This window comes from Nocardia sp. FBN12, from assembly GCF_054031145.1.
Genome location: NZ_CM132926.1, coordinates 2963957 through 3020731 on the forward strand (window position 1 = coordinate 2963957; position 56775 = coordinate 3020731).

Below are 56775 nucleotides of genomic sequence, written 5' to 3' on the forward strand. Positions count from 1 at the left end.
CACCGTCCCGAGACTGTGTGCGACCAGGATCAGTTCACCGGTGGCCGGCGTATCGGCCAGGACTGTCTCGAGGACGCCTTTGCGGACCTCGTCGTTGCCGAGATAGGCCGCGACGTCACTGAAGATGGCGCTGATGAGGAAGGTGTCCAGACCGCTGCGCGCGGCCAGCCAGCCGAGCTGGTCGTGCACCCGGCCGAGCAGGCCGGACCCGATACCGCGCAGCCCTTCCTCGGGGACGGCGTCGGTCTCGGCCCCTGCGGACGGCATACCCGCTGCTTCGGCGGCCTCGGTCACCAGACTCTCGTAGAGCGCGGAATCCGTTGCCCCCGTGGACTCCCGGTGCTCGAGGCTCGTGGCGAGCCGGTCGCCGTAGTAGGGGAAGTACGCGTCGGCGGCATCGATGGCCGCCAGGTCCGCCAGGGTGAGGCCCTTGTTCAAACCGGCGGTCCACACGCGGCGCAGGTCGCCGGGGTCGCGGCCCTGCTGGCCGCGGCCGTGCAGGAACAGCAGGCTCCGGCGTCCGCCGAACGCCGTCGTGTTACCGCGCAGACCGCGCAGGCGCGGGACCGATTCCTCCTGCGCGACAGCCGGTTGCGGTGGCACGACAGGTTCCGGCCGCACGACAGCCGGTTCGGGCCGCACGACAGCCGGTTCCGGTGGCACGACAACCGGATCCGCCTGCCCAACAACCGGTTCCGGCCGCCCGACGATCGGCTCCGGCTGCGAAACGACCCCGATGTCCTGCTGTGGTCCGACCACATCCAATCCGGCCTGTTCGCCGAGTTCGTCTAGCAGGGCCTTCTGCGCGGGATCGTAGCGACGCGAGCGCAGGTCGCGCAGGATCGCGCTCACCCGCACCCCTTCGTTGGCGATCCACTGCACGGCGTCGTCGCCGTCGCCGGGCTGCCAGCGCCTGCCGTCGAGGCGCAGGGTGTTGCCCTCGGTGTCCTGCGCGGACACGCCGCAGTGGTGCAGGGCGACGATTTCCCACTGGTCGTTGAACACCGGGGAGCCCGAACTGCCCGGTTCGGTGTCGGAGGAGTAGTTCAGGAAGTCGTCGAGCTGGAGGTCGAGCCGGTTGTCGCGGATCGAGATCTCCTTGAGCCTGCCCATCGGGTGGCCGATGACGTTCATGGCTTCCCCGATGACGATCTTGCCCTGCTCGGCGATCAGCGGATTCCAGCCGAAGGTCACGCCGGGCGCACCGTCGCCGGGTACGGGACCGAGCCGCACGAGCGTGTAGTCGAGTTTCTCGTGGGTGACGAAGAAGTCCTGCGGAACCGGGCGCACCCGGACCGGCGGGGTCGGTGTGCTGTCGAGATCGGTCTCGGCGCGGAACTCGACGATCACCCGCGCGGCGCTCTGCGCGGTCGGCAGGACGTGGTGATTGGTGAGCAGCAGCTGTGGGGAGACCAGTGAGCCGGTCCCGATCGGGACCTCCCGGCCGTTGTCGGCCAGGGAGATCCGCGCGACCGTGGCCGCCGCGCGGCCGCCGCGGCCGAGGAAGTTCGCCGCCTGGAGATCGTTGACCTGACCGATCACCCGTTCGAGCGCCGTGATCCGGCCGACGGGTTCGCCGGCAGCGAGGTCGGTCACTACCTCCGGGGGCACCTCGCCGTTGGCGAACAATCGATCCGCGCGGGCGACGATCTGTTCCTCGCTGTCCACGACATCGGACTCGGCCGTTCGGCGCCGCTGCTCGATGCGGCAGCGCTGGGCGGCGCTGTCGGCGTAGCGCTGGGCGGCGGCCGACACCTGTTCCCGCCATGCGGCAGTGCTCGTCTCGCTGGTCATGTCGATCACCTGTCCGGGTCGGGGTCGCTGGGATCTCAGCGTGCGCCGCGGCCCGTGGGACGGACACGAGTAGTCGATTACTCGTCTTCGGCCGCGCCATTCAGCCGCCGGCCGGGTCGGGGTAGATGGCGTGGGCGGCGGCGATGTCGCCCGCCGAGAGCTCGACGCGCTGTCCCATGCTGACCCCGGGCGGCAGCACGACCCTCGGGACGATGGTGGCCTGTCCGTTGATACTGAAGGCCGTCGCGGGGTAATGCATGATCGAGCCGAAGTCGTAGTCGCCGATGTCGTCGCCGTCGGTGATGTGCTGGGCGAAGTTGTGCCGGGTCGCGGGGTCGACGTTGACCAGTCGCACGTCGATGAAATCGCCGCGGTCCTCGCGGCTCTGCTCGTGCCACAGCCCGATCGCGTGTCCTATCTCGTGCACCACGGTCCCGATGGGCGCGGTGGCGGTGAGTTCGATGGTCTGCATGCCGCCGTGCCTGCCCACCGGCGACCGGCTCGCGGTACTCGGGATGAACCGGAGGAAGTCGGTATCCCCGGCGGTGCGCGGCACGAACCGCAGGTGGGTGCGCCCGTTCCAGTGGGCGACCGCGGCGGCCACCCGTTGCGGGTCGGGCAGTGCCGGGTCGACCTCGAACGGCACCACGCCATCGGGCCAGCGGAATTCCGCGCCGGTGATGACCACGCCCTCCGCCCGGTGCGGCGCCTGGATCGCCGCGAGGGTGCCAAGGACGATGTCGCCTTCGAAGACGGCCATGCCGTCGACCGCGGCGTAGCGCAGGTACCGCGTGCCGTGGGTGACGCTGGGCACGGCGGCGGTGCCCGCTTCGAAGCCGGACCGGAATTCGCCGGTGTCCTCGACGGCGGTGTGTGCCGCCGGGACGGGGTTGTGGATGATCATCAGCCGCACCTTCTGTGCCGGGGCGACCGTGGGCCGGTCGCGTCCACCTCAGTGTGGGCCGGGCGGCCCAGCCGGACACGGGTAGCCGACTACGTGTTCAGTGGCTCCGGCACGACGGTGACCGGGATGATCAGATTCGCCACTGTGCCCTGCGGCGGCACGGGAATCGCCATGGTCGAGACCAGGTCACCGGCGCGCAGGATCCCGTCCCCGGTCAGATCGACATGGCAGGCCAGCGCCTGCGCCGACCGCGCGGGTCCGGCCGGGGCGTGCAGTTCGAACGGGTATCGCGCACCCGGCCCGATCGGCACATCGGTACTCAGCTCGGCGAGCAGCGGTGCCGGTCCGTCGGCGAAGGTGACATCGCGCAGTTCGATCCGCAGCCGCGCCGGACGACGCGGGGCATCCGGGGGGAAGACGACGAATCCCCGGACCCAGCGCGACGGCTCGTCCATATCTCGAGGATAGGCGGCGCGGTGGCCCCGGATGCGCGTAGCCGACTACGCGTGACCAGCCGTGCCGGTCCAGGAAGACTCACGGCGACAGCGGCGAGAACGAGGTGACTCACCATGGGCGCCCAAACCTTCGACTACGACGCCTTCCTCTCCTATTCGCATGCCGATCGCGCGATCGCGGCCGGCATCCAGAAGGGCCTGCACCGGATCGGGCGGCGGATCGGGCGGTTGGCGGCACTGCGGGTCTTCCGTGACGCCACCGACCTGACCGCGAGCCCGGACCTGTGGGGCATGGTCACCGACGCGATGGACCGGTCCCGGTACCTGATCGTGGTGCTCTCGACGCGATCGGTCACCTCGAAGTGGGTCGACCGGGAGGTCGCTTACTGGCTGGCGACCCGGGGTCCCCGCAATCTGATGCTCGTGGTCACCGGTGGCCGACTCGGCTGGGACGAACACGGCGGGCGCATCGATCCCGCCTGCGCCGAGGTGGCGCTGCCCGCGCTCACCGTGCGCGGTGCGCTGCCCACCGAACCGTTCGGTGTCGATGTCGGCGGCGACGCGCCGTGGGATCCCGCGGCGCCGCTGTTCCGGGAGAAGGTCACCGATCTGGCCGCGCCCATCCACGGGAAGCCGAAATACGAACTGGCGAGCGAGGACGCGCGCGAGCTGCGCCGGTTCCGCCGGCTGCGGCGCGGCGCCGTCGCGGCGCTGGTCGTACTCACGATCCTGGCACTCGCCGCGGCGGGGGTGGCGGTGCTCCAGCGACGCGACGCCGTGCAGCAGCGCAATGAGGCCATCCACCAGCGTAATCAGGCGATCGGCCTGCGTCTGGGTTCGGATGCCGACGCCATGTTCGCCGGGGCCCGGCCGCGCGACGATCTCCGGGCGATCAACCAGGCGCTGGCGTCCCGGCAGCTGTCACCGTCGCGTGATCCGGCTGCCGAGATCCGCGCGCTCAACGATCTGAGCGCCACCGAGAAGATCATCCGGACCGGGCTGCCCTGGGCCATGCCCGCCGAAATCACCGCTGAGGCGCTGCGGCAGGAAACCGAAAGGTCCCGGCCGGTCATGGCGTTGGCCGTGCACCCGGACGGCCGACGCATCATCACCGCGGGTGCCGAACTGCGCACCTGGGACGGCGATACGGGTAGACCGGTTGCCACGGCACCGCTCGTCGCCGGCAGCATGACCGTCGCCTACGACCCGGACGGGCGCCGCGTCCTGGTCTCCGGAGCCGACCTGCGCTTCCTCGACGCCGAAACCGGCGCGCCCGTCGGCGAACCGTTTCCCGGCGTCACGGAGCCGCTCGGCGTGACGGCCATCAGCCGCGACGGCCGCTGGGTGGCAGGTGCCGGGCACGACGGCTCGATCCGCGTGTGGGACACCGGGTCCCGTACGTCTCCGATGGTGCTGACCGGGCACGAGGGCGAGGTCCACGCCCTGGCTTTCGGCCCCGACGGCCGCCTGGTCTCCGGCGGCGCCGACGCCACGGTCCGGCGGTGGGATGTCCGGGCCGGCGACACGGTCGGGGAGCCCCTGCGCCGCCACACCGCGCCCGTACGCAGCGTCGCGTACAGCCCCGACGGACTGCGCATCGCATCGGGCGGCGGACCCGACCTGAACGCGCCGATCGTGCTGTGGGACGCGAATACCGGCCTGCCCGTGGGTGATCCGATGACCGCGCACGAAGGCTACGTCGCGGCGGTCGATTTCGCCCCCGACTCCCAGCGGTTCCTCACCGCCGGTAACGATTCCATCCGGGTGTGGGATGCCGCGACCGGCGCGCCCGCGGGGCAACCGCTGATCGGCCACACCGGATACCTCACCGATGCCGCCTTCAGCCCGGATCCGGCCCGGCCACGCATCGCATCGAGCGCGGCAGACGGCACCCTGCGCGTCTGGAATGCCGACGCGGGCAACTCCCCCGGGCACCGCTGGCTGCCACCGGCCGCCGCCACCCCCGCGGGGCACGTGCTCTCGGAGCCGATCGGCAACCGCACCGTGCAGGTGCTGGCCGACCCGGCATCCGGGGAGCTGGAACCGTGGATCGTCGACCTCGAATCCGGTTCGCGCACCGGCCCGCTCAGACTGGCACAGGACCGAGCGATCACCGCCTACGCATTCAGCCCCGATGGTCACCGGGCCGCGTTCGGGCGGCAGGACGGCTCGGTCAGGATCTGGGACACGGCTTCGGGGCACCCCGTCGGCGAGTCGCACACCGGCTTCGGCAGCGCGGTCACCGATCTGGTGTTCAGCGAGGACGGCCGCCGGATCGCCGCCGGCGGCGAAGACCGGACCGTCGTCGTTCGTGAGGTCGACACCGGCCGGATGCTGGGACCGCCGCGGAGCGGACCGGCCGCGGCGATCACCACCCTGGCACTGGATCGGGACGGCCGTCACCTGGCAGCAGCCGACGACACCCATGCGCTGTGGCTCTGGGATGTCGATGCCGGAACCACTGTCGCCGGACCGATCGCGGGCCACGCCTACGATGTCACCCGGCTGATCTTCACCGGTGAACAGCGGCTGCTGTCGGTGAGCGTCGACGGTGTCCGTGGCTGGGATCCCGCGACCGGTCGCGGGATCCATCACACCAACCTCTCCGGCGTGGTCAACGCCTTCGCCGTGAGCCCGGACGAACGCTCCTTCGTCACGGCGACCGGCCTCACCCTGCAACGCTGGGACACGGTGTCCGGCACGGTGATCGGTGCGCCGATGGCCAAGCCGGGTGGTAAGACGCTGATGTTCGACGCGCTCGCGTTCACCCCCGACGGCCGCTATATCGTCGCGGGCGGCCTCGATGGCACCGTCCACCTCTGGGATGCCGTGACCGGTGACCCGGTCGGCGAACCGATGCCGGGACCGGACGGAATGATCCTGAGGTTCCAGATCGGTCCCGATAGTCGCGAGATCCGGGCGGACTGGGCGAGCCGCGACGGCACGGACAGCGGCATCTGGGTGTGGCCGGGGCCCGCGGCGTGGACCGGCACCTTGTGCTCGAAGCTCGGCGAGAACATGACCGAGGCCGAGTGGTCCGACTGGGTGTCCCCCGATATCGGCTACATCCGGCTGTGCCGGGATCTGCCCGGCCCCGGTGGATAGGAGAACGACCATGCATCCCACCGGCGACCGGTCGCCACTGCGCGAGCGGCTCTGGAACGATCCCGATCCGGCCCGCGCCGCGACCACGACCTACGACAGCGCGGTCCTCGAGCAGTACCGGCTCTGTGTCGAGATGGCCGACCGGGTCAGTGCCCGTCGCGGCCTGGCCAATTCGTTCTTCCTCACGCTGAACACCGCGATCTTCGCCCTCGCGGGCGCGCTGGCCACCAGGTCCTCGGCCGAAGGTACCTGGTGGCTGGTGATCCCGCTGGTGGCGGTGCTGTTGCAGTGCGGCGCGTGGTTCTGGCTGGTGCGCAGCTATCGGCTGCTCAACTGCGCCAAGTACCGGGTGGTCGGCGCTTTGGAGGAGCGGCTGCCCGCGTCACCGTTCTGGCGTGCGGAGTGGTGGGCGCTCGGCGAGGGCGTCGATCGTTCCCGCTACCTGCCGCTCTCGGACATCGAGCAGTGGATTCCCCCGCTGTTCGCGCTCGCCTATGTCTCGGGGTTTCTCGCGATCGTGCTGGGGTGACGGTGCGGGCTTCCCCGGCCCGCACCGTCACCCGCGCACCGGTCATCCGATCGAGACATCCTGTGGTGACGCCTGTTCCGCGGCCCGGATCGATGGATCAGTCTGCCCGTTCACCGTGACGGTCATGCTCGCGCCGACCGGTGAGGTCACGGTGACCTCGAAGCCGGAGGAGCTGCCGTCCCACCACCGGCTGCCCGGCGCGGTCGCGGTGCCGAATTCCGCGCCGGGCCCGGCGTAGAGATCGCCGGTGTCGCCGCCGTTGACCCGATTCTCCAGGTCGAACCGGTTGTCGGCCTGCTCGAGTGAGCACTCGTAGTGCAGGGCCGGGGTCATCTGCTCGTTGCTGTTGTTACCGAGTTCGTCGACGTGCCAGATCGCGACACCCTCGTCCGGCAGTCCCGCGTCGTGGCCTGCGCGGGCCCGGTTCTCCACGATGAAGTACTCCGTAGGGTTCCTCCGGTGGACGAGGAATTCGTTGCGCCCGGCCTTCAGCGCGACGGACGTGCCCGGGGTCGCGTTGCTCAGCGCGGAGGCCCAGCCCGCGACATTCTTCAGGTAGGCGCCCACCTGGGTGGGGTTCTTGTCCGGCCCGCCGAAGCACATCAGGCAGTAGTGCCCGATCCCGTTGCCCTCGTTGCCGTAGTCGTAGAGATCCGGGAAATCGCAGACCATGTGCCCGTTCTCGTGGCAGAACGTGCCGAGGGTGAGTTCGTCGCCGATATCGGTGATCTGGTAGTCGGCGAACCGCCTGCCCGGGCCCGCCGGGAAGGTCGTCTGCAGCGTCCACTGGTGGGGCCACAGTCCCTTGGACCACTGGTTGACCCGGTTCCCGGCGTAGAACACGTTGAGCGCGAGGATGTTTCCCGCACTGTCGGCGGTCAGCGCCGAGAAGTCGAAGCCGCCGGCGGCGAGCGAGTTCAGCGCCTCGTGGATGAGCTGCTGGGCGCGGGTGCCGAACGGCACGGACGGATCGGTGTAGTAGGCGCGGGGGTGCTGGGTCCGGTAGTAGGCAGTCACCGTGTTGCGGTAGCGCAGTCGCCCATCCGATACCGACCGGAAGTAGTCGGACACCGAACCGTTGTTCCCGAACCCGGTGTAGCCCGGCTTGTTACAGAAGTCGTCGACCTCGCCGCGGCTGATCGTGCCAGGGACGTCGGGGAATTCGACGAGCACGCACAGCCCGAGACAGTCGCCCGTCGCGGGCGCGAGCTCGGGTGCCGCTTCGCCCTCGGCCGCCCGGCGTGCCTGGGCCAGCGCACGTCGTTCCACCCAGCGGGGCGGCACCCCACCATCGGAGTAGGCGTCGCGCGCCGCCTGTTTCGCGGTCTCGGCGGGTCTGCGCAGATGCGGTGTGAGACCGAGGGATCGCGGGTCCTGCTCGCCCGGCCTTGCCTCGGTCGCGACCAGGTCGGTGCCGTCCTCGGACAGCGTCGCGTAGTGCTGGTAGCCCGTGGCGGGGTCTTCGACGACGGTGTACCCATCGGGGGTTTCGAACACGGCCTCGAACTGGTTGCCCCAGCCGCGGAGCCGGATCTCGGCGCCATCGGGTTCGGTGAAGGAGAATTCCTCACCGGCGAATGGTCTGGGCATGATGTCACCTCTCAGGAGTGGGATGCACTGGTGGATCACCAGGTTTTCAGCGCGGTGTTCGCCGGGCGCGAGTACCGGGCTACCCGAACACCGCGGGGTGTTCCGGCCTGCGCGACCGTGGACGCGCAGGCCGGAACCGGATTCAGGGCCAATTCGTGCGGGCCCAGTCGATGAGGTTCACCATCGCGGCGCCGCCGGCGTTGATGTTGTTGTCCTCGAGGACGGTGCCGTTGGGCGCGGTGATGATGTTGCCGCCGCTGAGTGTGCCGATGGTGTAGGGGATGTTGTCCCACCAGCCGAACAGCGGGCCGCCGGACTCACCCGGTGACGCGTCGCCCAGATGCTCCACTTCGGCGGCGTCGCCGTCGGGATCGTCGTCGATGACGGCGATCGAGTTCTGGTAGGCCGGCCGCTCCCCACTCGCGATGGCCCCCGGATAGCCGGTGAGCGTCCAGTAGGCGCCACCCTGCCAGGCCGGGCTGTACACCTTCGAACCCATCCAGCCGAGCGTGTTCCCCAGCGGTTCGTAGAGCCGCAGCACGCACATGTCCCTGGCCGCGACCCCCGGGTTCCACCCGCGGAAGTCGGAGACCCAGGAGGTCATGGCAGCGCCGGCCAGCGGTGCACCGTCCCAGTAGGACGGGACGAACAGCATGCCCCACTGGGTGGCCGTGTCCCACGGGCACACATGGCCCGCGGTGAGTACGTGCCGGGGCCCGACCAGCACGCCCGATCCCCGCCACGACCAGCTCGGCGACGCGAAATCGGTCTTGGTGAAGATCTTCCCGACACAGCCCCACGGATAGGTGCTGGGATAGTAGGTCTGGCGGTCCTCGGGCGGGAAGACGCCGTAGAAGGGCTGCACCTCGCTCCCGTCGACCCGCCGGATGCGCTGGCGCGGAGCGAATTCCATGGTCGTCTTCGGCTGGTACACCAGGGCGCTGGTGGCGGGCCGGTATCCGTCGGTGGATCGCGGGCCGCCTGCCGTCCCGACATCGTCGGCGTCGGTGACCTGGTATGCGGTGCGGCCGGGCAGGCCGGTGTGGATGCCGGGTGGCAGCCGCAACCGCAGTCCGCCGTCGACCGGTTCGACCAGGGTGGTGAGGTCGAGCTCGGTGGCGGCGATGGTGACGCTCTCCGCCGACGCGGCGGCGACCGCCTCGTCACTCGGCGCCGCCGTGGCGGGTTCGTCGAGGCGGGTGGCGAGTTCGTCCAGGGTGAGCGGTGGTGTGGGGATGTCTGCGCTGGTCATGGTCGTGCACCTTCCGGTCGGGTCGAGGGGACGAAAGCCCGTCGGCGAACCGGTGTTCCGGGCCGAGCGGGTGTCCCGATGGTCGCGCCGGGTCCGGGCGGCAGGCGCGAGTAACGGACTACGCGACCCGCGCACCCGGCGCATCCGGGTGCGAATCGCGTAGCCCACTACTCGCGTACGCGCCACGTCGGCGCCCCTACGGTGCAGTCGAGCCCGCGAGAAAGGCACGACGATGATCGACCCCGTAGAGATCTTCTGGACCCCGCGAGGAACTTCCCTGGCGGCCCTGGACACCAAGCGCCTGATCGACATCCACGACGGCGACACACCCAGCATCCGCATGCCGGTGCGCATGCTGTCGATCGATACTCCCGAGATCACCGCCGGTTCCGCCGAGGGCGCCGCCCGCATCGACGCGAAATTCCTGGAGCTGGCCGAATGGATCACCGACCGGCCTGCGCAGGTGCCGATCTCCCCCGACCTGGCCGCGTTCCTGCTTCCCCGACTCGCCGCGGGCAACGCGGGCACCCTGCAGTTCACCCAGGGCACCGCTGCCGCCGATTTCGCGAAAGACAATGCGGCCCAGCGGCTGACACTGCCCAACGGCAGACAACGCAGCCTGTTCGTGCGAATCGCCGACACGCCGTTCGACGGCAACGCACGCCTACTCGCCTATATCGCGCCCTCCCTGACACGGACCGAGCTGGCCACCCTGCCCCCGGAACAACGCTCCACCTTCAACCTGGACATGATCCGCGCGGGCTGGGCCGCACCGTTCGTGCTCTTCCCCTCGATCCCCGGCGAAACCGACCTGCCCATGCTGCTGCACGCCGCCGCCGATGCGGTCGCGGCGGGCCGCGGCATCTGGGCCGACCCACACACCATGCCCGCCTACGAATACCGCAGCGTGGAGCGCCTGCACAGCATCGCCAAGTCGATCATCGTCGACAACCGCCCCGTGGCCGATCCCCGGGGCTGGCGCGAACGCTATTGCGTCGATATGCGCACCCGCGAACTAGTCGGCCCGGAAGACTATTTCACCATCGACCCGATCTACCGCCTGTGGCTGTGGCCCGCCGACGTCCGAGAAGCCGTCACCACCCTCAACCTCCACCCCTCCCCCCGGCTCGCGGGGGCTGGATGAGGCTCGTCACCACCATGACAACTACGACCCTGCCGGCCGCCTCATCCGCAAGGTCACCACTCGAATCTCCCGTAAGCCCGCCGTAAAGGCGTTGTCGGATGCGGTTATCGAGCTCGATCTGAAGCCACCGATGGAATGCCGTCCAACAACGTCACACGGCTCAGCGTGTGAGGTCGGCCAGTTGGATGTCGAGAGTGACCGGGACCGTGGTAGTCAGCCGGTCGCGGTGCACTCCCGTAGCCACATAGACACCGGTTGTGTCATCGAGTTCGTAGGTGTGCACGACTGGCAGGCCCGATTCGTCCTCGATGCGCCAAAAATGCCGTAAACCTGCTTCGGCGTAGAGGCGGGGCTTGTAGCGCCGATCCCGGTCTTCGGACTCTGCCGAGACGATCTCGACCACCAGATCGACTTCCTCGGGCAGGAAGCGTGTGCGGTCTGGGGAGTACGGGACGCGGGCGGCGATGATGTCCGGCTCCGGTCGGCTCCGGTTGTTCAACTTGATGGTCATCTGCGCTTCAACAGTCCGCTCGGCGGGCACAACTAGCTCCAACGCGGCAGTGAGCCTGCGGATTACCCGGTCGTGCCAACTCCGCTGAGGGGACATGTTGAAGATCAGCGCTCCATCGAGCAGCTCGGTGTGGCGAGGGGCATCGGGCGGCAACAGATCGAGGTCATCAGCTTCCCAGCCGCTGTCGCGCGGCGGGTACATCCACTGCGGAATCGCGGTGCTCACTGAAGCGCTCCTTCCGCTCGGGGGCCGACCTGCGAATCGGCGTTGGCCGGTCTCGCCAAGTCTAGATGAGACCCGCCATCACCGGCGGCACACCGCGATCCCGGAATCGTGGACGCACTCGTCAGCGGACCAGCTCGTTCTTGGTGGCGTAGTTGGTCATCGCGGAGTTCAGGCCGCGCATGGCCAGCGTGTAGGCGTAGGGGAAGTAGCGCTGGCCCCAGTGGGCGAACTGGATGTCGCGGGAGGTGTAGACCCAGTAGCGGTTGCGTTCGACGCCCTTGATCACGGCCGTGGCGGCCTGGTCGGGGGTGACGGCGTGGCGCATGAACAGGCCGATGGCCTTCTGGAGGGCGGCGTTGTCGCGGTCGACGCCCGCGATGTCGATGGTGTCGGCCATCGGGGTGGCCATGGCGCCGGGGCAGACCAGGCTGACGCCGATCTTGTGGCGGCGTAGGTCGAAGCGCAGCACCTCGGAGACGCCGCGCAGGCCGAACTTGGTGGCGCTGTAGGGGGCGTGCCACGGCAGGCCGAAGATGCCGGCCGCCGAGGACACGTTCACCAGGTGGCCGCCGCGGCCCGCGGCGATCATCGGGGTGATGAACTCCTCGATGACGTGGATCGGGCCCATCAGGTTGATGTCGACCGTGCGGCGCCACTGCTGGTGGGTGAGCTTGTCGACGGTGCCCCAGGTGGCGATGCCCGCCACGTTCATGACGATGTCGACGTTGCTGACGGCTTCGAAGGTGTGGGCGGCGAGGCCGACCACCGCGGAATGGTCGCTGACGTCGGCCGCGTGCGCGAGATGCACCGTGGCGCCTGCCGCGCGCAATTCCTCGGCGGTGGTGGCGAGGGCGTCGGCGGTGATGTCGGTCAGGACGAGCGACGCTCCTTTGGCGGCGGCCGCGAAGGCGGTGGCGCGGCCGAGGCCGCTGGCGGCGCCGGTGATCAGGCAGGTCTTCCCGTCGAACTTCGTCATGGTCCCGACCCTACGTTTGGTGAACAGCTGCGTCTACGGTTCCGTGGTGATCGCGATGGTGGTCCAGCCGCCGACGTGGATGCGGCTGCCTTCGCGCAGCGCGACCGCCTGCTGCGGAGGGATCGGCTTCTCGGCGCCGTCCAGGCTGGTTCCGTTGGTGGAACCGAGGTCGGTGATGGTGAGTGCGCCACCCTGATCGACCTGGATCATCGCATGGGCGCGCGAGACACCGATGTCCACGGGGGCGATGCCGAGGTCGATCTCGGGCACGATCCCCTGCGAGGCCGATCTTTTTCCGATCAGGAACTGATTGCCGCGCAAGATGATTCGGCGTTCGGGATAGAAGTCCGGGAATTCGACGCGTTCGGCGTCGGGTCCCTTGCGCGCTTGCACGCGAACGTAGAAGTCGCGGTCGGCGAAGATCCGCGCGACCCACGTCCTGGTCCGGCCACTGTCCGGGATCGCGCCCGCCGCGATCACGGTCGGATCGAACGTGCCGCCGGGCCGCGCGCCCGTGAGCGACGGATCAGCTGGATCCGGTCGCGGGCCCCGCTGCGACAGGTCGGGCCGCGCACCCGACGAGGACGGGTCGCGTCGCGCACCGCCCTGCGACAGGTCAGGCGACGCACCGGCGCTCGTCGGATCGGCCGGGTCCGGCCACGCACCGGCACCGGACGCGGCCGAGTCGGACCGGTCGCCGACTCGCGACGCGGCGGTGGGCGGCGGTAGGGCCGAATCGTGGCCGCAGCCCTCGCAGAAGCGCCCACTGGTCGGGGCTTGGCAGTGGGGGCACAGTCGCAGGGCCGCCTGGTCGGGCACCGGTGCACCGCCGAGTGCCGAGCCGCACACATCGCAGTAGTCCGTCGACTGCGACTGGTGTCCGTCCGCGCACATCGGCATGTCAGCCGCCCTCCGGCCGCACCCTGGCGGTCTTGGTCGAGCGGATGTCGAGGGCGAGTTCGTCGGCCGCGGCGACCTGGCCACGCAGCTTCACGGTGCCGTCGTGCTCGACCTCGACCACACCGCGCAGCAGTTTGGCGGTGGATTCGTGGCCGGAGGCGGCGGCCAGCTCCACCGCGCGCCGCAGTTTCGCGGTCGCGGTGGTGACGTCGCCGTTGCGGCGGGCCGCCAGACCTTCCTGGACGGCCTGTGCCAGTTCGACCTGGCCGGTGTAGTGGGCGACGCGGGTGCTGATGCGGGTCGACAGCGTCGAATCGGTGGTCCAGACCGCACGCACGAGCCCTTGGCCGAGGACCTCCTCACCGGCCAGCACACTCAGTCGCGCGGCCAGCTTCTCGCGGCCCGGCGCAGCCGGTTCCAGTTCGATCTGCACGTGGTATTCGCGTTCCTCGGCGGCCCACGACGACAGCGGGTACTCCCCCACCTGCGCGCCCGCGTCGGTCCGGCGCGCGGTCAGGTCCTCGAGCACCGGTGAGACCTGCTTGACCATCCGCACCCGCGCACCGGCGGGGGTCCAGACCTTCAGGGTCAGTTCCGGGATCACGCGGGCGGCCGACGAGCGCATCATCGCGGCGAAGTCGGCTGCCAAGTCCTTCGGATCGGCGACGATGTTCGCGTCACCGGACAGTTTCGAGGCGATCTTGCGCAGCTCCTCGGCGACCCAGTCGTCGCCGACACCACGGCAGTCGCAGACGAAAAGCCCTTCGGCGCGGTCGAGTTCGGTCGCGAGCTCCTGCGGGGTCTCGTGTTCGTTCTTGCCATCGGTGAGCAGGATCGCGTGCGCCTGCGCGCCGGGGTGCGCGGCGGCGACCTGGCGGGCCAGCGCCAGCCACGACCCCATCGCGGTGCCGCCGTCGGGCCGCAGGCGGTCCAGGGCCCGGCGGGCCGAGCTGCGGTGCGCGCGGTCGGCGGGCGCGGACATGACGTTGTCGGTCGGGTAGATCATCCGGGCCGATTCGGTGCCCTCGATGATGGCGAACGCGGTGCCGTCGGGGATCTCGTCCAGTGCGGTGCGGGTGGCGTTGCGCGCGTTCTCGAATTTGCGCTTGTTGCCCATCGAACCGGAGCAGTCGATGATCAGGATCTCGAGCCGCGGCGGTGGTGTCGCGACGACGGCGAGTTCGGGGCCGGTGGTCACGGTCAGCACCGCGTCCACCACGCTCGCGCCTTCGGCGAGGAACTCGTTCTGGTCGACGGCGATCGAGATACCGGCTGTCTCAGGGGAACTCATGACACTCCTGGTTCTGGCGATACGGCGACGGGCACCGGAGCCAGTGCGACCGTGATGTTGTCACTGCCCCCGCTGTTCAGGGCGAAGTCGGCGAGCGCGCGAGCGGCGGCCTGCGGTGAGGTCTCGACGGTGAAACCGGCGAGCGCGATCGCCTCCGGCAGGTAGTTCCACAGGCCGTCGGTGCACAGCAGCAGGGTGCCAGGTTCGGTGACGAGCATGCGTTGCAGGCAGTTGGCCGACCACGGGGCTTCGCCACCGTCGGCGCCGAGCCAGCGCAGCAGGGTGTGCGCACGGGGGTCGTTCATGGCGGCGGTCTCGTCGAGGGCGCCCGCGTCGACGAGGGCCTGGGCCCACGAGTCGTCGATGCTGAGCCGGCGTGACTTGGTGGGATCGCCCGCCGCGAGCCAGAAGGCCCTGCTGTCACCGACATTGGCGACGGTGATGTCGGTGCCGAGAGTCGACTCACGCACGATCGCGGAGACGTAGGTGCACGACGGCGCGTATTCGGGAGTGCGCGACATGCCGCGCACCGCCGCGGTCGCCGCTGCCAGGCCCGCCATCGCGGCGTCGGAGTCCGCTCGGCCCTCGGCCAGCGCGGCCAGTGCGGCATCGACCCCGGTGCGGGCGGCATTGCCGGAGGCGGCCTGGGGATCCTGGGAGGTGGAGACACCGTCGCTGACCACGATCACCCGGATCCCGTCGCCCTCGCGCACCGCCGCCGCGACCGCGTCCTCGTTGCGCGAGTGGCTGATGCCGCGATCGGTGAGGACGTAGACGGCGCCGAGGTCTTCCTCGAACCGGTCAGGGACGGGCTTCGGGCTGCCACACTTGACGCAGAAGCCGCCCTCGTAACGCCGTTCGCCGCAGGTCGAGCACTGCGGCACCGAGACCGGATCGTGCACGGGCAGTGCGACTTTGCGCACCCCGAGTTCGCGACCGCAGCCTTCGCAGAAGCGGTGTCCCGATCGTGCCGAGCCCGCGCAGTCGGCACAGCCCGGCGCGGTCACAGGGTGGTCCTCGGTCGCACGGAGTTCGCCTGGTCCACCAGGACGAATCGGGTCCACATGTCGTCGGCCTCGCGCGCCAGTGTCCGCAAGCATCGTTCCAATCCTGTCCGCACGCCCTGCTCGGTGAATTCCACGTCCAACAGCTTGCCTGGTGCGCTCGGCCGCTGTCCCGCCCGGATCCAGTTCAGCGCCGCCTCGAGCACGAACATGCGCACCTGCGCGGTGCGTTTGCGCGAGTCGAGGCGCAGTTGGTCGACGCGCTCGCCGGTCTGTCTCAGCAGTGCTTCGTCCAGATCGGCCGGATCACGGTGCGCCAGTAGGGTTTCGACGGCGGAGACCCGCGCCTCGGTGAACATCGAGGAGGTGCGGTCGACTTGGTCGAGAATCGTCACCGCGCCCGTGCGGTCGCCGGTGGTGCGGCGCAGGCGCGCGGCGCCGAAGGCGGCGGACAGGTAGGTGTGGTCGGTGCGCCACACCACTTCGTAGAGGGCAGGCGCGCGGCCGAGTTGGCGGGCACCGGTGTCGGGGTTCTCCGCGCGGGCGGCCTCGGCACCGAGTTCCAGTGCGGCCGCCAGCGCGAGTTTGGGGGCGGGTTCACCGGGCAGCGCGGCGTAGACGGACTCGAAATCCGCGGCGGCCGACGCATAGTCACCGGTCAGCAGGGCGGCCTGGGCGCGATACCAGACGGGGCGCCAATCGAATTCGAGTTCGGCGTCCAAGGCCGCGAGACGGTTCAGTGCCGCCGGTGCATCGCCCGCTTCGAGTTCGGCGCGGACCAGCCGCAGCGGGATCTCGACCGACTCGCCCGATCCGGTGACCACCGCACGCAAGCCCGCGGTGAGCGCCTGCTCGAGCTCGGCGGGGGTCGCGGCGTCGGTGGTGGCCAGCAGCGCCGCGCCGCTGTCGCCCGGGTCGACCAGCGGCGCGGGCAGGCCCGTGATGAGGGCGGCGGGTTCCGGTGTGGCGCTGTCGATCCCGAAGACCGCGCGGGCGGGGCCGAACTGGCTCGACATGCCGGGGCGTGGAATGCCGTCGCCGGTGGCGAGCACCTCGCGCAGGACGCCGGTGAGCTGGTCGGCCATCTCGCTCATCGAGGCGAAGCGAGCCAGTGGGTCGGGGTCGGTGGACCGCTGCAGGAATCGGTACAGCGAATCGTGTTCGGCCAGTAGCGGTTCGGTGTCGGGACCGGGTATCGGGCCGAGTTTGCCGTCGACCGAGGGCACGCGCATCATCAGCACGGCGAGCGTGCGGCCCGCGGTGTAGATCTCGGTGGCCACGGTGGGACCGGTTTCGGCGATCTCGGGTGCCTGGTAGCCGAGCGTGCCGTAGATGGGACTGGTGCGGTCGTCCATCGCGATGACGGCACCGAGGTCGATCAGCTCGAGGCGTTCCTCGGTCTGCATCACATTGTCGGGCTTGAAATCGCAGTAGGCCCAGCCACGCGCGTGCAGATAGCCGAGGGCGGGCAGCATTTCCAGCACGTACGCGATCGCCTGGGCAGGCGGCAGATAGCGCTGGGTTTCGGCGCGGTAGGCGCGCAGGATCTGCTTGAGCGAGGTGCCGCCGACGTAGGCCATGACGATGTAGCCCACGGGCTCACCGTCGGCGTCGGCGTGTTCGGTGAAGTTGTGGATCTTGACGATGTTCGGGTGGTCGACCTCGGCCAGGAACCGGCGCTCGGCCAACGCCGCGGCCAACGCGTCGGCGTCGCCGGTGTCGATGAGGCCCTTGAGCACCACCCAGCGCTTGTTGACGGCGCGGTCGGTAGCCAGGTAGATCCAGCCGAGACCACCGTGGGCCAGGGCGCCCGCCACCTCGTATTGGCCGCCGACGAGATCGCCCGCCCGCAAGCGGGGCACGAACGAATAGCGGGTGCCACAGTGCGGGCAGAACCCCGAGGTGCGGCCGGGAACGCCCGCTTGCCCGCGGCCGACGGGCTTGTCGCACTTGCCGCAGAAACGATCGGATTCGGGGACCTGCGGATCGGTGAGCACCGCGGTGGCCGGGTCGACGCGCGGGACCGGTGGCACCTCGACGAGTCCGGCGCCGAGCCTGCCGCGCGCGGCCGAACGTGCCGAGCCCGACCGGGTTCGCACCGAACGGCTCGAGGTGCGTCCGCTGGCGCTGACCGTCGACGCGGACGGACTGTGCGTCGGGCCCGTCACCGAGGCCGGAGCGGTACCGCAGGTATCGCAGTAACCGTCAACGATCGTACCGCCGCAATCGGGTTCGCCACAGGCACCCGGAACCGGCAGTGGCGCCGGTGGGGCCTGACGGTTTCCGCCGCGTGGTTGCGCTGTCGTGCGCCCGGACCGGCCGTTACCCGCGGGGCGGGCCGGTGCCGGTGGCGCGCTCGCGACGGGGGCGGTACCGCACAGCGCGCAGTAACCATCTTCGATCGTGCCGCCGCACCCCGGTTCATTACATGTCATGCTGTCCGCCCCGCTTTCTCCCCGATGATCGAACGATAGTCCGCGACCGCCCGGGTGACCGCGGCCAGATCGCATGGTGTGCGGGTGAGCAGACCGGCCGCGATCCGGTCGGCGGCGAGCACGTCGCGGTCCTCGCTCACCCCGAGCCGAGAGGCCTTGGCGCGGTAGGCCGTGAGTCTGCCGCGTAGTTCGGCGCGACGATCGAGCAGCCCGCGCGCCAATTCGTCTCGCCGCGTGGCCTTTTCGGTCGCCTCGGCAGTGCGCACCCGCAATGCCAGGAGGTGTTCGACGGTCGCGCGGCCGGGAGAATCACCGAGGGTCTCGAGTTCGGCGCGCAGCCTGGTGGCCGGTTCGCCGCCGTCGGGGAGCTCGCCGGTCGCGACCTTGTGCTCGGCCTGGGTGGCGGTGTCGTCGGCGTGCTGTTGGAGTTCGCCGAGCGTGGTCAGCTGCGCGCGCAAGGTGGCGACGGCGCCGGGTAGGTCGGCGGCAACGGCGAGGTGGTCACTGTGGCGGGCGGATTCGGTGTCGACCAGCGCGGTGAGCGAGGCGAGGGTGGTGTCGATCTCGCCCGGTCCGAAACCGAGCGGGTCGGTACCCGCACGACGCAGGAGGGTGGCCAGTGGTTCGGCGGCCGCGTCCAGCGCGCCCCGTGCCTGTTCGACGCGTTGTTGCAGCGGGGCGAGCGCGCCGAGCACCCGCGCGTCGACCGCCGCGACCTCGTCGGCGAACGGGGCGACGAAGGCGAACGCGGCCCGCATCCGGTCCAGGCAATCGGCGATACCGACGGTCACGACGGTCTCGCTCGGGCCGGTCAGGCCGCGCTGCGCCAAGGGGATCGGGATCCTCGCCACCTCGTGCGGGCGGCCACGCAGCAGCTCGGTGAGCCGCCCGCGGGCGCGCTCGTCGACCTTGCCGCGCCCGGCCCGCACCGTCTCGGCTTCGCCGAGGATCGCCCGCACCCGCCCCAGGTCCTCCCAGAGTTCGCCCAGCGCCTTCTCCACCGGCACCCAGCGACGCGCGGTCTCTCCCGTCGGCGGATAGCGGCGGACCAGCGCGAGGCCGGGGTGGCGGTCGAGTTCCAGCAGTGTCGTGGTCACTTTGGCCAATTCGGCTGTGCGGCTGGCCAGTTCACGATCGATCTCGAGCACGCCGAGCATCGGCCAGGTCATCCGACGTACCGGGGTACCGGCGGACCCGGTGAAGCGCCGAGGGTCGACAGATGCCGGCCGTAGATCCGCTGCCAGGTGCCGTCGGTGCGGGCGCGGTCGAGTACGCCGTTGACGAAACGCACCAGTTCGTCGCTGCCGCGCGGCACGCCGACCGCGTACGCGCCCGCGCCGATCGGGTCGCCCACGACCTCGAGGTTGTGGTCCTGGGCGACCAGACCCGCCAGGATGGGCTCGTCACCGCTGATCGCGTCGACGGTGCCCTGCTGGAGTGCGACCAGGCAGTCGGTCCAGTTGGTCACGCCGAGCACGGTCGGGGGCGTCGGCAAGGAGAACAGTGGTGCGGCCGCGGTCGTGCCCTTCGCCACGCACACCCGCTTGCCCGCGAGCCCGGCCCCGCTGCTGATGCCCGAGCCGTGTGGTGCCGCGATGCGTTGCGCGGCGCGGTAATACACGCTGGAGAAGTCGACTTCGCGCCGACGTTCGCAGGTCGCCGAGAAGGTCCGCACGATCATGTCGACCTTCTTGTCCTGCAGCAGCGGGATCCGGTCGGCGGCGGTGACAGAACGCAGTTCGATCTTGTCCGGGTCACCGAACAGGTCGCGCGCGATCTCCCTCGCGAGGTCGATATCGAAACCTTCGAGCCTGCCTGTCGTCGGATTGCGGAACCCGAACATGTAGGTGTTCTGGTCGACACCCACCCGCAGCCTGCCGTTGGCGACGATCGCGGCCATCGCCGATCCGGCCGGCATCGCACCCGGTCGCGGCTGGGTCGTCGGCGCCAGTGTCGCTTCGGTATCGCAGGATCCGGTGCCTTCGGCGGTCGGTGCCGAGGTGATCGCTTCCGCGCCGGGCAGCGGCGGGGCGACGGCCGTGGCGGGAATGGTCGACGGTTCGGGTGCGTCACCGCAGCCGGCGACCACCAGGACGGCCGCGGCGAGCACCAGGAGCAGGGGGCGTCTCACAAGAACTCCTTCATGCGTGGCCAGAGTCCGCTGATCACCGCGCCGGCCGCGGCCAGCAGCAGGATCAGTGTGCCGAAGGGGCTCAGGATCAACGAGTTTCCGGCGGCCGCGACGCCGTCACGGAGATCGTCGCGGGCCTGGGCGAGGTCGTCGCGCAGTTCCTGATCGAGGCGGGCGAAGCTGGTGGCCGAGCTCTCGGGGCCGGTGCCGATCGCCTGGGTGACCGCGCCGGGATAGTCGGCCTTCTCGTAGGCGGTGCGCTGGGCGTTGTGGCCCGCGCGCCAATTCGTCAGCGCGCGTTCGGCATCGGAGTCACCGCCACCGGCGGCGGTGAGGCGCCCACCCAGGTCGTCGCTGTGCGTCTGGAAGGACTTCTCCGTGGCGGTGATGTCGCCGCGGGTGATCAGGGCCAGGGTTTCGTCGGTGCGGGCCTGCTGGGCGAGGATGCGGGCGCCTGCCAGGTTCTCCACCCGCGCCCCGGCACCGGAGCGACCGGTGTCGAGCAGTTGCGCGGCGGTCATGGTGGCGCCCACGGTCCACAGCAGGGCCACCAGGGCGGCACCGAACGCGAAGGCCATGCCGGTGTTCACCAGGCGGTTGGTCCGCCGCAGCAGTACCACCGAGCCGATCGAACACGCGACCAGGACCAGCAGCAGCGCCACGATGCTCGTCCACGGCAGCGCGCCGATGCGCTGCTGGTCTTCGCGCACGGCGGTGAAGCGGGCCTTGCTCAGCTGTTCGGCATTGGGCAGCAGGGAGGTCTGCATCAGATCCGAGGCTTGCCGCAAATACGCCGAACCGACCGGGAAGCCCTGCCGATTGTTGGCGCGCGCGGTCTCGACCAAGCCCGTGTAGGTCGGCAGGTCGGCGGCGATGCGGGCCACGATCGCCCTGGTCTGCGCGTCGGCGGCACCGGCGGTCGCTTCCGCGAGCGCGGCGGCGGCTTCGGCGAGCGCCTGCTCGTAACTGTCTCGTACCTGCGGTGATTCGATGCCGCCGGACAGGAAGGCGGTCGCCGCGCCCGCGTCGGCGGCCGAGAGTGACACGTACAGACTCTGCGCCGCGAATGCCAGGGGCTCGGTCCGGTCGAGGACCTGTTCGGTGCGCACGATCTTGGCGTCGAGCTGTTGTCCCGCAGTCAGTCCGGCGACCACACAGGCCACCGTGGTCACGATGAGGACCACCCCGATCGCGCCTGGTGTCGTCGCGGCGAATCGCCGCAGCCACGTCCCCGCGTCACGGATGGTCGCCGGTAGGCGAGATCCCACACCGTCCTCCTTCATCTCCCCGGGCGGTGTCTTCGATCGCGATAGTACGTCAGGAGCTGAAAGTTCGCCCAGGTGAAGGAAACCGGCTTCGCACCGACAGCGGACGAGGCCCGCCACAGTTCACTGTGACGGGCCTCGACGGGGTTCGGTGACTACGCGCCGACGACCTTCGCGCCGGGTTCGACGGCGGTGCCGGTCTTGCTGAACTGCAGCACGCCGTCCTCGATCGGGGCCTTGTGCATCAGGGTGCGGTCCCGGTAGTAGTTGTTGACCAGTTTCCAGGCGCCACGGGCGCCCTGGCGGGGCATGGCGTCGTTGCCGCGCTGGATGTAGCCCGAGGTGAGGGCACCACCCATCAGCGACTCGTCGGCGATGTCCTCGGGATTGGCGTGCACCTCGAAGGTGGTGTAGCCGCGGTCGCGCATGATGTTGAGTACGCGGCACAGGTACGCGGCGGCGAGGTCGGCCTTGAGGGTCCAGGAGGCGTTGGTGTAGCCGATGATCATCAGGAAGTTCGGGATATCGGAGTACAGCACGCTCTTGTAGGCGACCGTCTCGTTGAACTTCACCGGGGCGCCGTCGATGGTCATCGTGATGCCGCCGAGCATCTGCACGTTCAGGCCGGTGGCGGTGACGATGATGTCGGCCTCGAGCTCCTGACCCGACTCGGTCAGGATGCCCTTCTCGGTGAACTTCGCGATCCGGTCGGTGACGATGTCGGCCTTGCCGCTCTTGAGCACCTTGAACAGGTCACCGTTGGGGACCACGCACAGGCGCTGATCCCACGGGTTGTAGCTGGGGGTGAAGTGGCGCAGGTCCACCTTCTTGCCGAGCTGCAGGCGCACCTGCGCCAGCATCAGCTTCTTGGCCAGCTCGGGGTTGGTGCGCGAGAGCTGGAAGCTGGCGCGCTGCAGGGCGATGTTGCGGGCACGGCCGATCTTGTAGGCGATGGCGTCGGGCACGCGGGACTTCTTGAAACCGATCGCGACCGGGTCGTCGGACGGCAGTGCCTGGATCCAGGTGGGCGAACGCTGCAGCATGGTGACGTGCGCCGCGGTGTCGGCCATCGACGGGATCAGCGTGATCGCGGTGGCACCGGAACCGATGACGACGACCTTCTTGCCTGCGTAGTCCAGATCCTCGGGCCAGTGCTGCGGGTGCACGATCTGGCCCTTGAAATCGTCCTGACCGGGGAATTCGGGCTGGTAGCCCTTGTCGTAGTTGTAGTAGCCGCTGGCGCCGACGACGAAGTTCGCGGTCCAGGTCTCGGTCTCGCCGGTGGCCTCGATTTCGGCCGTCACCGTCCACAGTGCGGCGCCACGATCGAAATCGGCGGTGACGACCTTACGGCCGAAGGTGATGTGGTCGGTGACGCCGTATTCCTTGGCGGTGTCCTCGACGTACTGACGGATGCTGGCACCGTCGGCGAGCACCTTGGTGCCGATCCAGGGACGGAAGCCGAAACCGAAGGTGAGCATGTCCGAGTCCGAGCGGATGCCGGGGTACTTGAACAGGTCCCAGGTACCGCCGATGTTCTCGCGGCGCTCGAGGATCGCGTAGGTGCGTCCGGTCTGCTCGCGAGTGAGGTGACAGGCCGTGCCGATTCCGGACAGGCCAGCGCCGATGATCAGTACGTCGACATGCCGCGTCATTGAGGAAACTCGTTTCGTAGGGTCGCCGACCCGGGCATCGTCGCCCGAGCCTCCATCGAGGTTACGTGTTTCGCGTAGTTACGTCTAGTTAGGCGCTGGGCGCCGTGGCGTGTCGGGAGTTGCGCGCACGGTGATCGGAATCCGTGACGAGGGCGAGCGCACCGGTCAGCATCGAGGGATGACCGATCAGCGCCTGTCGTTTCACTGGTTCCTGCCCACCTACGGCGATTCACGCGGGCTGATGGCGGGCGGACACGGCAGCTTCATGTCCGGTGATCGTCCGGCGACGCTGCGCTACCTCAACCAGCTCACGGCCGCCGCCGAGGACATCGGCTTCGAGGGCGTACTGACGCCGACCGGCGCCTGGTGCGAGGACGCGTGGCTGACCACCGCGATGCTGGTGCAGACCAGCGAGACGCTGAAGTTCCTGGTCGCGTTGCGTCCCGGCCTGACCAGCCCCACCCTGGCCGCGCAGATGGCGGCGACCTTCCAGCGCCATTCCGCCGGGCGCCTGCTGCTCAATGTCGTCACCGGCGGCGAGCAGCGCGAGCAGGAGGCCTACGGCGACTTCCTCGACAAGACCGAGCGCTACGCGCGCACCGGTGAGTTCCTGCACATCGTGCGCGAGCTGTGGTCGCGGACCGAACCGTTCAGCTTCACCGGCGAGCACCTGCGGGTGAAAGACGCCGTCCTCAGCGCCCGGCCCGACCCGATTCCGCCGGTGTTCTTCGGTGGATCGTCGGGTCCGGCCGGGCCGATCGCCGCCCGCTATGCCGACACGTACCTCACCTGGGGTGAACCGGTGGACGCCGTCGCGAAGAAGCTGGACTGGATCCGCGGACTGGCCGCGATCGAGGGCCGCACCGTGTCCTTCGGTCTGCGCATCCACGTGATCAGCCGCGATACCGCCGCCGAGGCCTGGACCGAGGCCGACCGGCTCCTCGACGGCATCTCCCCCGGTGAGATCGAACGGGTGCAGGCGAACCTGGCCAAGAGCGATTCCGAGGGGCAGCGCCGGATGGCCCGACTGCACAACGGCCGGACCGACGGTCTCGAGATCGCCCCGAATCTGTGGGCGGGCGTCGGACTGGTCCGTGGTGGCGCCGGGACGGCGCTGGTGGGTTCACACGCCGAGGTCGCCGATCGACTGCTCGAATACGCCGCGATCGGGATCGATCACTTCATCCTCTCCGGGTATCCGCACCTGGAGGAGGCGTACTGGTTCGGCGAGGGTGTGTTGCCGATTCTGGAGCGCAAGGGCGTGTGGGCCCATCCGTCACGACCGGTGGCGGTGCCAACGGTCGCGCCGTTCACCGCGGCCGCCAGCAGCTGATCCCGCGGGCGTGGCCAGGCTCCCGCCCGCGCCCGCGGTGAGTTCGCACCCCCGAATGGCAGTCTCTGCACCGATGCGTCCGCTGCCGTTTGCCGGGTGGCGCGGTGGCTCAACAGCTTTCACTGGAGGCGTGACCTGCCGATTTTCCGATTACCGACCGGTAGGCCCGAAATGCCATGACGCACACTGTGCCTCGCCGCACCGCATTCCCCCAACCGTTTTCGGCATCGAGTGCAGCGGGGGTTCCACGTGAATCAGCGCAGTTCGAGGCAGGTTCGGACAACGATCGCCAGGGCCGGAAGCGGTCGGCGACAGGCTCGCCGGCGACCTGTGGTCGACCGGGAAGGCCAGTCCGGAACCCATCAGTGCCCCGGCACGTTGACGGGTCATGCCGACCGACCCCTACTGGAACCACAACGTGCACTACCACCCCTGGGTACTCGATCAGGTACCCGACACTGCCCGTACGGCATTGGATATCGGCTGCGGTGACGGGTTACTCGCCCGCAAACTGGCGACCAGGTGCGATGCGGTGCTCGGCGTCGACATCGACGAGCGGGTGATCGCCGGCGCGCCCGCCGCACCCAACGTCCACCTCGAGCACGCCGACTTCCGCGAGCTCGATCAAACCTTCGACGTGGTCACTGCGGTCGCCACGCTGCACCATGTGCCCGTTCGTGACGGCATCACCGCCCTGCGTCACCTCGTCGCCCCCGGCGGCACCCTCGCGGTGGTCGGCCTCTGGAAGATGCACCCGGTCAGCGACTTTCACTACCTCCCGCTCCTGCCCGCGATCTGGGGAATCGACCAGTGGCGGCGGCGGTCCTTCGGCGGCCCGGCCGTGGCCCTTCGGGATCCACAGGAGACGATGACCGAAATCCGGACGGCAGCGGCCGAACACCTCCCCGGCGCGGAGATCCGGCGCCGCTTGATGTGGCGATACACCCTGCGCTGGCATCGACCCCGCTGAGGGTCAGCGCACCGGCCCGCGACTGATCACCGCCCCAGGACTGATCCGTATTGTCCGAATCGATGTGGGGGTGCGCCGACCGGAGTGATACAGTCCGGCGGGATTTTTCGATGGGGAGGGTCAGACATCAACGCATCACGGACAGTTGTGTGGCGCACCGGGTTCGGGGGGTCGAGTCGATGAATCGCACCAGGTGGATCATCGCGGGCGTGGTCGCGGTGGTCGCGGTGATCGTGGCGGTGCTGGTCGTTGTCGTTGTCACGCGCGACGACGATCCGCGGGAATTCGTCTCCGAGAACTACCAGCGGGCGAAACAACTCGATCAGGCCAACGACGGCGTCGCCTACCTCGCGGCAGGCGCACCGGCGGTCGTCGCCGCGGCGATCGCGAAGGCGACCGACCCCAAGGACCGCCGCAACACCGGCGACAACCACTACCTGCGGTTCCCCACCAGGGATTTCATCGCGGTGACCCCCCACGCGGGCGGCTCGATGGTCCTGCTCGACAGCTATTCGAACGGCAACCGCCGCCATCACGCGCACATCAGCGGTTACGGCTGGACCAGCGGCTCGGCGGCGGGCGACTACCGCGGCGGCGGCAGCGACAACGGCGGCAAGTAGTTCATTCGGGCGTCTCGCCCGCACAGCACAGGAGGACACTCATGCTCGCCGACCTGGCGGCGGACGCGGGCGCCGCGCTCGCCTATTCCGCGGTGGGAATCGTGTTGATGGCCGTCGGTTTCGGCGTCGTCGACCTGCTCACCCCGGGCGACCTGCGCGCCCAGATCTGGATCGAACGCAACCGCAACGCCGCCATCCTGTTGGCCTCGAACCTGTTCGGGGTCGGGATCATCGTGGCCGTGGCCATCTGGACCTCCGAGGGCAAGATCGCCGAGGCACTGCTGTCCAGCGCGATCTACGGGGTGATCGGGCTGGCCGCGATGGCGGTGGCGTTCGTGCTGCTCGACGCGCTCACCCCCGGTGACTTCAGGGCCGTCGTCGCCGACGCCGAACCGCATCCGGCGGTGTGGGTCACGGCGTCGGCGCATGTGGCGGTCGCGCTGGTGGTGGCCGCGGGCCTGACCTGATGCCCCGGCACCGCCTGGCCAGGGCGGCGCTGCTGGCGACCGTGTTCGTCTGCGCGGCATGCGGTTTGGTGTACGAGCTGTCGCTGGTCACCCTCGGCAGCTATCTGATCGGTGACACCGCCGCCCAGGCCTCGATCACGCTGAGTGTGATGGTGTGTTCGATGGGTGTCGGCGCGCTGGTGGCGAAACCGTTGCGACCCCATGCCGCTGCCGCTTTCGTGGCGGTGGAGTTGGCTTTGGCCGTGGTGGGCGGGCTCTCGGTGGCGGCGCTGTACGCCAGTTACGCGTGGCTCAACATCTATACGGGCACGCTGGTGCTGGCGGCGGCGGTGATCGGGATGCTCGTCGGCGCGGAGATTCCGTTGCTGATGGAGTTGCTCCAGGACATCCGCGAGCAGGAAGCCAGCAGCGCGGTCGCCGATCTGTTCGCGGCCGACTACGTGGGCGCGCTGCTGGGCGGCTTGGCGTTTCCGTTCCTGCTGCTGCCGGTGTTCGGGCAGATCCGCGGCAGCCTCGTGGTCGGGGTCGTGAACGCGATCGCCGGACTCGCGTTGGCGTTCTTCTTCTTTCGCGACAGGATGACCCGCGGTGCCCGCCACACCCTGATCGCCGCCACCGTCGCGGTGGCCGGTGGCCTCACCGGCAGTTACCTCTACGCCGATCGTTTCGAGGCGACCGCGCAGCAGGCCCTGTTCGCCCACCCGATCGTGTGGCAGACCCGCACGCCCTATCAGCAGATCGTGCTCACCGAATCGTTCTCCCCGTTCGGCACGACCGATACCCGGCTGTATCTCAACGGCGGACTCCAGTTCTCCTCGGTCGATGAGTACCGGTACCACGAGGCGCTGGTGCATCCGGTCCTGTCCGGCCCGCACCGTGAGGTGCTGGTGCTCGGCGGCGGTGACGGCCTCGCGCTGCGCGAGATCCTGCGCTATCCCGATATCGCCAGCGTGACGTTGGTCGAACTCGACCCGGCGATGGTCGACCTCGCCCGCACCGACGACCGCCTGACCGACCTCAACCAGCACGCCTTCGACGACCCGAGGGTCACCGTGGTCAACGCCGACGCGTTCACCTGGTTACGCAGCGCGCCAGGCCTTTTCGATGCGGTGATCGTCGACCTGCCCGACCCCGACCAGACCTCGGTGGCCAAGCTGTACTCGCAGGAGTTCTACGCGATGACCGCGAATGTCCTTGCCCCCGGGGCTCGCATGGTCGTCCAATCGGGCTCACCCTTCTTCGCTCCGCGCTCCTTCTGGACCATCGACGCCACCCTGCGTTCCGCGGGCCTGCACACCACCCCGTACCACGTGGACGTCCCCAGTTTCGGTGACTGGGGCTTCGTGCTGGCGTCGGCCACCACGTCCCCGAACCCGTCCCTGCACGGCCCTGGTCCCCTGCGGTCCCTGGACGAGAACACCCTCGCCGCGGCCACCGTCTTCCCACCCGACCGCCGGGCAGTCGACCCCGAGGTGTCGACGTTGATGCACCCGGTGATCCTGGATCTGCAACGCCAAGAATGGCGTTGACGTCAGACCTGGCCCGAACACGCGAGGTGCGTGCCGACAACGGCGAGCCCGAGTACGGCGACCGCTGCCGACAGCGCCGGAAGCGGTTCGCGGATCAGCCGGGTCGCCGCCCGCCGCACCGCGTCGCTGAACCGCTCGAGCCGGAGCCCGGGCACGGCACGCCCGGTGGTCTCAGCAGCGGCGGTACCACGCAGTTTCCGGCGGACGACGCCGATGAGAGTGAGAACGAGCGCGGTGATCAACATCGTATTCCCCGCCCGCTCAGCGCGTTCCGACAGCGGCGCGCGATGACGTCGCGCGGCGGCCGGGAGCGGTGACGATGCCGAACGCGATCAGGCTGTCGGCGGTGTCGCGGATGGTGTCCTCGATCGGGCGCATGGTCCAGCCGAGTTCGCGGCGGGCCTTGTCGGCGCTGACGTGTTCGGTGCGGCCGAGGACCGGCACGGTCAGCCGCACACCTTTGTCGAAGACGGCGACGAGGCGGATCAGCAGGTTCGGCAGGACGCGGGTCGGGACACGGAAGCCCTGCGGGTTGTAGTCGCGCGCGAGTCGCTGGGCGAGCTCGCCCATCCAGAGCGGCTCGGCGGCGCAGATGTACCGATTGCCCGCGGCCGCGGGCACTTCCATCGCCAGCCGATGCGCGACGGCGAGGTCGCGCACGTCGACAGGAGTCCAGCCGGTGTTCACCGAACCGGGCACGTCGCGGGCCAGCAGGCGGCGGACCGGTTCGTGGGAGGTGCTGGTCCGGGCTTCGAGCAGCGGGCCGAGGATCATGCCGGGGTTGACCACCACGAGTTCGGTTGTGGTGGGCGAGTTCTCGATGAAATCCCAGGCTGCCCGTTCGGCGAGGGTCTTGCTCTTCTGATACGCGGGGATGCGGTCGACCACCGACCAGTCGTCCTCGGTGCGCACCGCGTCCACGTCATGGCCGTAGGCGACGGCGGCGACCGAGGAGGTGAGCACGACCCGGCGCACACCGGCGGCCGCGGCGGCGCGCAGGACGCGCAGGGTGCCGCCGACCGCGGGTTCGATGAGCTCTCGCTCGTGCTCGGGCGGCGTGGCGGGAAACGGTGACGCGACGTGCAGCACGGTGTCGCAGTCGGCGACCGCCGCCGCCCAGCCCGCGTCGTCGTCGAGGGATGCCGCGACGAATTCCAGCTCACCACCGGTGCGGCGGGCGAGTTCGGTGAGGTGGGCGCGTGTGGTGTGCGCGGCGAGGTCGCGCACCGTGGCGCGGACGGCGTAACCGTGGTCGAGGAGTTCGGCGATGCAGTGGCCGGCGACGAAACCTGTCGCGCCGGTGACGAGGACCCGAGTGGTCATGGTGTCTCCTATCTAAGCGGTGCTCAATTAATCTAAACACTGCATAGATTTGCTGTCCAGTGCCAATTTCGGCACGGGTCTCGCCTACGCTCTTCAGGGTGAAGCGCACCAGTTACCACCACGGCGACCTGCGCGCCACGCTGATGGACGCCTGCCTGCGCCTGATCGAGAGCGAGGGTCTGGCCGCGGTGAGCCTGCGCCGCGTCGCCAGGGAGGCCGGAGTCAGCAGCGGCGCGCCCTACCACCATTTCGCCGACCGGGCCGCACTGCTCTCGGCGCTGTCGATCGACGGCTTCCAGCAGCTGGCCACCTACATGGTCACCGCCAGAGCGACAACGACCGACCCCCTCGCGGCACTGACCGAACTCGGCGATGCCTACGTGCGGTTCTCCCGCGAGCACCCGGCCCAGTTCCGGCTCATGTTCCGGCCCGAGCTGTCCCAACCCGACAAACATCCTGATGCCAGCGCCGCAGGCGACGCCGCCTTCAACGTCTTGGTCGACACGCTCGCCCAATGTGTCGCCGAGGGTGCCCTGCCCGCCGAGGGCGCCGAAACCCTCGCCGTCGCCTGGTGGGGGCTGGCGCACGGGCTGGCATCGCTGTGGCTCGACGGCCATCTCGAGAAACGCAGCGAGCAGATGGGCACCCACGCGCCCGAGCTCGTCGACACGATCATGCGCACATTCACCACGCTGATCACGCCGGGGGCATCGACCACCTGACGCGCCGCCGGATATTCCGACGACGCGGCGGGTGCACTCACCTACAGTGGGTACCACCGTGTTAGCCGTTGCGTAGCCGTTTCGAGCAGGAGGCCCGATGTCTGGCACCGCGAAACTCGATCCCGTGGTCGAGGCGTTCGTCGACGCGCTCAACGCGCAGGACACCGACCAGTTCTACGGTGTGCTCACCGAGGACGCGACCATGTCCGATGATGGTGTCGAACGCAATCTCACGCAGTGGACCGAGGCCGAGATCTTCAGTAGCAACGGGCATCTCGTCGTCGACACGGTCGACGCCGACGACGGCCTCGAAATCACCGCCGACTACACCAACAGCCGGTGGGGTTCGATGCGTACCACCTGGCGGTTCGTCCTGCGCGACGGGCTGATCAGCCGATTCGAAACAGGACAGGCGTGACCGACGATCTTCTGCTCACCCCGCGTTACGGCACAGCATCACTCGCCGATCTACTTCCCTCGATCCTGACCTGCCTCGGCGTACCGGGCGACACCGACCGACTCGGTCTCGACCTCGACGTCGACCGGGTCTGCGTGCTGCTCGTGGACGGACTCGGTGCGCAAGCCCTGGCGGCCGAATCCGCTGTGGCGCCGTTCCTGACGAGCCTGCCGGAGGTGAGCATCGACGCCGGTTTCCCGAGCACCACGGCGACGAGCCTGACCACCCTCGGCACCGGCCTGCCCTCGGGCGAGCACGGCATCGTCGGCTACTGCATGCGCCTGCCCGGCGAAGAACGCCTGTTCAATTCGCTCAGGTGGCAACTCATGGGTGACGGCCCGAAGGTCGACGCGCGCACCGCGCTCCCACCCGACCGAATCCAGCCGCACCGCACCATCTTCGAACGCGCCACCGACGCGGGCATCGCGGCGGTGCAGGTCGCGCCGAGCTACCAGGACGGCTCCGGCCTGACCCTGGCCGGCTGGCGGGGCGGCGGATTCCGCACGGCCTATTCGGTGGGCGATCTGGTCGACGGCGTGTTGACCGCTCTCACCTCGGCCCCGAAAACCCTTGTCTACACCTATCATTCGGAACTCGACACCACCGGCCACGCCCGTGGGCCCGCCAGCCGGTCGTGGCGGTTCGAGCTGGCCAACGTCGACCGGATCGCCGCCGAGATCGCGGCGCGGCTGCCCGCCCGCTCGGCGCTCGTCGTCACCGCCGATCACGGCATGGTCGAACTCGTCGAGCGCATCGATTTCGACACCCACCCGTATCTGTCCGACAATGTCGTCGCACTCGGTGGCGAACCACGCGCCCGTCACGTCTACACCGACGACAGTGCCGCCGTCGCCGACACCTGGCGCGGCGTTCTCGGGGACGGGTTCCTGGTGCGCACCCGCGAGGAGGCGATCGAAGCAGGCTGGTTCGGGCCTGCCGTCACCCGCGACGCCGCCGCACGCATCGGCGACCTGGTCGTGATCGCGAGCGGCGACGGCGGTGTCATCCGGTCCGGCGCCGAACCGCTGCAATCGCTGATGATCGGCCACCACGGCTCCCTCACCCCCGCCGAACTGCGGGTTCCCCTGCGGATCCATCGCGCTTGAGCGCCACCACATAAGCTGGCACCGACGCGCGGCTGCGCGTACACGGACCATTCCAGGAGGAAACATGGCTGCCAACACCCGAACCGGCGCCGTCGCGGTGGGCGTCGCGGTGCTGGCGGCACTGGCCACCGGGTGCACCGAGGTCGAGCGGGCACTCAACCAGGGCGGCGACACGACCTGCCGCGACTACGTCAACCAGGACGCGAACACCAAGCGGATCACCATCACCAAGGCGATCAAGCAGCAGACCGGCAACGACAACGAGCCGATGGGCACCGTGGTCGACTCGATGATCGTGCAGGTCGACCTGCTGTGCGCGACCCAGCGCAATGTCGACACCCCGATCAAGAACGCCGACATCGCCGGGATCTTCCTGAACAAGTAATCGTGGGCGTCAAGGCGACGCGACAGTCGCGAGACCGGTGACCTGGCAGTCCTCGCCGTAAACGTTCCCATGGCGGTGGCGAAACTGATAAACAGTAAGCGCCACACCCGTTCTCGTCGCCGGAACGGTGCGTCACCGACAAGCAGGGAGTGAACGTGGACGAGGAACCAAGGAGGGCTCGTCCGCGCGAAGGACTCGGACGTGCTCGACCAGGCGCCCAGGACGACCTGATCGCCGGACCGCACCGGCCCGAACACCTCTCGGACTACCGGGTCGAGCTCGAGAAGCAGTGGAACCGCCTCGCCGCACCGTCGCGCCCTCTGACCCTGCCCCGCGATACCGGGGCCGTGCGCGACGACGTCGCCCAATCCTGGCAGCGCTCTCTGCACACCGTCGACCCCGCCACCGAAGTCGCTCCCGGCTTCAACGACATCAGCGACCGCTGGACGGAATCCCCGCTGCGCAGACCTGTCACCGAACTCGCGGGCCAGCTGCGCGGAATGGCCGAGGAATCGGGCTATCTCGCTGTCGTCAGTGACGAATCGGGCACCATCCTGTGGACCGCGGGCGATCGCACGCTGCGCCGCCAGGGGGAAGCGGTGAACTTCGCTCCCGGCGGTGTCTGGGACGAAAGCCACATGGGCACCAACGGTTTATCGCTGGCCCTGCACGACGACAGGGCCGTCACCGTGTTCTCCGCCGAGCATCTCGTCGCCGCGCTGCACGGCTGGGTCTGCTACTCCGCGCCCATCCACGGACCCGACGGCCGGACGGTCGGCGTGCTCGACCTTTCCTCCACCTGGGAACGCTCGCATCCGATGGTGATGACCTCGGTGCGCGCGCTGGTCACCGCCGTGGAGACGATGCTGCGCGCCGAGGCACCGACCCCGGCACCGGGTGTTCGGCTCGAATGCCTCGGCGCGGCAAGGCTTTTGCGCGACGGCCGCCCGGTGCCACTGCCGCCACGGCAACTCGAGATCCTGGCACTGCTCGCGCTCGAACCCGACGGCTACACCCCCGAACAGCTGCACGCCGCGGTCTACGGCGAGCGGTCGGTCTCGCTGAACACACTCAAAGCCGATGTGTCCCACCTGCGCCGAGCCACCCGCGGCGAGATCGCGAACCGGCGCTACATGCTCACCGGTGCGGTGTCCTGCGATGCGGTGGATTTGCTGGCCGCCATCGAGGGCGGCGACCTCACCTCGGCGCTGTGGCTGTATCGCGGGCCGCTGCTGCCCGGTTCGGATCTGCCCGGCGTCGAACAATGGCGCGCTCACCTCGACGTCGGTATCCGCAACGCGGTGCTCGGCAGCGATCGGCCCGAACACGCGGTGGCGTTCGGGCAGCGGTGCCCCGGCGATGTCGCCGTGCACGAGCACGCCCTGCGGCTACTGCCGCGCGACGATGTTCGCCGCGCTGTCGTTACCGCCCGGCTTTTCACCGCGCGCCAGGGCTGACCTGCACAAACGCCGTCACCAACCTCGTACCAACCTTCGCCGACAATAGTGTGCAGCACGACGCACAGGTCGCGAGGAGCGAGGCGAATGATCTACGGCAAACCCGGATCGGATACCGGCATAGTCAGCTATGCCGCCCGATACGACAACTTCATCGGAGGTGACTGGGCGCCCCCTGTCGAAGGCCGTTATTTCGACAACACCTCACCGGTCGACGGTGAGACCTTCTGCGCCGTGGCCCGCTCCACCGCCGCCGATATCGACATGGCCCTGGAGGCCGCGCACCGCGCCACCGAACGCTGGGCCGCGACCTCGGTCGCCGAGCGCTCCGACATCCTGCTCAAGATCGCCGACCGGATCGAGAACAGCCTCGAACCACTGGCCGTGGCCGAGACCTGGGACAACGGCAAACCGGTCCGCGAAACCCTGGCGGCGGACCTGCCACTGGCCATCGACCACTTCCGCTACTTCGCGGGAGTGCTGCGCGCCCAAGAAGGTTCGCTCTCGCAGATCGACGCCGACACCGTCGCCTACCACTTCCACGAACCGCTCGGGGTGGTCGGGCAGATCATTCCGTGGAACTTCCCGATCCTGATGGCCGCGTGGAAACTCGCGCCCGCGCTGGCGGCGGGCAACTGTGTGGTCATCAAACCGGCCGAGCAGACGCCGGCCTCGCTGCTGCTCGTCGTCGAACTCATCGCGGACCTGCTGCCCGACGGAGTTCTCAACGTGGTCAACGGATTCGGCGTCGAGGCGGGCAAGCCGCTGGCGCAGAGCCCGCGCGTGGCCAAGATCGCCTTCACCGGCGAGACCACCACGGGGCGGCTGATCATGCAGTACGCCAGCGACAACATCATCCCGGTCACCCTCGAACTCGGCGGCAAGAGCCCCAACATCTTCATGCCCGATGTGTTGGCCGCCGACGACGACTACCTCGACAAGTGCGTCGAGGGGTTCGTCATGTTCGCCCTGAACCAGGGCGAGGTGTGTACGTGCCCGTCGCGGGCGCTGATCCACTCGTCGATCTACGACGAATTCCTCGCCCGCGCCATCGCCCGCACCGAGGCCATCGTGTCCGGTCATCCACTCGACACCGAGACGATGATCGGCGCGCAGGCCGGCAACGACCAGTACGAGAAGATTCTGTCCTATTTCGACATCGGCAGAGCCGAAGGCGCCCGCGTGCTCACTGGAGGGGAAGCACGCAAGGTCGACGGTCTACCGGGTGGGTACTACATCGAACCCACTGTCTTCGCAGGTGAGAATACGATGCGGATCTTCCAGGAGGAGATCTTCGGCCCGGTCGTCGCGGTCACCCGCTTCGATACCGTCGACGAAGCGATCCGCATCGCCAACGACACCCTCTACGGTCTCGGTGCGGGCGTGTGGACCCGCGACATGTTCACCGCCCACCGACTGGGCCGCGGCATCAAGGCGGGCCGGGTCTGGACCAACTGCTACCACGCCTACCCCGCCCACGCCGCGTTCGGCGGCTACAAGAAGTCCGGATTCGGCCGGGAGAACCACGCGATGATGCTCGGGCACTACCAGCAGACCAAGAACCTGCTGGTCAGTTATTCGACGACGAAACTCGGGATGTTCTGATGCAGAATCGAATCCACCGTGTCGAGATCACCGAGCGCGCCCAGAACCTGCTACGCCGCGTCATCGAAGACAACGGACCGGTGCTGTTCCGCCAGACGGGCGACTGCTGTGACGACGACAGCGCGCCGGTGTGCCTGTCGACCAAGCAGTTCCCGATCGAGAAAGCCGACGTCCTGCTCGGGCGCCTGAGCTGGCACACCGAATTCTGGATCAGCGCCGAGCAATTCGAATGCTGGAAGGATACCCACTTCACCGTCGATGTGGCGCGCGGCGAGGCCGCCGAGGACTCCCTCGAAGCCGGTCACGGCCAGCGCTTCGTCTTGCGCGCCAGACAGCTGACCGAGGCGGAGAACGCGGCACTGGCGGCCGCACCGCCACCACGAACGGGCGCCGACCGCACGCTGTAGCGGCGCCGCCGAAAACCTGACCTGGCAGCATCTTTCCCGGCGCTGCCAGGTCGCGGCGAGCCCCCGCCGACTGGGCCATCGAGGCTCAGCCGGCGGGGTGAGCTCGCCGTTTTTTCGTGTCCGCCCCATATAGCAAATGTGTTCCCGCGCAAACCAAATCGCGTCTCGCTCAGCGAGACAGACACGACAACAGTGCAACGATTCCGTTACGTTATGGCGATGTTCTTAGCGAGACTCGGTGTGCGCACCCGGATTCTGGCGATTGCTCTCATCCCGAGTTTGACTCTGGTGGTGGTCGGCGTCGGTACGGCGGGCTACCTGGTCGAGCAGAGCAACAAGGCCAAGTCGTGGGCCGTGCAGTTGCAGGATGCCGCCGTACCGGCCCGTGAGCTGATCGAGGCGGTCCAATCCGAGCGCCACCTCACCCTGGCCCACATCGCAGGCGACGAGACCGCCTCGCTCGCGCTCGCCGCCGCGCGCACGCGCATGGACGGCGCCTTTCGCGGGCTGATCGCCGCGGGTGAGAACCTGCGCGCGATCGATGACTCCAATATCGGCGACGACAAGGCCGGCTTCGCCACGCTCGGCACGCATCTGGACGGCGTCCGCAAGGGCTCCGATGCCCGGATGCTGCCGATCGCGGACGCCTACCTGTTCTACAACTCGCTGCTCAACGTGATCATCCAGGGCACCAAGGTCGCCGAGCGCGCGGCGCCCGACGCGATCGTCGCTTCCGGTGTGTCCGAGGGACTGCGCTTGCTCGGTGCCGCCGAGGCGATGTCACGCAGCAACGCGGTCGCCGCCGCGATGGTGGCCTCCGACGGCGCCTCGACCATCCCGCTCGACGAGTTCACCAACCAGACCGGCCTCTACCACGGCGAAATCGCCAACCTGGCCGCCGGCCTCGACGAACCCGAGCGCAGTGCCGTCGTCGCTTTGACGGCCACCGGGCACTGGCAACAGCTCAGCGCCATGGAATCGGCTCTCGTGCAGCGTTTCGCGGTGTCGGCGGCCGCCCAGGCGAGCACCTCGACCAGCAAGACCCCCACCCCCGCCGCACTGCCGATGGCGATTCCCGAATGGCAGAACGCCGCGGCCGAGGTCAACCGGAGCCTGCTCGACTCCTACACCACCTACAACGACCACGTGCAGAAGCTCGCCGAGGACTCCGCGCGCAAGGCCGAGACGAACGCCGCGCTGGCCGGTGGCGGCGTGCTCGCGCTGAGTGTGCTCGTCTTCCTCGTCGCGGTGGTCCTGGCCAATCGGATCATCCGCCGGCTGCGCCGCCTGCGTACCGCGACACTGCAACTCGCCGACGAGCAGCTGCCCGCCACCATGCGCACCCTGCGCGACGGTGGCGAGGTCGACCCTGCCGAGACCACGCCGACCCTCGACTTCGGGCGCGACGAGATCGGTCAGGTCGCCAAGGCCTTCGAGCACGCCGCGGCCGCGGCGATCGGTGCCGCGGTCGACGAGGCCCGCACGCGCGAAGGTGTGCGCGCGGTGTTCCTCAACATCGCCCACCGCAGCCAGATCGTGGTGCACCGCCAGCTCGAGATCCTCGACGAAGCCGAACGGCGCCAAGAGGATCCGGCGCTGCTCGAGACCCTGTTCCGGCTCGACCACCTGGCCACCCGCGAACGCCGCAACGCCGAGAACCTGATCATTCTCGGCGGCGGTCGCCCGGGGCGGCAGTGGCGGCAGCCGGTGCCGGTGATGGACGTGGTGCGCAGCGCCATCGGTGAAACACTCGACTACGCCCGCGTGCGGGTCACCAAACTGCCCGAGGTCAGTGTCGTCGGCACCGTCGTGGCCGACCTCGTGCACCTGCTCGCCGAACTGGTCGACAACGCCACCGCGTTCTCCCCACCGCAGTCACGGGTCGAGGCGGGCGGCAATGTCGTCGGCAAGGGTGTGGTCGTCGAGATCACCGACCAGGGCATGGGCATGAGCGCCGACGACCTGGACCGCTACAACACCATGCTGGCCGATCCGCCGGACTTCGGTGTCGGCACGCTGTCCTCGGACTCGCGCCTCGGCCTGTTCGTGGTGGCCCGGCTGGCCCTCGCGCACGGTGTGTCGGTGCGGCTGAGCGAATCCGATTACGGCGGTATCCGGGCGATCGTGCTGATCCCGCAGCAGTTGCTGGCGGGCGAGGCCGACCTGGCGGGCACGCCACCCACGATGACGGGCCCGCTGCGCCGTGGCCTGCCCGCGCCGCAGGAATCCGGACCGATCGCCGCCCTCGAATCGGCACCGGCACCGGTCGCGACACTGGTCGCCGATCCGCCGACACCGCGTCCGATGGCACCGGCACCGGAAATGCCCGCCGTGGCACCCCCGCGCTACGACACCGCTTCCGACGAACGCCCCGCGCTGCCGCGGCGCAGCAGGCAGACGAATCTGGCGCCCGAGCTCGCCGAGCCCGCCGCCGAGACGCCGAGCGCACCGGAGCGTCCCCGCTCCCCCGAACAGGCGCGCGACATCATGTCCGCGATCGAGAACGGCACCCGCCAGGGTCGCAAACAACAGACCCCTTCGAATCAGGACGAACAGGAAGGCTGAGGTGAACTCTTCCCCCGGTGATCTCAACTGGCTACTCGACGATCTCGTCGACCGGCTGGCAGGGGTCCGCTACGCGGTCGTGCTGTCCACCGACGGACTGCTGCTCGGACGCTCCTCGCAGATGAAGCGTGAAGACGCCGAACACTTCGCCGCCATGTCCTCGACCCTCTACGGTCTCGCGCGCAGCGCGGGCAGCCGGTTCGACGGCGGCGGCGTGCGCCAGGCGGTGATCGAACTCGATCGAGCGGTGCTCTTCGTCACCTCGGCAGGCGACAATGCCTGCCTGGCACTGCAAGCCAACGAGTCGGCCAATCTCGGCATGGTCGCCTACGAAATGAATCTCACCGTGCAGCGGGTCGGCAGCTATCTGTCGACGGAGCCGCGGCACGGGCATGCGCAGCTATAGAAAGTTTCGACAATGACTCGACTCGGCGATCCGTGGTTCGACGACGCGGCCGGACCTCTCGTCCGGCCGTACGCGGTGACCCGCGGACGCACCATGGGCGCGGCGCACGATCTGGACATGCTCACGGTGGTGGTGGCGGTTCATCCCGCCCCCACCCTGCGTAAGCCGGAACCCGAGTACACGACGATCGCACAACTGTGCAAGCGTCCGCAGTCGGTGGCCGAGGTCTCGGCCGTGCTCAAACTGCCTCTGGCGGTGACCAAAATCCTCGTCGGTGATCTCATCGCCGAGGGCCACCTCATCTTCCGGGCTCCGGTAGCGGCCGAGGCCGGTGCCGGTGACCTCAACATATTGCGAGCGGTTCTGGATGGCATCCGAAAACTATGACCCGACAGCCGCAGGCGGCCAGCACCTCGCCGCCTCGGTCAAGATTCTCATCGCCGGCGGCTTCGGCGTCGGCAAGACCACCATGGTCGGCGCGATCAGTGAGATCGCGCCGCTGCGGACCGAAGAGCTGATCACCGAGGTCAGTACCGGTGTCGACGATCTGTCGGGGGTCGAGCAGAAGCACACGACCACCGTCGCGCTGGATTTCGGCCGCATCACCATCGACCGGGATCTGGTGCTGTACCTGTTCGGCACCCCTGGCCAGGACCGCTTCTGGTTCCTGTGGGACGAGCTGTGCCGTGGCGCGCTCGGCGCGATCGTGCTGGCCGACACCCGGCGGTTGAGCAATTCCTTTGCGGCAGTGGACTTCTTCGAGCGGCGCGGCTTGCCGTTCCTGATCGCGGTGAACTGCTTCGACGGTGCGCCGCGCTACACCGTCGACGAGGTGCGTGACGCGCTGGATCTGGATCCGAACACGCCGGTGATCCTGTGCGACGCACGCGACCGGCCCTCGGCCAAGGCGGTACTCACCCACCTGGTCGAGTACCTGATCGATCGCGCCGCACGGACCCCCGTCACGACCTGAGCGACTACACCGAGCCCGGAGCGGGGATTGCCCGTTCCGCGGCTCGGCTGGTCTTCTCCCAGGCCGACCAGGTCGCTGTCTTGGCGCGGGTGAGGTGGAAGGCCAAGTCGTACACCATGTTTCCGAGCAGCAGCCGCAGCGGCGGCTCGTCGGAGTTGACGAGCGTGAGCAGTGCCTCGGCCGCGAGGGCGGGTTCGCTGTCGACCGATCCCTCGGCCCACTGCGCCTCTAGCTGGGCGCGCAGCGGGGCGTAGGCCTCGATCGGCGTGGTGTTCGCCATGGCCGAGTACAGGTCGGTCCAGTAACCGCCCGGCTGCAGAATGCTCACCGAGACACCGAATTCCCCGGCTTCCAGTGCCAGTGCCTCACTCATTCCCTCCAGCGCGAACTTGCTCGCCGCGTACATCCCCGACAGCGGGAACCCGGCGAGTCCGCCGATGCTCGACACCTGCACGATGTGCCCGGACCGTTGGACGCGCAGGTGCGGGAGTACCGCCTGGCTCACCCACAGCGCGCCGAAGAAGTTGACCTCCATCTGGGCACGGGCCTCGGCCTCGGTGAATTCCTCGATCATGCCCATCGAGAGGGTGCCCGCGTTGTTGATCACGATGTCGAGGCGGCCGAAGTGGGCGACGGCGGCATCGACTGCCTCCTGCACCGCGCCACGATCGGTGACGTCGAGGGTCAGTGGCAGCACCTTGCCCGGGTGGGCCGCGGCGAGTTCGTCGAGCGCGGATCGGGTGCGGGCCGCGACGGCGACCCGATCCCCTACCGCCAGTGCGGCTTCGGCGAAGGCACGGCCGAGACCGCGGCTCGCTCCGGTGATGAACCAGACACGGGATGCGGTGGTACCGGCGGTGGTCATGGAGTTCCTCCTTCGCTAGACAAGACGTTGCGTCTCGCCTGATGAATCGAGGATGCCACCGGCTCACGGCGGTGTCAAGACGCAACGTCTCGTCTCTTTTGATTGCTATCATGTCGGCATGAGCCAGCAGGTGAATCCCGCGCCGAGACCGTCGGCGGACGCGACCCGCCGCAACGAAGGATCCCGGCGCGCGATCCTGTCCGCCGCTTTCGAGCTGGCGGGCGAGGTCGGCTTCGACAAGCTGACCATCGAGGCGATCGCCGCCAGAGCAGGCGTCGGCAAGCAGACGGTCTACCGATGGTGGCCCTCCAAGGGCGCGGTCCTGCTCGATGCCTTTCTGATGCTCAGTGAGTCCGGTGCCGGCGAGGCACCCGGCCTACCTGATACCGGCGATCTGGAAGCCGACCTGAAACTCGTTCTCCGCGCCACCGTCGCCGAACTCGCCGACCCCCGCTTCGATCTCCCCTTACGCGGCCTGACCAGCGCGATCTTGAACGACACCACCCTGGCCGCCACCTACGCCGAACGCCTCCAGGCGCCGATGGACGCGCTCAAACGCCGCAGACTGCAAGCCGCGCAGGCCGCGGGCCAGCTCGCCGACGACATCGACCTCGACGTGGCCATCGCGATGATCTGGGGCCCGCTGCTGGACCGATGGCTACTGCGCACGGGCACGCTGACCACCGAATTCGCCGATCGCGTGGTCGAGACCGCCCTCAGGGGTCTACGCGGCTGAGCCCACCCGAACCGTCCGCTCAGCCCCAGGTCGCCTGATCCGGGACCGGCGAATCGAAGATCACGTAGAAGAAGTGACCAGGGGTCAGTTCGTTCATGTCGTGCCAGCGACCCCACGGGTCTCGCTGGTAATAGTTCTCCATCCCGGTGCCGTCGTCGTAGCAGACGATGTTCGACGTGCCGAACGGGCTCCAGTACACATCGGTGCCGGGGCGTTGCGGCTCGAGCGCGGTGCGGAACAGGTGGCTGCACGGGGTGATGATCGGGTCGTAGTAGGTGGGCTGAGCGACGGCGGTGGCCTGCCCCGCGATCCCGGCGACCGTCACCGCGGCGGCCGCAAGGCCGAGACGAACTGTGGAACGCATCGAAATCTGCTCCTCATCTGAGCGGAAAATGAAGGCCCTTCGTATCGCGAACGATATTACGCCCGGACACCAGACGCCGCCGAAATCCGACCGTAGACGGATCTGCCGAGGCCCCGGTCGCGTTACCGTGGCATGAGCGGTTTCAGCGGAGAGTAGGAAAAGCTGTGGACAGCACGACAATTGCCCGGCAGTGCACCCTGTGCGAGGCACACTGCGGAATTCTGGTCACGGTCGAGGATTCGCGGGTCACCCGCATCGAAGGAAATGCGGATGACGTGCTGTCGAAGGGCTACATCTGCCCCAAGGCGACAGCCATGGGCGGTCTGCACCACGATCCGGACCGGCTGCGGACACCGATGCGCCGCGTCGGCGACACCTTCCAGCCGGTCGGCTGGGACGAGGCGTTCCGCGAGATCGGGCAGCGTCTGCGCGCGGTGCGAGCCGCGCACGGTCCCAGCGCCATCGGGATGTACATCGGCAACCCGGCCGCGCACAGCTCCTCGGTGATGTACGGCGGCCTGTTACGGGCCGTCCTGCTGACCCGCAATTTCTTCTCCGCGTCCTCGATCGATCAGTTCCCGCAGGAATTCGTCGCGTGGCGGATGTTCGGTTCGAATGTGCTGATGCCGATCACCGACATCGACCGCACCGACCGGCTGGTGGTGCTCGGCGCCAACCCCGCGGTGTCCAACGGATCGATCACCACCATGCCCGGCGCGAAAACGCGCATCAAAGACGTCCGTGCCCGGGGCGGCACCGTCGTCGTGATCGACCCGCGCCGCACCGAAACGGCCCGGCTGGCAGACGAACACGTGGCGGTACGTCCCGGCGGCGATGTCTACCTGCTGCTCGGAATGCTGCATGTGCTTGTCACCGAAGAACTGTGCGACGAACAGGCGGTGCGCGCACTGTGCACCGGTTGGGACGAGCTCGCCGTACTGGTCGCCGACACCACCGCCGAACGCATGGCGTCACTGGCAGGGGTCGACGCCGAGACCATCCGGCGGCTGGCGCGTGACCACGCGGCGGCGCCGTCGGCGGTGATCTACGCGCGAATCGGGGTGTGCCAGCAGGTGACAGGCACACTAACCCACTGGCTGGTCAACACGATCAACGCGGTCACCGGAAACCTCGATCGCGCGGGCGGCCAGATGTTCGCGACCCCCGTCGTCGACGCCGCCCGGTACGCGAAATACCTGCCGATGGGACACGGCGCGTGGACCGACCGCTCCGGCGCGCACAAGTCGTTCCGCAGCGAACTGCCGGTCGCGGTCCTCGCCGAGGAGATCCGCACCGAAGGACCGGGCCAGATCAAAGCGATGATCACCTACGCGGGCAATCCGGTGCTCTCGACCCCGCAGGCCGACAAGCTCGATGCCGCGCTGGAATCCCTGGATTTCTACGTGGCCGTCGACATGTACGTCACCGAGACGACGCGGCACGCCGACTTCATCCTGCCGCCGGTCTCGGCACTGGAACGCGAGGAACTGAGCCTGCTGTTCCCGATCTTCAGCGTGCGCAACAACGCCCGCTACGACGCCAAGGTATTCGATCCACCGGCCGACGGGCTGGAGGACTGGCAGATCCTGGCAAAGCTGGTGACCGAGATGGTCCCGCTGCCGGTACGACGGGTCACCGGACGCGCGCTCAACGCCGCGTTCGAACAGTTCAGCCCCCTGCGGCTCACCGCGGCCGCCGTCGCGACAGGCCCCTACGGAGTCCTGCGTCGCGGACGAAACGGGTTGACGCTGAAAAAGATTCGGGACGCGGCGGGCGGTGTCGACCTCGGCCCGTTGCGGCCACGGCTGCCCGAACTGATCGGCACCAGCGACCGCAGGACACACTTGGCTCCCCCGGATTTCCTGGCGGCGGTACGCACGGTTCTCGACGACGCGACCGCGGCGGCCGAGCCCGGCTACGACCTGCAGCTGATCGGCCGGCGTCACCTGCGCAGCAACAACTCCTGGCTGCACAACATCCCGTCGATGGTGAAGGGCCGCGACCGCTGCACCGTGCTCATCCACCCCGACGACGCCGCCGCCCGCGGTCTCACCGACGGTGATCCGGCGACGGTCGAATCCCCCGTCGGTTCGATCGTGGTTCCGGTGGAGATCAGCGGCGATATCCGTGCCGGGGTGGTGGCGATCCCGCACGGCTGGGGGCATCGCGAACCCGGAGTCGGCTGGTCCGTCGCGGCGGCGCTACCGGGCGCCAATGTCAACCTGCTGCACGACCCGGCCCGCACCGACCCGCTCTCCGGCACCTCGGCGGTCAACAACACGTGGGTGCGGGTGAGCCCGGTCGAGGCCGAAACCCCGCACGCCACAACGCCATCCGAGGTCGCCGCCGCGCCGCGGTGAACCCGATCACTGGTTCGGGTCCACCGCGCCGGGTTCAGCGGAAGCGCAGGTTCGCGGTGGCGAGGCCGAAGATCTTGCGGCCGCCGGACTTGGCGGTGATCGCGATCACCGCCGAACGGGTCTCGGGATCGAGGGACTTCACGCGGCCGGTGAACTCGACCTCGCCGCCCTCCCGGCTGACGATCGTGGGGCTCGACAGGCGCACGCCGTAGCGGGTGACGGCGCCGGGGTCGCCGGACCAGGTGGACACGAAGCCCGCGCCAAGGCCCATCGTGAGCATGCCGTGGGCGATGATGTCGGGCAGACCGGCCAGCTCGGCGATCTTCTCGTCCCAGTGGATGGGGTTGTTGTCGCCGGACACACCGGCGTAGTTGACGAGGTCGCCGCGCGAGACGCGGGCATCGCGCAGCGGCAGTTCGGCGCCGACGGTCAGCTCGTCGAACGACAGCGCGGTGTTCGGGACACGCGCGGCGCCCTCGACAGACAGCGGCACCTCGCCCTCGGGACGCAGGGTCGTCTCCACGGCCGCGCTCTTCTCGGCGCTGAAGATGCTGACCCCGTGGAGCATGATGTTCTCCACCGCGGCGGTGATCTCGGGCGAGACGCCGTCGTCGCCGGTGATGCCGACGACCGTGGTGTGCATGATGTGCACGGTCTCGCCGAGCTCGTCGACGAACGTGTTGGTGACGGTGATCAGGTCCTTGCCCGCGATCGTGCGCACCGAGGACAGCTCGACGTCGACCACGAGACGGTCACCGGCCACGATCGGCTTGTGCTGTTCGAAGACCTGCTCGGTCTGCACGAACATGTCGTAGCCGACGACGACCGATTCGAACAGCAGCTTGTTGGCAGCCATAGCCGGAATCGAGACGAACGTCAGAGGCGCGACCAGGCCCGAGTAGCCGAGCGCGGCGGCGGCCTCGTCCTCCCAGTGCGCGGGATGGAAGTCCTGCACGGCGCGCGCGTACTCGCGGATCTTCTCGCGGCCGACCTCGTAGACGCCCTCGACCCGGTAGTAGTGCCCTACCTTCGACGCTGTATCGGGGGCATCGACAGCAAGGTCATCGACTACGGAAGTCACTATGAATCACCTTCGTTCGGGGAACGGACACCCGGCAGGCTAGTCGACGCGCAGGCGGACCGGGCATTCCTTGGCACAGTTCACAGTTCTGTGGCCTTTCGCCGCGGTCAGAAGGAGGGTACGTCGCTGGTGCTGGCGTTGCCACCGATCGAGGGCTGCAGCGTGATCTCCCAGTCGGAGTCACCGTCGAACGGGTCGTCGAACTTCTGGAATTCACGCTCGCGGGTGAAGGCCAGCGTCGCCTCGTCCCAGTCCTTTCCGGTCTTCAGATAGACGTAGTAGGTGCCGTCGATCCCGTTGAGCGTGGCGTTGGAGTTGCCCTGCACGTAGATCGTGGCCTGCGGTTTCTTGGGATCGCCATTGGTCACCACCACCGCGAAGTCGTCGCTGTTGCCGTTGACGATATCGAGCTTGCCCGCGCCGACCAGCCCGTCCTGCTGGACCACCGCACCGTTGTCACCACGCCGGTTCAGCAGCGGGGCCGGCGGCGTGGTGGCGCGCACCGTCGTGCTCGTCGTCGCCGCGCTGCTCGTCGGCGCGGATTCGACCGACTGCCCCGACTCGCAGCCCCCGACCAGAAGGGCCGCCGCGATCGCGGACACGGCATACCACTGACGATTCGACATCGTTCCCACCCCGAGTTCATGGACCGAGCTCCCCGAGCCGGTCTTCCCCGCCAGTATCGCGTGATTCGCCCGATATGTCACCACGAAAACTTCGCGAAAACCCTTCCCCAGTTATCTGGAATGAGTCATAATCTGGAATGTGTCCACCCAACCGGCCTACGAACAGATGCTGCGCGCAGCCTCACTGCGCGTCACCGCGCCACGCCTGGCGGTGCTCACCGCAGTGCACCAGCATCCGCACGCCGACACGGACACCATCCTGAGCCGAGTCAGAGCCACCCTCGGGGCCGTCAGCCAGCAGGCCGTCTACGACGTACTGCGGGCCCTCACCAGCGCCGGACTGCTCCGGCGAATCCAGCCGATGGGCACCGTCGCGCGTTATGAGACCCGCGTCGGTGACAACCATCATCACCTGGTGTGCCGATCCTGTGGGGTGATCGTCGATGTCGAATGCGCTGTCGGCGACGCGCCCTGTCTGACTCCCCTGGACGATCGCGGTTTCGTCGTCGACGAGGCCGAGGTCATCTACTGGGGCCGCTGCCCCGACTGCACGTCAGCACCTTCACTCTCCTGAAAGGATTCACCGTGCCCGAGGAACACCCACCTATCGCGGAAGCCAACACGGAACCCGGTGACAGTGGCTGCCCCGTCATGCACCGCCCCCTCGCGTCCACCGACGCGCGTGGCAGCAACCGTGACTGGTGGCCCAATCAGCTCGATCTCACACTGCTGCAGAAGAATCCGGCCGTCGCGAACCCGATGGGCGAGGATTTCGACTACGCGGCCGAATTCGCCACCCTCGACCTGGCCGCGGTGAAGGCCGATATCGAGCAGGTCATGACGACCTCGCAGCCCTGGTGGCCCGCCGACTTCGGCCACTACGGCCCGTTCTTCATCCGGATGGCCTGGCATTCCGCGGGCACCTACCGCGTCGGCGACGGCCGCGGCGGCGCAGGCGCTGGGATGCAGCGGTTCGCGCCGCTCAACAGCTGGCCCGACAACGCCAGCCTCGACAAGGCGCGCCGTCTGCTGTGGCCGGTGAAGAAGAAGTACGGCCGCAAGCTGTCGTGGGCCGACCTCATCGTCTACACCGGCAATGTCGCGCTCGAGTCGATGGGCTTCGAGACCTTCGGCTTCGGTGGCGGCCGCGTCGACCAGTGGGAGCCAGAGGAGGACGTGTACTGGGGCCCGGAGCGCACCTGGCTCGGCGACGAACGCTACACCGGTGAACGCAACCTCGACCGGCCGCTGGCCGCGGTGCAGATGGGCCTGATCTACGTCAATCCCGAAGGCCCCAACGGCAATCCGGACCCGATCGCCGCCGCCACCGACATCCGCGAGACCTTCGCGCGGATGGCGATGAACGACGAGGAGACCGCCGCGCTCATCGCGGGCGGCCACACCTTCGGCAAGACCCACGGCGCGGGCGACGCCGAGCTGGTCGGTGTCGAACCGGAAGCGGCGCCACTGGAGCAGCAAGGGCTGGGCTGGAAGAGCAGCTTCGGCACCGGCGTCGGCGAGCACGCCATCACCAGTGGCCTGGAAGGCATCTGGAACAGCACCCCCATCACCTGGGACAACAACTTCCTCGAAACCCTCTACGGGTACGAATGGGAGCTCAGCAAGAGCCCGGCGGGCGCGCACCAGTGGATCCCGAAGGACGGCGCGGGCGCCGACACCGTGCCCGACGCGTTCATCGAGGGCAAGAAGGTCGCGCCGACCATGCTCACCACCGACCTGTCGCTGCGGTTCGACCCGATCTACGGGCCGATCACCCGCCGCTGGCTGGACAACCCCGCGGAGTTCGCCGACGCGTTCGCCCGCGCCTGGTACAAGCTCACCCACCGCGATATGGGACCGGTCGTCCGCTACCTCGGCCCGCTGGTCCCGTCCGAGGAACTGCTGTGGCAGGACCCGGTTCCCGCCCAGACCGGGCCGGTCATCGGGGAAGGCGAGATCGCCACGCTCAAGGGCCAGATCCAGGCCTCGGGGCTGACCATCGCCCAGCTGGTGTCGACGGCGTGGGCGGCGGCCTCGTCGTTCCGCGGCAGCGACAAGCGCGGCGGCGCCAACGGTGGCCGGATCCGGCTGCAGCCGCAAGCGGGCTGGGCGGTCAACCAGCCCGACGAGCTCGCCCAGGTGGTGCGCGTCTACGAAGGCATCCAGGACACCTTCAACGCCGCGGGCGGTGCGCAGGTGTCGTTCGCCGACCTGGTCGTCCTCGGCGGCGCGGTCGGTGTCGAACAGGCCGCTCAGGCCGCCGGTTTCCCGGTGACGGTGCCGTTCACGCCGGGCCGCACCGACGCGACCCAGGAGCAGACCGACATCGAGTCGTTCGACGCGCTCGAGACCGCGGCCGACGGCTTCCGCAACTACGTGTCCAAGGACGCGCAGATCCCCGCGGAATTCCTGCTCATCGACAAGGCGAACCTGCTCACGCTCAGCGCACCGGAGATGACCGTGCTGATCGGTGGTCTGCGGGTGCTCGGCGCGAACTACCAGTCCGCGCCGCTCGGTGTGTTCACCGAGACCCCGGGTGCGCTGACGAACGACTTCTTCGTCAACCTCCTCGACATGGGTACCGAGTGGACTCCGTCGGCGACCGACGACGGGGTCTACGAGGGCCGCGATCGCGCCTCCGGCGCGGTGACCTGGACCGGTAGCCGGGTCGACCTCGTGTTCGGCTCCAACTCGCAGCTGCGGGCCGTCGCCGAGGTCTACGCCACCGACGACGCGAAGGAGAAGTTCGTGCACGACTTCGTCGCCGCGTGGACCAAGGTGAGCAACCTGGACCGCTTCGACCTGGTCTGATCCTCACCACGAAACACCCTGCGGCGCACCATGAGCCGCAGGGTGTTTCGCTGTCGATCAGGACTCGGCGAGCTCGGCCAGCCGGTCCACCGACGCCTGCAGCTTGTCGGCGGTCGTCGCCCTGGCCCGCACCTGACGCAGCTCGTCGTGCAGTGCGGTCCAGTCGTAGGTATGGGTCACCCGAGTGTGGGTGTCGTCGATCGGCTCCAGCTCCCAGCGCCACAGGTGGCCGGGCGGGGTCTTGTCACGCTCGGACGGATTCCACGCGATGCGACGGCCCTCCTCGAACTCGACGATGTGGTTGTCGCGGTCGGCACCGTTGGTCAGCGTCGTGGTGAACACGTCGCCGACCGCGCGCACCCGCTGGCCCGTGTTCGCCTGCGCGAGATTGTCGTTACCGTCCCAGCGCGGCTGCTGCGCGGGATCGGCGATCAGGTCGAAGATCACGGCGGGGCTCGCCGCGATCTCGCGGGAGGCGTGGACGATGCGTGGCACGTCGATGGTTTCGGTCACCGGCCGATCGAACCAGCAGCTCACCCGCCTCGGCAACCATTCCGCTCGAGGCAGCGAGAAATAGACGCGGACACGCAGTGTTGCGTCGCCGCGCAGGGCCGGAGGTACGCCTAATTCGTGCGGTACACCGCGAACACGGGGATCTCGCGACTGGTGTTGTCGCGATACTCGGCGAAGCCCGGCAGTCGCTCGACCATCCGGTCGTAGAGGGCGGTCCGCTCGGGATCGGCGACGAGTTCCGCCTTGCCCCGGTAGGTTTCGGATCCCACCTCGAGGGTGAGCTCCGGGTCGGCGACCAAGTTGAAATACCAGGCGGGATGCTTGTCGGCGCCGCCGTTGGAGGCGATCAGCACGATCCGATCGCCGTCGGGCAGATACACCAGCGGATTGGTAATCGCGCGCCCGGACTTCGCGCCGGTCGTGGTGATGATCACCATGGCGTCGTTGCCTTCGAACATGCCGCCGACGCGACCTCCGTTGGCACGGAACTCGGCGATCACCTGGTCGTTGAAAGCGTTCATCGTGGTCCTCTCGTTGGTAGCTCCCCCTGGCCCAACGATCCAGGCGCGCCCCGCATTCCAGCGCTGTCCACGGCATATGCGCCAAAGTAGTGACTTACTCTAACGTTGCGGGGTGCTAGGACATTCACATGCGACGAGTGGGGCGCTGGCCTGGGCCGGTACTGCCGCAGCGTTACCACTCACGGTTGCCGCTTTCCCTCTGTTCGACAGCGAGACAACGAAATTCGGCATCGCCGAACTCATCATCGGTACGTTCCTCACCGCGGGCGCGGCGCTGTTGCCGGACGCCGATCATCCGAGCGGCACCATTTCCCACGTGCTCGGGCCGGTGTCACATCACCTGTGCCGCTTGATCTCCTGGGTGTCGGGCGGGCACCGGCACGGAACACATTCGCTGCTGTTCGTCGTCGCGGCGATCGCGGCCACCTGGGCGGGCGAGCACTACCTTGGGCGGCCGTTCACCTTGAGCCTGGTGTTCTTCCTGCTCGCGCTGGCGGTGCGGTCGCTGCACCTGTGCCCACCGGGGAAGAGCGTGCGGACGTACGGCACGGTGGTTGTGCTGGCATCGGCGGGAACTTTCGCCGTCGATCATTGGATCGTCGATCGACCGGTGTGGCTGCCGATCTGCGTCGGGCTGGGGTGTCTGGCGCATCTGCTGGGCGACTGCCTCACCGATCGGGGCTGCCGGCTGTTGTGGCCGTTCCCGTTGCGCACGCGGGTTCCGCTGATCGAACGCACCGGCAATCGGGTCGAAACCTGGTTTCTCTCCCCGCTTTTCGTCCTCGGCACGATGGGTGCGCTCTGGTACGCGATCATGCACCGGCCGTGATCACCGGGACGGCGGTGCACGCGACCGCCGTCCCGAACCCGACCGGCCCCTCCCCTGCCAGGCCGGCGTAGCCGGTCTTTCCGCATAGTCGTGGCAAACACATATTTTGATGCGCATATCTCTGTATCTCGATGCGATTCGTGTGCACCACAGCCCGAAAGGCCGGGCATCGTCGCTGGTCACAGAACGCGCCCCGGACACAGCGACATTCGGTGCACAGTTGTACTCTCAACCACGTGACGGAGCAGCTCCCCCAACCCCAGGCCGAAGTACAGGCACTCACACGCCTGGCCGGTGACGAGTTCGCCGGCGCGGTCGAGGGGATCGCAGCGATGCACCGCGCCATCTCCGACCGGGTGTTCGCGGCGATTCGGCTGGGCGTCGGACCCGCCGCCGCTCCGGTGAAGACCGTGCACGACGCCATCACCGATGGCGTGTACGCGGCCGTCAGCGGCACCGGATTCGTGGTCGGCGAAGTGGCGAGCGCGGTCCAGCTGCCCGGCGTCACCGCGCCCTCGCGCACCGTGTGGGGCGCGGGCATCTTGGCCGCGATCCAGGGTCTGATCGGTGACACGCTGGCAGACGAGAAGCCGATCCTGTCCTCCCCCATGACTTTTCGCGTCGACGGCGTCCCCGTCCCACCCGAGGAGTTCGCCGCCCACGTCCCGGTACCGACCACCCGGCTGGTCGTGCTCCTGCACGGACTCGTGGAGACCGAACACGCCTGGCGCCTCGGCGGGCGCCCCACCTACGGCGAGCGCCTGGAAGACGATCTCGGCTACACCCCGATCTACGTCCGCTTCAATTCCGGCCTGCACATCTCCGAGAACGCCGCCCAGCTCAACGCCTTGCTCACGCGCCTGGTCGAGAGCTGGCCGATGCCGGTCCACGAGATCTGCCTGATCGGGCATTCGATGGGCGGGCTGGTCATGCGCAGCGCCTGTCATCAGGCCGAGGAGTCGGGCCAGGCGTGGGTGCGCGCGGTGCGGCAGGTGGTGTGCCTGGGCTCCCCGCACCTGGGTGCACCGCTCGAGCAGTTCGTGCACTACGCGTCGGCCGCACTCGAGCTGCTGCCCGAGACCCGGCCGCTGAGCACCCTGTTGCGCAGGCGCAGCGCGGGCATCAGGGACCTGCGTCAAGGGTCGCTGGTCGACGACGACTGGCGCGACCTCGACGTGGACACCCTGCGCGCGCGGGCGATCAAGGAAGTACCGCTGCTCCCCGGCGTCGATCACTACTTCGTCACCACGACCATCACCCACAGCCCGAAGCATCCACTCGGCGTGATCATCGGCGACGGCATGGTCCTCGCGGGCAGCGGCTCGGGTCGCGGACGCACCAGACGTCTCGACTTCGACGCGGTCAACGGCTTGCACATCCCCGCGGCGAACCATTTCAGCCTGCTCAATCACGACGCGGTCTACGAGGCGCTGCACAGCTGGTTGGCGAGCATGCCCCGCCGTTCGCGTCCGGTGGATACGCTGTGGCCATGACTCTCGACCACGGCGACCCGGGCGACGCACCTGCCATTCCGCTGCCGACCGCTCCTCTGGCCAACGAGGCCCGCCCCTCGCCGGCCGAAGAAGCCAGAACGATTGCGGCGGGCACCAATACCGGCACCCTGGCCAGCCTCACCGCCGACGGCGCACCGTGGGCATCGTTCATCACCTACGGATTGCTCGACGGCGCACCGGTGCTGAGCGTGTCGCGCCTGGCCGAACACGGCCGCAACCTGGCCGCCGATCCACGCGCCAGCATCGCGATCGTCACGCCCGACATTCCGGCCGATCCGCTCGCCGGCACCCGGATCACCCTCGCCGGACACGTGGAGCAGCCGACCGGCGCCGAGGCCGAAGCGGCCCGCGCGGCACACCTCACCGCGATCCCGGCGGCCAAGTACTACATCGACTACAGCGACTTCACCCTGTGGGTGCTGCGGATCGAACGGGTGCGCTGGGTCGGCGGCTACGGCCGGATGGATTCGGCCTCGGCCGCCGAATACCTTGCCGCACAGCCGGACCCGATCGTCGCGCACGCAGCACCCGGTGTCGCGCACCTCAACGCCGACCACGCCGAAGCACTGCTGGCGATGGCCCAGCAGCTGGGCGGCTTTCCCGACGCCATCGCCGCCACCTGCGAGAAGGCCGACCGCTACGGCCTCGATCTGCGGGTGGAATCACCGCGCGGCGTGGCACTCACCCGAGTCGGTTACGCCGCACCGCTGCAGGAGATCAGCGAATTGCGCGCGGCGACAGTCGAACTCGCGCGGCGGGCGCGCGCGACGCACTGATCACGCCTCGTACAGCTCGAGCGGCAGGTCGTCCGGATCGAAGAAGAAGGCCATCTGCTTGCCGGTGTGCTCATCGGTGCGCAGTTCCTCGGTCCGGACACCCCGTGCTCGCAGTTGCGCGAGCGTGGCAGCCACATCGGTGACGGCCAGCGCCAAGTGCCGCAAGCCTGCCGCCTCCGGCCTGCTCGGGCGTGCGGGCGGGTCGGGGAACGAGAACAGCTCGATCCGGATCCCGTCGGCCAGCGCGATGTCGAGCTTCCACGAATCGCGATCGGCACGGTAGTTCTCGTCGAGCACGGTGCCGCCGAGGGTTTCGGTATAGAAACGCTTCGAGCGGGCGTAGTCGGTGGCGATGATCGCGGCGTGGTGGATGCCCAGAAATCGCACGCCGGTCACGTCCACAGGACCGCGACTCCGACGTTCACGATCGCGAGTCCGCCCGCGGCGTCGGTCATCCAGTCGATCTGCTTGCCCCGCTTGGCATCGCCTCTGCCCATTTCGGCGAACGCGGCCACCGCGACCGAGATGACCAGCTTCACCGCCAGTTTCGTCGTATCCGGATCCTTGTCGAGCGAGTCGACTCCCGAGGCCAGCCCGGCCAGGATCACCCCGGTGATCAGCTGCGCGCGAGCGCCCCACACCATCAGCTCCGACACCACCGGACGCGACGCGACATAGCCACCGACCACCGCGGCCATGCCGAGCAGGTGGGTGACGACCACCAGGTCGTAAACGAATTCCATGGGTTCGAAGCGTAGTTCAGACGACAGCGGCCGGTGCCCGAAGGCACCGGCCGGATCAGACGAACTTTCCGTGGGGAGGATTCAGCCCAGCTGCTCGTCCAGTAGGTGCGAGTCCTTGCGGATGCCGAAGGCGGTGATGATCTCCATGACGCCGATGATGATCAGGAAGATGCCGACCACCAAGACCAGCGTGGCGATGGAGCTGATCGGCCACACGATCAGGATGACACCGGCCAGCGCGCTGATGACGCCGTAGAAGATCTGCCAGCCGCGGCCGGGCACGCTCGGCTCCGCGATCGCGGCGAACAGCACCGCGATGCCACGGAACAGCCAGCTGATACCGATCCACAACCCCAGCAACACAATCGAGGCGAGGTCGTCGCGGAAGCAGAACACACCGATGATGAGCGACAGCACACCACTGATGAAGGACAGCACCCGGAAGCTGGTGCTCGGCAGATGGGTGAAGGCGGCGATCAGCTGGAAGATGCCGCTGACAACCATGTAGATGCCGAACAGAATGCCCGCCACGAACAGTGACGGACCGGGCCACACGAGCACGATGATGCCGAGGACCACCGCGAGCAGGCCGGTGACCAGAACTGTTTGCCAGGTTTTCTTGGCAAGAGCCGTAAACGGGCTCCCTAGCACGGTATTTGTCGTCATGACGAGATGTTATGCCCGCTCGCTCTGGTTTTCCGGGCATTAGCTGGGCCCGTCATCGTGTCGCGCCCGAGGCGCGCGCGGTCGGCGGGCACGAATGCGGCTCGTCACATCGTTGCCCTCGCGAAAGTTTGGTCGGCGACAGTCCCGGGTAGATGAAGAATGTGTCGGTTGTACTCGTGCTGCAAGCTCGGGGCCTCGGTGAGCTTCTCTCCGCGGTCCCGGCTCTGCGTGCCCTGCGCCGGGCCGAACCGCAGAGCCGGATCGTCCTGGCGGCGCCACATCGGCTGGAGCAGATCGTCGACCTGATCTCCTCGGTCGACGAACTCGTCGCCATCGCCGATCCGGCCGCCTTGATCTGGGATGGACCCGCGCCCGAATTGGCGGTGAACCTGCACGGCCCCGACGGCGCCAGCGCGCGGGCACTGGCCGATACCGGGGCCGCGCGGATCATCGGTCATCGCACGCCCGCCCTGCCCAAGCTCGCCGGTCCGCGCTGGGATCCCGAAGCGCATGTGGTCGACCGGTGGTGCCGGCTGCTCGAAGGTGAGGGCATCGACGCGGATCGGCGCAACCTCGGGTTGGTGCCGCCGGTGGCCTCGATCAGCCGCCGCGATTGCGTCGTCGTCCACATCGGTGCGGGCGCGCCCGCGCGCCGGTGGCCGCCGGAACGGTTCGCCGCGGTGGTGCGGCACCTGCTGGTGCTCGGCCGCGACGTGGTGCTCACCGGCGACCCGTTCGAACACGACATCGCCCGGCAGGTGGCCGCACAGGCGGGCCTGCCCGACGACCGGGTCCTCGCGGGTCGGCAGAACCTCACCGATCTCGCGGCCACGGTCGCCGAGGCCGCGCTCGTGATCAGCGGCGATACCGGTGTCGCGCATCTGGCTACGGCGTTCGGCACCCGCACGGTGCTGCTCTTCGGCCCGACCCCACCGCGCCGTGGCGGGCCGCCCGCGCACCTGCTCGGCAGGCACGCGGTGCTGTGGGCAGGACAGGTCGGCGATCCGGACGGGCTGTCGACCGACCCCGGCCTGCTGCGGATCGGGGTACCCGAGGTGATCGCGGCGGTGGACATGCAGCTGGACAAGCAGGCCTGGGCCGAGTCGGGTCGCTCGCGCTATCGCCGGGTGGGTTGAGCCGGGTCGGCATCGGTCGCCTCCCGCAGGGCGGCGGCATGGGCGGCCAGGGCGCTGGGCCAGTATTTGTCGAGGTAGTCGCGGGCGTCGTTGAGGCCGCGGGGGTCGAGGGAGTAGAGGTGCCTGTTCCCGTCGCGGCGCATGCGCACGAGATGGGCTTCCCGCAGGACGCGCAGGTGCTGCGACGCGGCTGAGCTGGTGATACCGGTGGCGGCGGCGAGGTCGGCTACCGAGCGTGGACCCTGCGGCAACGATTCGAAGATCGCGCGCCGGGTGGGGTCGGATAACGCTGTGATAGCTCGGACTCCGTTAGCGTCCACTGAATCAGTGTCCCCGGGAAGCGGAGTTTCGGCAACGATCTTGCACGGCGACATTTCACCCGGTGAGTCCCCGGATGCTGATATTCGTTAGGGTATTGTTATAGATCAACTGGCGTTATAGCGGTTCGTGATCGCAACCACATCATTCGCGCCGAAGGTTACGGTTTAGCTACGTTCATAACCATGTTCGTGACCAACCCGTTATCTGCTCGAGTCTCCGACGCCTTCGCAGGCCGTTGGGGAGGCGTTGTCGCGGGTGCGGTGGCTTTGTCCGCACTCGTGGGTACCTCCGTCGCCACTTTCAGTGCGCCCGAGAGCCCTGTTCCCACTTCCACGATCGCCGCGGACGCCACCGAGGCCATCAACAGCGGCCAGTCGCCGTACCGCTTCACCGCGTACACTCCCGCCGAGGCCCAGGGCCCGCAGGGCCAGGCCCCCGTGTCCGCCCCGATCCCGTGGGAGGAGCACCGCGAAGCGGTGGCGCTGGAACTGCCGCAGCTGCCGTTCATCGCTCCCCCGCCGCCGCCGCGCCCGCAGACCGTCCGACCGGTCAACGGCCGACTGACCTCCTACTACGGCGCCCGCTGGGGCACCGCGCACAACGGCATCGACTTCGGCGACCCGATCGGCGCGCCCGTTTTCGCCGTCACCGACGGTACCGTGATCGAGACCGGGCCGGCCTCCGGCTTCGGTCTGTGGGTCCGCGTCCAGCAGGATGACGGCACCATCGGCGTGTTCGGCCACGTCAACGACATTCTGGTCGCCCCCGGCCAGCACGTGAACGCCGGTGACACCATCGCCACCGTCGGTAACCGTGGCAACTCCACCGGCCCCCACCTGCACTACGAGGTGCACGTACCGGACGGCTCGCTGTACGGCGCCCCGATCGACCCGCACCCGTGGCTCGCCGCGCGTGGCGTCGATGCCGGCGTCGCCCAGGACTGATACCCCCGCTCACCCACTGATCGCCGCCCGGCGCGCGATCAGAAATTCCCGAAGCCGCGCGACCGCGAGCGTCGAGTCATGGTCTCCCGAGACCAGGCCGACCTCGCGGTCGCGTTCGCCATCGATGGGTATCACCACCAGATCGGGGTTCGCGACTTCGGCGGCGGGCAGCAGCGCGACGCCCTGTCCCAGCGCGACCAGTGCTCGCAAGGTTTCGAACTCGGTGATCTCGAAGACCACCCGGGGGGTGAAACCCGCTGCGGCACACCAGGTATCGAGCAGTGTGCGGAGCTGGTAGGCGGGCGGGTTCGCGATGAACGCCTCGCCGGCGAGGTCGGCGAGGTCGATGCGGGTGCGTCCGGCCAGCCGGTGGGTTTTCGCGACGTGCAGATCGATGCGCTGTCGGCCGAGGTCCACCGCGGGCAGGTCGCCGGGCGGCGGAATCATCACCGCCAGGTCGAGCCGGCCGTCGCGTACC

At 68.7% G+C, this 56775-nt stretch carries 56 protein-coding genes (2 of these 56 only partly in view); 28 read left to right on the plus strand and 28 right to left on the minus strand.

Going from position 1 to position 56775, the window contains the following annotated elements:
- From ACWZHB_RS14375 to ACWZHB_RS14385, 3 genes are all read right to left on the minus strand, one after another.
- Positions 1-1794, minus strand: partial view of a trypsin-like peptidase domain-containing protein gene (locus tag ACWZHB_RS14375; RefSeq protein WP_427908441.1) — the 5' portion only. Its footprint begins 321 nt before the window's first position; only the first 1794 of its 2115 coding nucleotides appear in the window; the start codon lies at positions 1792-1794; the stop codon falls past the left edge of the window.
- A gap of 100 nt (positions 1795-1894) precedes the next feature.
- Entirely contained in the window at positions 1895-2698 is an 804-nt protein-coding gene (locus ACWZHB_RS14380) for a M12 family metallopeptidase (protein ID WP_427908442.1), read from the minus strand.
- Between the two features lie 89 nt (positions 2699-2787).
- The gene (locus tag ACWZHB_RS14385; protein WP_427908443.1) at positions 2788-3153 is read right to left on the minus strand and encodes a hypothetical protein; all 366 of its coding nucleotides are present in this window, start codon (positions 3151-3153) and stop codon (positions 2788-2790) included.
- Positions 3154-3267: 114 nt separating this feature from the next.
- Here ACWZHB_RS14385 and ACWZHB_RS14390 point away from each other — a divergent pair, with 114 nt between their 5' ends.
- Both ACWZHB_RS14390 and ACWZHB_RS14395 read left to right on the plus strand, forming a co-directional pair.
- A complete protein-coding gene (locus tag ACWZHB_RS14390) occupies positions 3268-6258 on the plus strand; it encodes a toll/interleukin-1 receptor domain-containing protein (protein WP_427908444.1) in 2991 nt (996 codons plus the stop codon).
- Positions 6259-6268: 10 nt separating this feature from the next.
- Positions 6269-6787: a RipA family octameric membrane protein gene (locus tag ACWZHB_RS14395; protein WP_427908445.1), complete on the plus strand. Its 519-nt coding sequence runs from the start codon at positions 6269-6271 to the stop codon at positions 6785-6787.
- Positions 6788-6829: 42 nt separating this feature from the next.
- Here ACWZHB_RS14395 and ACWZHB_RS14400 read toward each other — a convergent pair whose 3' ends face one another.
- The gene (locus ACWZHB_RS14400; RefSeq protein ID WP_427908446.1) at positions 6830-8377 is read right to left on the minus strand and encodes a M6 family metalloprotease domain-containing protein; all 1548 of its coding nucleotides are present in this window, start codon (positions 8375-8377) and stop codon (positions 6830-6832) included.
- A 142-nt stretch (positions 8378-8519) separates the two neighbouring features.
- A complete protein-coding gene (locus ACWZHB_RS14405) occupies positions 8520-9629 on the minus strand; it encodes a trypsin-like serine peptidase (RefSeq protein WP_427908447.1) in 1110 nt (369 codons plus the stop codon).
- 232 nt (positions 9630-9861) lie between these two features.
- Between ACWZHB_RS14405 and ACWZHB_RS14410 the strand changes: the two genes are divergently transcribed.
- A complete protein-coding gene (locus tag ACWZHB_RS14410) occupies positions 9862-10773 on the plus strand; it encodes a hypothetical protein (protein ID WP_427908448.1) in 912 nt (303 codons plus the stop codon).
- A 160-nt stretch (positions 10774-10933) separates the two neighbouring features.
- Here ACWZHB_RS14410 and ACWZHB_RS14415 read toward each other — a convergent pair whose 3' ends face one another.
- The 10 genes from ACWZHB_RS14415 to ACWZHB_RS14460 all read right to left on the minus strand — a co-directional run bounded on the left by ACWZHB_RS14415 (position 10934) and on the right by ACWZHB_RS14460 (position 23166).
- Positions 10934-11509, minus strand: coding sequence for a Uma2 family endonuclease (locus ACWZHB_RS14415; RefSeq protein WP_427908449.1), 576 nt, complete (start codon positions 11507-11509; stop codon positions 10934-10936).
- A 121-nt stretch (positions 11510-11630) separates the two neighbouring features.
- Positions 11631-12485 (minus strand): SDR family oxidoreductase, encoded by an 855-nt coding sequence (locus ACWZHB_RS14420; RefSeq protein WP_427908450.1) that lies wholly within the window; start codon positions 12483-12485, stop codon positions 11631-11633.
- Between the two features lie 33 nt (positions 12486-12518).
- Complete coding sequence (locus ACWZHB_RS14425) at positions 12519-13304, minus strand: FHA domain-containing protein (RefSeq protein ID WP_427908451.1); 786 nt, start codon at positions 13302-13304, stop codon at positions 12519-12521.
- Positions 13305-13386: 82 nt separating this feature from the next.
- Entirely contained in the window at positions 13387-14676 is a 1290-nt protein-coding gene (locus tag ACWZHB_RS14430; protein ID WP_427908452.1) for a VWA domain-containing protein, read from the minus strand.
- On the minus strand, positions 14673-15683 hold the full coding sequence (locus tag ACWZHB_RS14435; protein ID WP_427908453.1) for a PP2C family protein-serine/threonine phosphatase: 1011 nt from the start codon (positions 15681-15683) through the stop codon (positions 14673-14675). The genes ACWZHB_RS14430 and ACWZHB_RS14435 overlap by 4 nt, the downstream gene beginning before the upstream one ends.
- Positions 15680-17779 carry a serine/threonine-protein kinase gene (locus ACWZHB_RS14440; RefSeq protein ID WP_427908454.1) on the minus strand — a complete coding sequence of 700 codons (2100 nt, stop codon included), beginning with the start codon at positions 17777-17779 and terminating at the stop codon, positions 15680-15682. Before ACWZHB_RS14440 ends, ACWZHB_RS14435 begins: the two co-directional genes overlap by 4 nt.
- Positions 17780-18111: 332 nt before the next feature.
- Positions 18112-19284 (minus strand): hypothetical protein, encoded by a 1173-nt coding sequence (locus ACWZHB_RS14445; RefSeq protein WP_427908455.1) that lies wholly within the window; start codon positions 19282-19284, stop codon positions 18112-18114.
- Positions 19281-20246 carry a glutamate ABC transporter substrate-binding protein gene (locus ACWZHB_RS14450; RefSeq protein ID WP_427908456.1) on the minus strand — a complete coding sequence of 322 codons (966 nt, stop codon included), beginning with the start codon at positions 20244-20246 and terminating at the stop codon, positions 19281-19283. Before ACWZHB_RS14450 ends, ACWZHB_RS14445 begins: the two co-directional genes overlap by 4 nt.
- Positions 20243-21514 (minus strand): hypothetical protein, encoded by a 1272-nt coding sequence (locus ACWZHB_RS14455; RefSeq protein ID WP_427908457.1) that lies wholly within the window; start codon positions 21512-21514, stop codon positions 20243-20245. Before ACWZHB_RS14455 ends, ACWZHB_RS14450 begins: the two co-directional genes overlap by 4 nt.
- Before the next feature lie 152 nt (positions 21515-21666).
- Positions 21667-23166, minus strand: coding sequence for a flavin-containing monooxygenase (locus ACWZHB_RS14460; RefSeq protein WP_427908458.1), 1500 nt, complete (start codon positions 23164-23166; stop codon positions 21667-21669).
- A 178-nt stretch (positions 23167-23344) separates the two neighbouring features.
- On the opposite strand from ACWZHB_RS14460, the gene ACWZHB_RS14465 reads away from it, so the two are divergent.
- From ACWZHB_RS14465 to ACWZHB_RS14485, 5 genes are all read left to right on the plus strand, one after another.
- A complete protein-coding gene (locus tag ACWZHB_RS14465; protein ID WP_427908459.1) occupies positions 23345-24499 on the plus strand; it encodes an LLM class flavin-dependent oxidoreductase in 1155 nt (384 codons plus the stop codon).
- Positions 24500-24887: 388 nt separating this feature from the next.
- Positions 24888-25469, plus strand: a complete 582-nt coding sequence (locus tag ACWZHB_RS14470; protein WP_427908460.1) for a class I SAM-dependent methyltransferase — start codon at positions 24888-24890, stop codon at positions 25467-25469.
- Between the two features lie 179 nt (positions 25470-25648).
- Entirely contained in the window at positions 25649-26089 is a 441-nt protein-coding gene (locus ACWZHB_RS14475; protein ID WP_427908461.1) for a DUF4247 domain-containing protein, read from the plus strand.
- Positions 26090-26130: 41 nt separating this feature from the next.
- On the plus strand, positions 26131-26556 hold the full coding sequence (locus ACWZHB_RS14480; protein WP_378914280.1) for a DUF350 domain-containing protein: 426 nt from the start codon (positions 26131-26133) through the stop codon (positions 26554-26556).
- Positions 26556-28085: a polyamine aminopropyltransferase gene (locus ACWZHB_RS14485; RefSeq protein WP_427908462.1), complete on the plus strand. Its 1530-nt coding sequence runs from the start codon at positions 26556-26558 to the stop codon at positions 28083-28085. Before ACWZHB_RS14480 ends, ACWZHB_RS14485 begins: the two co-directional genes overlap by 1 nt.
- A 2-nt stretch (positions 28086-28087) precedes the next feature.
- Here the strand turns inward: ACWZHB_RS14485 and ACWZHB_RS14490 are convergent, their stop codons facing one another.
- Positions 28088-28330, minus strand: coding sequence for a hypothetical protein (locus ACWZHB_RS14490; RefSeq protein WP_427908463.1), 243 nt, complete (start codon positions 28328-28330; stop codon positions 28088-28090).
- Between the two features lie 16 nt (positions 28331-28346).
- On the minus strand, positions 28347-29408 hold the full coding sequence (locus ACWZHB_RS14495) for an NAD-dependent epimerase/dehydratase family protein (protein ID WP_427908464.1): 1062 nt from the start codon (positions 29406-29408) through the stop codon (positions 28347-28349).
- 98 nt (positions 29409-29506) lie between these two features.
- Between ACWZHB_RS14495 and ACWZHB_RS14500 the strand changes: the two genes are divergently transcribed.
- The 11 genes from ACWZHB_RS14500 (at position 29507) to ACWZHB_RS14550 (ending at position 39491) form a co-directional block, all read left to right on the plus strand.
- Positions 29507-30130 carry a TetR/AcrR family transcriptional regulator gene (locus ACWZHB_RS14500; RefSeq protein WP_427908465.1) on the plus strand — a complete coding sequence of 208 codons (624 nt, stop codon included), beginning with the start codon at positions 29507-29509 and terminating at the stop codon, positions 30128-30130.
- Positions 30131-30227: 97 nt separating this feature from the next.
- The gene (locus ACWZHB_RS14505) at positions 30228-30548 is read left to right on the plus strand and encodes a nuclear transport factor 2 family protein (protein ID WP_427908466.1); all 321 of its coding nucleotides are present in this window, start codon (positions 30228-30230) and stop codon (positions 30546-30548) included.
- Positions 30545-31693, plus strand: a complete 1149-nt coding sequence (locus ACWZHB_RS14510) for an alkaline phosphatase family protein (RefSeq protein ID WP_427908467.1) — start codon at positions 30545-30547, stop codon at positions 31691-31693. The genes ACWZHB_RS14505 and ACWZHB_RS14510 overlap by 4 nt, the downstream gene beginning before the upstream one ends.
- A gap of 64 nt (positions 31694-31757) precedes the next feature.
- Positions 31758-32078, plus strand: coding sequence for a hypothetical protein (locus ACWZHB_RS14515; protein WP_427908468.1), 321 nt, complete (start codon positions 31758-31760; stop codon positions 32076-32078).
- Between the two features lie 155 nt (positions 32079-32233).
- Positions 32234-33535, plus strand: coding sequence for a transcriptional regulator (locus ACWZHB_RS14520; RefSeq protein WP_427908469.1), 1302 nt, complete (start codon positions 32234-32236; stop codon positions 33533-33535).
- An 87-nt stretch (positions 33536-33622) separates the two neighbouring features.
- Complete coding sequence (gene exaC / locus ACWZHB_RS14525; protein WP_427908470.1) at positions 33623-35140, plus strand: acetaldehyde dehydrogenase ExaC; 1518 nt, start codon at positions 33623-33625, stop codon at positions 35138-35140.
- Complete coding sequence (locus tag ACWZHB_RS14530; RefSeq protein ID WP_427908471.1) at positions 35140-35547, plus strand: DUF779 domain-containing protein; 408 nt, start codon at positions 35140-35142, stop codon at positions 35545-35547. Before exaC ends, ACWZHB_RS14530 begins: the two co-directional genes overlap by 1 nt.
- Before the next feature lie 219 nt (positions 35548-35766).
- Complete coding sequence (locus tag ACWZHB_RS14535) at positions 35767-38112, plus strand: sensor histidine kinase (protein WP_427908472.1); 2346 nt, start codon at positions 35767-35769, stop codon at positions 38110-38112.
- Position 38113: 1 nt separating this feature from the next.
- On the plus strand, positions 38114-38518 hold the full coding sequence (locus tag ACWZHB_RS14540) for a roadblock/LC7 domain-containing protein (protein WP_067453425.1): 405 nt from the start codon (positions 38114-38116) through the stop codon (positions 38516-38518).
- A gap of 12 nt (positions 38519-38530) precedes the next feature.
- Entirely contained in the window at positions 38531-38905 is a 375-nt protein-coding gene (locus tag ACWZHB_RS14545; RefSeq protein ID WP_266289782.1) for a DUF742 domain-containing protein, read from the plus strand.
- Positions 38886-39491: a GTP-binding protein gene (locus ACWZHB_RS14550; RefSeq protein ID WP_427908473.1), complete on the plus strand. Its 606-nt coding sequence runs from the start codon at positions 38886-38888 to the stop codon at positions 39489-39491. The genes ACWZHB_RS14545 and ACWZHB_RS14550 overlap by 20 nt, the downstream gene beginning before the upstream one ends.
- Positions 39492-39495: 4 nt before the next feature.
- Here the strand turns inward: ACWZHB_RS14550 and ACWZHB_RS14555 are convergent, their stop codons facing one another.
- Positions 39496-40356, minus strand: a complete 861-nt coding sequence (locus ACWZHB_RS14555) for an SDR family NAD(P)-dependent oxidoreductase (RefSeq protein ID WP_427908474.1) — start codon at positions 40354-40356, stop codon at positions 39496-39498.
- 118 nt (positions 40357-40474) lie between these two features.
- Between ACWZHB_RS14555 and ACWZHB_RS14560 the strand changes: the two genes are divergently transcribed.
- Complete coding sequence (locus ACWZHB_RS14560) at positions 40475-41092, plus strand: TetR/AcrR family transcriptional regulator (protein WP_427908475.1); 618 nt, start codon at positions 40475-40477, stop codon at positions 41090-41092.
- A 19-nt stretch (positions 41093-41111) separates the two neighbouring features.
- Here the strand turns inward: ACWZHB_RS14560 and ACWZHB_RS14565 are convergent, their stop codons facing one another.
- Entirely contained in the window at positions 41112-41456 is a 345-nt protein-coding gene (locus ACWZHB_RS14565; protein WP_427908476.1) for a hypothetical protein, read from the minus strand.
- Between the two features lie 164 nt (positions 41457-41620).
- On the opposite strand from ACWZHB_RS14565, the gene ACWZHB_RS14570 reads away from it, so the two are divergent.
- Positions 41621-43816 carry a molybdopterin oxidoreductase family protein gene (locus tag ACWZHB_RS14570; protein ID WP_427908477.1) on the plus strand — a complete coding sequence of 732 codons (2196 nt, stop codon included), beginning with the start codon at positions 41621-41623 and terminating at the stop codon, positions 43814-43816.
- A 34-nt stretch (positions 43817-43850) separates the two neighbouring features.
- Here the strand turns inward: ACWZHB_RS14570 and ACWZHB_RS14575 are convergent, their stop codons facing one another.
- Together ACWZHB_RS14575 and ACWZHB_RS14580 are read right to left on the minus strand one after the other, a co-directional pair.
- Positions 43851-44897, minus strand: coding sequence for a fused (3R)-hydroxyacyl-ACP dehydratase subunits HadA/HadB (locus ACWZHB_RS14575; RefSeq protein WP_427908478.1), 1047 nt, complete (start codon positions 44895-44897; stop codon positions 43851-43853).
- A gap of 107 nt (positions 44898-45004) precedes the next feature.
- Positions 45005-45523 (minus strand): hypothetical protein, encoded by a 519-nt coding sequence (locus tag ACWZHB_RS14580; RefSeq protein WP_427908479.1) that lies wholly within the window; start codon positions 45521-45523, stop codon positions 45005-45007.
- Positions 45524-45689: 166 nt separating this feature from the next.
- Between ACWZHB_RS14580 and ACWZHB_RS14585 the strand changes: the two genes are divergently transcribed.
- Both ACWZHB_RS14585 and katG read left to right on the plus strand, forming a co-directional pair.
- Positions 45690-46097: a Fur family transcriptional regulator gene (locus ACWZHB_RS14585; protein WP_427909166.1), complete on the plus strand. Its 408-nt coding sequence runs from the start codon at positions 45690-45692 to the stop codon at positions 46095-46097.
- An 11-nt stretch (positions 46098-46108) separates the two neighbouring features.
- Entirely contained in the window at positions 46109-48334 is a 2226-nt protein-coding gene (katG, locus tag ACWZHB_RS14590; protein WP_427908480.1) for a catalase/peroxidase HPI, read from the plus strand.
- A gap of 57 nt (positions 48335-48391) precedes the next feature.
- Here the strand turns inward: katG and ACWZHB_RS14595 are convergent, their stop codons facing one another.
- The gene (locus tag ACWZHB_RS14595) at positions 48392-48847 is read right to left on the minus strand and encodes an SRPBCC family protein (RefSeq protein ID WP_427908481.1); all 456 of its coding nucleotides are present in this window, start codon (positions 48845-48847) and stop codon (positions 48392-48394) included.
- 110 nt (positions 48848-48957) lie between these two features.
- Positions 48958-49368, minus strand: coding sequence for a nitroreductase family deazaflavin-dependent oxidoreductase (locus ACWZHB_RS14600; RefSeq protein WP_427908482.1), 411 nt, complete (start codon positions 49366-49368; stop codon positions 48958-48960).
- Between the two features lie 112 nt (positions 49369-49480).
- On the opposite strand from ACWZHB_RS14600, the gene ACWZHB_RS14605 reads away from it, so the two are divergent.
- The 3 genes from ACWZHB_RS14605 (at position 49481) to ACWZHB_RS14615 (ending at position 52487) form a co-directional block, all read left to right on the plus strand.
- Positions 49481-50197, plus strand: a complete 717-nt coding sequence (locus ACWZHB_RS14605; RefSeq protein WP_427908483.1) for a metal-dependent hydrolase — start codon at positions 49481-49483, stop codon at positions 50195-50197.
- A gap of 236 nt (positions 50198-50433) precedes the next feature.
- Entirely contained in the window at positions 50434-51690 is a 1257-nt protein-coding gene (locus tag ACWZHB_RS14610) for an esterase/lipase family protein (RefSeq protein ID WP_427908484.1), read from the plus strand.
- Positions 51687-52487 carry a HugZ family pyridoxamine 5'-phosphate oxidase gene (locus ACWZHB_RS14615; RefSeq protein ID WP_427908485.1) on the plus strand — a complete coding sequence of 267 codons (801 nt, stop codon included), beginning with the start codon at positions 51687-51689 and terminating at the stop codon, positions 52485-52487. The genes ACWZHB_RS14610 and ACWZHB_RS14615 overlap by 4 nt, the downstream gene beginning before the upstream one ends.
- On the opposite strand, the gene gloA2 is transcribed toward ACWZHB_RS14615, so the two are convergent.
- The 3 genes from gloA2 to ACWZHB_RS14630 all read right to left on the minus strand — a co-directional run bounded on the left by gloA2 (position 52488) and on the right by ACWZHB_RS14630 (position 53896).
- Complete coding sequence (gene gloA2, locus ACWZHB_RS14620; protein WP_427908486.1) at positions 52488-52889, minus strand: SMU1112c/YaeR family gloxylase I-like metalloprotein; 402 nt, start codon at positions 52887-52889, stop codon at positions 52488-52490. It lies immediately after the preceding gene.
- On the minus strand, positions 52880-53230 hold the full coding sequence (locus ACWZHB_RS14625; RefSeq protein ID WP_427908487.1) for a hypothetical protein: 351 nt from the start codon (positions 53228-53230) through the stop codon (positions 52880-52882). Before ACWZHB_RS14625 ends, gloA2 begins: the two co-directional genes overlap by 10 nt.
- Positions 53231-53311: 81 nt before the next feature.
- On the minus strand, positions 53312-53896 hold the full coding sequence (locus tag ACWZHB_RS14630) for an HdeD family acid-resistance protein (RefSeq protein WP_427908488.1): 585 nt from the start codon (positions 53894-53896) through the stop codon (positions 53312-53314).
- 161 nt (positions 53897-54057) lie between these two features.
- On the opposite strand from ACWZHB_RS14630, the gene ACWZHB_RS14635 reads away from it, so the two are divergent.
- Positions 54058-55032, plus strand: a complete 975-nt coding sequence (locus ACWZHB_RS14635) for a glycosyltransferase family 9 protein (protein ID WP_427909167.1) — start codon at positions 54058-54060, stop codon at positions 55030-55032.
- Here ACWZHB_RS14635 and ACWZHB_RS14640 read toward each other — a convergent pair.
- Positions 55014-55352, minus strand: coding sequence for an ArsR/SmtB family transcription factor (locus ACWZHB_RS14640; RefSeq protein WP_427908489.1), 339 nt, complete (start codon positions 55350-55352; stop codon positions 55014-55016). The genes ACWZHB_RS14635 and ACWZHB_RS14640 overlap by 19 nt on opposite strands.
- A 183-nt stretch (positions 55353-55535) precedes the next feature.
- Here ACWZHB_RS14640 and ACWZHB_RS14645 point away from each other — a divergent pair, with 183 nt between their 5' ends.
- The gene (locus ACWZHB_RS14645; RefSeq protein ID WP_427908490.1) at positions 55536-56297 is read left to right on the plus strand and encodes a M23 family metallopeptidase; all 762 of its coding nucleotides are present in this window, start codon (positions 55536-55538) and stop codon (positions 56295-56297) included.
- Positions 56298-56306: 9 nt separating this feature from the next.
- On the opposite strand, the gene ACWZHB_RS14650 is transcribed toward ACWZHB_RS14645, so the two are convergent.
- A protein-coding gene (locus tag ACWZHB_RS14650; protein WP_427908491.1) for a LysR family transcriptional regulator crosses the window boundary here: on the minus strand, positions 56307-56775 show its 3' portion. The gene runs 434 nt beyond the window's last position; 469 of the gene's 903 nt are visible here — the last part of the coding sequence; the start codon falls outside the window, past its right edge — the gene reads right to left on this strand; the stop codon is at positions 56307-56309.

Coding starts and splice junctions, on each gene's coding strand:
- ACWZHB_RS14380 (WP_427908442.1), bottom strand. CDS start 2,698: ATGATCATCCACAACCCCGTCCCGGCGGCACACACCGCCGTCGAGGAC.
- ACWZHB_RS14385 (WP_427908443.1), bottom strand. CDS start 3,153: ATGGACGAGCCGTCGCGCTGGGTCCGGGGATTCGTCGTCTTCCCCCCG.
- ACWZHB_RS14390 (WP_427908444.1), top strand. CDS start 3,268: ATGGGCGCCCAAACCTTCGACTACGACGCCTTCCTCTCCTATTCGCAT.
- ACWZHB_RS14395 (WP_427908445.1), top strand. CDS start 6,269: ATGCATCCCACCGGCGACCGGTCGCCACTGCGCGAGCGGCTCTGGAAC.
- ACWZHB_RS14400 (WP_427908446.1), bottom strand. CDS start 8,377: ATGCCCAGACCATTCGCCGGTGAGGAATTCTCCTTCACCGAACCCGAT.
- ACWZHB_RS14405 (WP_427908447.1), bottom strand. CDS start 9,629: ATGACCAGCGCAGACATCCCCACACCACCGCTCACCCTGGACGAACTC.
- ACWZHB_RS14410 (WP_427908448.1), top strand. CDS start 9,862: ATGATCGACCCCGTAGAGATCTTCTGGACCCCGCGAGGAACTTCCCTG.
- ACWZHB_RS14420 (WP_427908450.1), bottom strand. CDS start 12,485: ATGACGAAGTTCGACGGGAAGACCTGCCTGATCACCGGCGCCGCCAGC.
- ACWZHB_RS14430 (WP_427908452.1), bottom strand. CDS start 14,676: ATGAGTTCCCCTGAGACAGCCGGTATCTCGATCGCCGTCGACCAGAAC.
- ACWZHB_RS14445 (WP_427908455.1), bottom strand. CDS start 19,284: ATGACCTGGCCGATGCTCGGCGTGCTCGAGATCGATCGTGAACTGGCC.
- ACWZHB_RS14460 (WP_427908458.1), bottom strand. CDS start 23,166: ATGACGCGGCATGTCGACGTACTGATCATCGGCGCTGGCCTGTCCGGA.
- ACWZHB_RS14465 (WP_427908459.1), top strand. CDS start 23,345: ATGACCGATCAGCGCCTGTCGTTTCACTGGTTCCTGCCCACCTACGGC.
- ACWZHB_RS14470 (WP_427908460.1), top strand. CDS start 24,888: ATGCCGACCGACCCCTACTGGAACCACAACGTGCACTACCACCCCTGG.
- ACWZHB_RS14475 (WP_427908461.1), top strand. CDS start 25,649: ATGAATCGCACCAGGTGGATCATCGCGGGCGTGGTCGCGGTGGTCGCG.
- ACWZHB_RS14480 (WP_378914280.1), top strand. CDS start 26,131: ATGCTCGCCGACCTGGCGGCGGACGCGGGCGCCGCGCTCGCCTATTCC.
- ACWZHB_RS14485 (WP_427908462.1), top strand. CDS start 26,556: ATGCCCCGGCACCGCCTGGCCAGGGCGGCGCTGCTGGCGACCGTGTTC.
- ACWZHB_RS14490 (WP_427908463.1), bottom strand. CDS start 28,330: ATGTTGATCACCGCGCTCGTTCTCACTCTCATCGGCGTCGTCCGCCGG.
- ACWZHB_RS14495 (WP_427908464.1), bottom strand. CDS start 29,408: ATGACCACTCGGGTCCTCGTCACCGGCGCGACAGGTTTCGTCGCCGGC.
- ACWZHB_RS14505 (WP_427908466.1), top strand. CDS start 30,228: ATGTCTGGCACCGCGAAACTCGATCCCGTGGTCGAGGCGTTCGTCGAC.
- ACWZHB_RS14515 (WP_427908468.1), top strand. CDS start 31,758: ATGGCTGCCAACACCCGAACCGGCGCCGTCGCGGTGGGCGTCGCGGTG.
- exaC (WP_427908470.1), top strand. CDS start 33,623: ATGATCTACGGCAAACCCGGATCGGATACCGGCATAGTCAGCTATGCC.
- ACWZHB_RS14530 (WP_427908471.1), top strand. CDS start 35,140: ATGCAGAATCGAATCCACCGTGTCGAGATCACCGAGCGCGCCCAGAAC.
- ACWZHB_RS14535 (WP_427908472.1), top strand. CDS start 35,767: ATGTTCTTAGCGAGACTCGGTGTGCGCACCCGGATTCTGGCGATTGCT.
- ACWZHB_RS14545 (WP_266289782.1), top strand. CDS start 38,531: ATGACTCGACTCGGCGATCCGTGGTTCGACGACGCGGCCGGACCTCTC.
- ACWZHB_RS14550 (WP_427908473.1), top strand. CDS start 38,886: ATGGCATCCGAAAACTATGACCCGACAGCCGCAGGCGGCCAGCACCTC.
- ACWZHB_RS14555 (WP_427908474.1), bottom strand. CDS start 40,356: ATGACCACCGCCGGTACCACCGCATCCCGTGTCTGGTTCATCACCGGA.
- ACWZHB_RS14560 (WP_427908475.1), top strand. CDS start 40,475: ATGAGCCAGCAGGTGAATCCCGCGCCGAGACCGTCGGCGGACGCGACC.
- ACWZHB_RS14565 (WP_427908476.1), bottom strand. CDS start 41,456: ATGCGTTCCACAGTTCGTCTCGGCCTTGCGGCCGCCGCGGTGACGGTC.
- ACWZHB_RS14580 (WP_427908479.1), bottom strand. CDS start 45,523: ATGTCGAATCGTCAGTGGTATGCCGTGTCCGCGATCGCGGCGGCCCTT.
- ACWZHB_RS14585 (WP_427909166.1), top strand. CDS start 45,690: ATGCTGCGCGCAGCCTCACTGCGCGTCACCGCGCCACGCCTGGCGGTG.
- ACWZHB_RS14600 (WP_427908482.1), bottom strand. CDS start 49,368: ATGAACGCTTTCAACGACCAGGTGATCGCCGAGTTCCGTGCCAACGGA.
- ACWZHB_RS14615 (WP_427908485.1), top strand. CDS start 51,687: ATGACTCTCGACCACGGCGACCCGGGCGACGCACCTGCCATTCCGCTG.
- ACWZHB_RS14625 (WP_427908487.1), bottom strand. CDS start 53,230: ATGGAATTCGTTTACGACCTGGTGGTCGTCACCCACCTGCTCGGCATG.
- ACWZHB_RS14630 (WP_427908488.1), bottom strand. CDS start 53,896: ATGACGACAAATACCGTGCTAGGGAGCCCGTTTACGGCTCTTGCCAAG.
- ACWZHB_RS14645 (WP_427908490.1), top strand. CDS start 55,536: ATGTTCGTGACCAACCCGTTATCTGCTCGAGTCTCCGACGCCTTCGCA.